Origin of the sequence: Streptomyces tateyamensis, assembly GCF_003205575.1 — a bacterium.
In the GTDB taxonomy this organism is placed as follows: Bacteria; Actinomycetota; Actinomycetes; order Streptomycetales; family Streptomycetaceae; genus Kitasatospora; species Kitasatospora tateyamensis.
Map to the genome: position 1 here is coordinate 57549 of NZ_PYBW01000053.1, position 54443 is coordinate 111991.

At 69.9% G+C, this 54443-nt stretch carries 63 protein-coding genes (2 of these 63 cut by a window edge); 60 read left to right on the forward strand and 3 right to left on the reverse strand.

All coding sequences use genetic code 11. From position 1 onward, the window contains the following. The 8 genes from C7C46_RS16890 to C7C46_RS16930 all read left to right on the forward strand — a co-directional run. Positions 1–758 carry the 3' portion of an SCO4651 family lipoprotein gene (locus C7C46_RS16890; protein ID WP_110670493.1) on the forward strand. It extends 100 nt beyond the left edge of the window, so 758 of the gene's 858 nt are visible here — the last part of the coding sequence; its start codon lies off the left edge, out of view; its stop codon occupies positions 756–758. 334 nt (positions 759–1092) lie between these two features. Beyond that, complete coding sequence (gene rplJ, locus C7C46_RS16895) at positions 1093–1656, forward strand: 50S ribosomal protein L10 (protein ID WP_110670495.1); 564 nt, start codon at positions 1093–1095, stop codon at positions 1654–1656. 88 nt (positions 1657–1744) lie between these two features. Further along, positions 1745–2128, forward strand: coding sequence for a 50S ribosomal protein L7/L12 (rplL, locus tag C7C46_RS16900; RefSeq protein WP_110670496.1), 384 nt, complete (start codon positions 1745–1747; stop codon positions 2126–2128). Positions 2129–2754: 626 nt separating this feature from the next. After that, entirely contained in the window at positions 2755–6231 is a 3477-nt protein-coding gene (rpoB, locus tag C7C46_RS16910; RefSeq protein ID WP_110670499.1) for a DNA-directed RNA polymerase subunit beta, read from the forward strand. A gap of 100 nt (positions 6232–6331) precedes the next feature. Then, a complete protein-coding gene (locus C7C46_RS16915) occupies positions 6332–10234 on the forward strand; it encodes a DNA-directed RNA polymerase subunit beta' (protein ID WP_110670501.1) in 3903 nt (1300 codons plus the stop codon). Positions 10235–10362: 128 nt separating this feature from the next. Further along, on the forward strand, positions 10363–11088 hold the full coding sequence (locus tag C7C46_RS16920; RefSeq protein WP_110670740.1) for an SIR2 family NAD-dependent protein deacylase: 726 nt from the start codon (positions 10363–10365) through the stop codon (positions 11086–11088). Beyond that, positions 11085–12293: a cytochrome P450 gene (locus C7C46_RS16925; RefSeq protein WP_110670503.1), complete on the forward strand. Its 1209-nt coding sequence runs from the start codon at positions 11085–11087 to the stop codon at positions 12291–12293. The genes C7C46_RS16920 and C7C46_RS16925 overlap by 4 nt, the downstream gene beginning before the upstream one ends. Then, positions 12290–13297, forward strand: coding sequence for an ADP-ribosylglycohydrolase family protein (locus C7C46_RS16930; RefSeq protein WP_245984463.1), 1008 nt, complete (start codon positions 12290–12292; stop codon positions 13295–13297). Before C7C46_RS16925 ends, C7C46_RS16930 begins: the two co-directional genes overlap by 4 nt. Before the next feature lies 1 nt (position 13298). On the opposite strand, the gene C7C46_RS16935 is transcribed toward C7C46_RS16930, so the two are convergent. After that, the gene (locus C7C46_RS16935; protein ID WP_245984464.1) at positions 13299–14594 is read right to left on the reverse strand and encodes a DUF2786 domain-containing protein; all 1296 of its coding nucleotides are present in this window, start codon (positions 14592–14594) and stop codon (positions 13299–13301) included. A gap of 113 nt (positions 14595–14707) precedes the next feature. Between C7C46_RS16935 and C7C46_RS16940 the strand changes: the two genes are divergently transcribed. The 41 genes from C7C46_RS16940 to glmM all read left to right on the forward strand — a co-directional run bounded on the left by C7C46_RS16940 (position 14708) and on the right by glmM (position 43046). Continuing rightward, entirely contained in the window at positions 14708–15286 is a 579-nt protein-coding gene (locus C7C46_RS16940; RefSeq protein WP_342775408.1) for a DUF1707 and DUF4190 domain-containing protein, read from the forward strand. 345 nt (positions 15287–15631) lie between these two features. Further along, positions 15632–16003: a 30S ribosomal protein S12 gene (rpsL, locus tag C7C46_RS16945; protein WP_014144289.1), complete on the forward strand. Its 372-nt coding sequence runs from the start codon at positions 15632–15634 to the stop codon at positions 16001–16003. A gap of 2 nt (positions 16004–16005) precedes the next feature. Next, positions 16006–16476, forward strand: coding sequence for a 30S ribosomal protein S7 (gene rpsG, locus C7C46_RS16950; RefSeq protein WP_035848142.1), 471 nt, complete (start codon positions 16006–16008; stop codon positions 16474–16476). A gap of 39 nt (positions 16477–16515) precedes the next feature. Further along, positions 16516–18621, forward strand: a complete 2106-nt coding sequence (fusA, locus tag C7C46_RS16955) for an elongation factor G (RefSeq protein WP_110670509.1) — start codon at positions 16516–16518, stop codon at positions 18619–18621. Positions 18622–18840: 219 nt separating this feature from the next. Continuing rightward, a complete protein-coding gene (gene tuf / locus C7C46_RS16960; RefSeq protein ID WP_110670511.1) occupies positions 18841–20034 on the forward strand; it encodes an elongation factor Tu in 1194 nt (397 codons plus the stop codon). Positions 20035–20586: 552 nt separating this feature from the next. Next, positions 20587–20895: a 30S ribosomal protein S10 gene (gene rpsJ, locus C7C46_RS16965; RefSeq protein ID WP_012785157.1), complete on the forward strand. Its 309-nt coding sequence runs from the start codon at positions 20587–20589 to the stop codon at positions 20893–20895. A 14-nt stretch (positions 20896–20909) separates the two neighbouring features. After that, a complete protein-coding gene (rplC, locus tag C7C46_RS16970; protein ID WP_110670513.1) occupies positions 20910–21557 on the forward strand; it encodes a 50S ribosomal protein L3 in 648 nt (215 codons plus the stop codon). A gap of 4 nt (positions 21558–21561) precedes the next feature. Beyond that, complete coding sequence (gene rplD / locus C7C46_RS16975) at positions 21562–22239, forward strand: 50S ribosomal protein L4 (protein WP_110670515.1); 678 nt, start codon at positions 21562–21564, stop codon at positions 22237–22239. After that, positions 22239–22559 carry a 50S ribosomal protein L23 gene (rplW, locus tag C7C46_RS16980; protein WP_073924305.1) on the forward strand — a complete coding sequence of 107 codons (321 nt, stop codon included), beginning with the start codon at positions 22239–22241 and terminating at the stop codon, positions 22557–22559. Before rplD ends, rplW begins: the two co-directional genes overlap by 1 nt. A 36-nt stretch (positions 22560–22595) precedes the next feature. Beyond that, positions 22596–23432, forward strand: a complete 837-nt coding sequence (gene rplB, locus C7C46_RS16985; protein ID WP_110670519.1) for a 50S ribosomal protein L2 — start codon at positions 22596–22598, stop codon at positions 23430–23432. Between the two features lie 11 nt (positions 23433–23443). Then, entirely contained in the window at positions 23444–23725 is a 282-nt protein-coding gene (rpsS, locus tag C7C46_RS16990; protein ID WP_110670521.1) for a 30S ribosomal protein S19, read from the forward strand. 60 nt (positions 23726–23785) lie between these two features. Continuing rightward, a complete protein-coding gene (gene rplV, locus C7C46_RS16995) occupies positions 23786–24133 on the forward strand; it encodes a 50S ribosomal protein L22 (protein WP_035848166.1) in 348 nt (115 codons plus the stop codon). After that, complete coding sequence (gene rpsC / locus C7C46_RS17000) at positions 24133–24963, forward strand: 30S ribosomal protein S3 (RefSeq protein ID WP_110670523.1); 831 nt, start codon at positions 24133–24135, stop codon at positions 24961–24963. The genes rplV and rpsC overlap by 1 nt, the downstream gene beginning before the upstream one ends. 4 nt (positions 24964–24967) lie before the next feature. Then, on the forward strand, positions 24968–25387 hold the full coding sequence (gene rplP, locus C7C46_RS17005; protein WP_030232476.1) for a 50S ribosomal protein L16: 420 nt from the start codon (positions 24968–24970) through the stop codon (positions 25385–25387). After that, positions 25387–25611: a 50S ribosomal protein L29 gene (gene rpmC / locus C7C46_RS17010; protein WP_110670525.1), complete on the forward strand. Its 225-nt coding sequence runs from the start codon at positions 25387–25389 to the stop codon at positions 25609–25611. The genes rplP and rpmC overlap by 1 nt, the downstream gene beginning before the upstream one ends. Continuing rightward, positions 25611–25883 (forward strand): 30S ribosomal protein S17, encoded by a 273-nt coding sequence (rpsQ, locus tag C7C46_RS17015; RefSeq protein ID WP_110670527.1) that lies wholly within the window; start codon positions 25611–25613, stop codon positions 25881–25883. Before rpmC ends, rpsQ begins: the two co-directional genes overlap by 1 nt. Before the next feature lie 103 nt (positions 25884–25986). Next, positions 25987–26358 carry a 50S ribosomal protein L14 gene (gene rplN, locus C7C46_RS17020; RefSeq protein ID WP_030300391.1) on the forward strand — a complete coding sequence of 124 codons (372 nt, stop codon included), beginning with the start codon at positions 25987–25989 and terminating at the stop codon, positions 26356–26358. A 14-nt stretch (positions 26359–26372) separates the two neighbouring features. Beyond that, complete coding sequence (gene rplX / locus C7C46_RS17025; protein WP_110670746.1) at positions 26373–26684, forward strand: 50S ribosomal protein L24; 312 nt, start codon at positions 26373–26375, stop codon at positions 26682–26684. Then, positions 26684–27253, forward strand: a complete 570-nt coding sequence (gene rplE / locus C7C46_RS17030) for a 50S ribosomal protein L5 (protein ID WP_110670529.1) — start codon at positions 26684–26686, stop codon at positions 27251–27253. The genes rplX and rplE overlap by 1 nt, the downstream gene beginning before the upstream one ends. A gap of 4 nt (positions 27254–27257) precedes the next feature. Next, complete coding sequence (locus C7C46_RS17035) at positions 27258–27443, forward strand: type Z 30S ribosomal protein S14 (RefSeq protein ID WP_030393303.1); 186 nt, start codon at positions 27258–27260, stop codon at positions 27441–27443. A gap of 263 nt (positions 27444–27706) precedes the next feature. Continuing rightward, complete coding sequence (gene rpsH, locus C7C46_RS17040; protein ID WP_110670531.1) at positions 27707–28114, forward strand: 30S ribosomal protein S8; 408 nt, start codon at positions 27707–27709, stop codon at positions 28112–28114. Positions 28115–28136: 22 nt separating this feature from the next. Next, entirely contained in the window at positions 28137–28676 is a 540-nt protein-coding gene (gene rplF, locus C7C46_RS17045) for a 50S ribosomal protein L6 (protein ID WP_110670533.1), read from the forward strand. Positions 28677–28679: 3 nt separating this feature from the next. Beyond that, complete coding sequence (gene rplR, locus C7C46_RS17050; RefSeq protein WP_110670535.1) at positions 28680–29063, forward strand: 50S ribosomal protein L18; 384 nt, start codon at positions 28680–28682, stop codon at positions 29061–29063. Between the two features lie 48 nt (positions 29064–29111). Beyond that, on the forward strand, positions 29112–29759 hold the full coding sequence (rpsE, locus tag C7C46_RS17055; protein ID WP_110670537.1) for a 30S ribosomal protein S5: 648 nt from the start codon (positions 29112–29114) through the stop codon (positions 29757–29759). Next, positions 29759–29941: a 50S ribosomal protein L30 gene (gene rpmD / locus C7C46_RS17060; protein WP_030300409.1), complete on the forward strand. Its 183-nt coding sequence runs from the start codon at positions 29759–29761 to the stop codon at positions 29939–29941. Before rpsE ends, rpmD begins: the two co-directional genes overlap by 1 nt. Positions 29942–29943: 2 nt before the next feature. Continuing rightward, positions 29944–30396, forward strand: coding sequence for a 50S ribosomal protein L15 (gene rplO / locus C7C46_RS17065; RefSeq protein ID WP_425470086.1), 453 nt, complete (start codon positions 29944–29946; stop codon positions 30394–30396). 349 nt (positions 30397–30745) lie between these two features. Beyond that, on the forward strand, positions 30746–32053 hold the full coding sequence (gene secY, locus C7C46_RS17070; RefSeq protein WP_110670539.1) for a preprotein translocase subunit SecY: 1308 nt from the start codon (positions 30746–30748) through the stop codon (positions 32051–32053). Further along, positions 32053–32700: an adenylate kinase gene (locus tag C7C46_RS17075; RefSeq protein WP_110670541.1), complete on the forward strand. Its 648-nt coding sequence runs from the start codon at positions 32053–32055 to the stop codon at positions 32698–32700. The genes secY and C7C46_RS17075 overlap by 1 nt, the downstream gene beginning before the upstream one ends. 136 nt (positions 32701–32836) lie before the next feature. Continuing rightward, complete coding sequence (gene map, locus C7C46_RS17080) at positions 32837–33676, forward strand: type I methionyl aminopeptidase (protein ID WP_110670543.1); 840 nt, start codon at positions 32837–32839, stop codon at positions 33674–33676. A 51-nt stretch (positions 33677–33727) separates the two neighbouring features. Next, complete coding sequence (mscL, locus tag C7C46_RS17085; protein ID WP_110670545.1) at positions 33728–34156, forward strand: large conductance mechanosensitive channel protein MscL; 429 nt, start codon at positions 33728–33730, stop codon at positions 34154–34156. Between the two features lie 153 nt (positions 34157–34309). Next, a complete protein-coding gene (gene infA, locus C7C46_RS17090) occupies positions 34310–34531 on the forward strand; it encodes a translation initiation factor IF-1 (RefSeq protein ID WP_003956442.1) in 222 nt (73 codons plus the stop codon). 60 nt (positions 34532–34591) lie between these two features. Further along, entirely contained in the window at positions 34592–34705 is a 114-nt protein-coding gene (gene rpmJ / locus C7C46_RS17095; RefSeq protein ID WP_003956441.1) for a 50S ribosomal protein L36, read from the forward strand. Between the two features lie 176 nt (positions 34706–34881). Beyond that, positions 34882–35262 carry a 30S ribosomal protein S13 gene (rpsM, locus tag C7C46_RS17100; protein WP_110670547.1) on the forward strand — a complete coding sequence of 127 codons (381 nt, stop codon included), beginning with the start codon at positions 34882–34884 and terminating at the stop codon, positions 35260–35262. A 72-nt stretch (positions 35263–35334) separates the two neighbouring features. After that, positions 35335–35742 (forward strand): 30S ribosomal protein S11, encoded by a 408-nt coding sequence (gene rpsK, locus C7C46_RS17105; RefSeq protein WP_030232513.1) that lies wholly within the window; start codon positions 35335–35337, stop codon positions 35740–35742. A 167-nt stretch (positions 35743–35909) separates the two neighbouring features. After that, a complete protein-coding gene (locus tag C7C46_RS17110; protein ID WP_035848201.1) occupies positions 35910–36932 on the forward strand; it encodes a DNA-directed RNA polymerase subunit alpha in 1023 nt (340 codons plus the stop codon). 126 nt (positions 36933–37058) lie between these two features. Then, entirely contained in the window at positions 37059–37580 is a 522-nt protein-coding gene (rplQ, locus tag C7C46_RS17115) for a 50S ribosomal protein L17 (RefSeq protein ID WP_110670549.1), read from the forward strand. A gap of 81 nt (positions 37581–37661) precedes the next feature. Then, entirely contained in the window at positions 37662–38561 is a 900-nt protein-coding gene (gene truA / locus C7C46_RS17120) for a tRNA pseudouridine(38-40) synthase TruA (RefSeq protein WP_425470087.1), read from the forward strand. A 42-nt stretch (positions 38562–38603) separates the two neighbouring features. Next, entirely contained in the window at positions 38604–40268 is a 1665-nt protein-coding gene (locus C7C46_RS17125; protein WP_110670551.1) for an ABC-F family ATP-binding cassette domain-containing protein, read from the forward strand. Positions 40269–40494: 226 nt separating this feature from the next. Further along, positions 40495–40938, forward strand: a complete 444-nt coding sequence (rplM, locus tag C7C46_RS17130) for a 50S ribosomal protein L13 (RefSeq protein ID WP_110670553.1) — start codon at positions 40495–40497, stop codon at positions 40936–40938. Positions 40939–40980: 42 nt separating this feature from the next. Next, the gene (rpsI, locus tag C7C46_RS17135; protein ID WP_425470088.1) at positions 40981–41493 is read left to right on the forward strand and encodes a 30S ribosomal protein S9; all 513 of its coding nucleotides are present in this window, start codon (positions 40981–40983) and stop codon (positions 41491–41493) included. A gap of 182 nt (positions 41494–41675) precedes the next feature. Then, positions 41676–43046, forward strand: a complete 1371-nt coding sequence (gene glmM / locus C7C46_RS17140) for a phosphoglucosamine mutase (RefSeq protein WP_110670555.1) — start codon at positions 41676–41678, stop codon at positions 43044–43046. A gap of 11 nt (positions 43047–43057) precedes the next feature. Here glmM and coaA read toward each other — a convergent pair whose 3' ends face one another. Next, positions 43058–44056 (reverse strand): type I pantothenate kinase, encoded by a 999-nt coding sequence (coaA, locus tag C7C46_RS17145; RefSeq protein WP_245984465.1) that lies wholly within the window; start codon positions 44054–44056, stop codon positions 43058–43060. Positions 44057–44174: 118 nt separating this feature from the next. On the opposite strand from coaA, the gene glmS reads away from it, so the two are divergent. The 7 genes from glmS to C7C46_RS17180 all read left to right on the forward strand — a co-directional run bounded on the left by glmS (position 44175) and on the right by C7C46_RS17180 (position 51381). Further along, a complete protein-coding gene (gene glmS, locus C7C46_RS17150) occupies positions 44175–46031 on the forward strand; it encodes a glutamine--fructose-6-phosphate transaminase (isomerizing) (protein WP_110670557.1) in 1857 nt (618 codons plus the stop codon). Positions 46032–46044: 13 nt separating this feature from the next. Next, positions 46045–46413 carry a holo-ACP synthase gene (locus C7C46_RS17155; RefSeq protein WP_110670559.1) on the forward strand — a complete coding sequence of 123 codons (369 nt, stop codon included), beginning with the start codon at positions 46045–46047 and terminating at the stop codon, positions 46411–46413. A 49-nt stretch (positions 46414–46462) separates the two neighbouring features. After that, positions 46463–47887 (forward strand): NAD(P)H-hydrate dehydratase, encoded by a 1425-nt coding sequence (locus C7C46_RS17160; RefSeq protein WP_110670561.1) that lies wholly within the window; start codon positions 46463–46465, stop codon positions 47885–47887. A gap of 87 nt (positions 47888–47974) precedes the next feature. Next, on the forward strand, positions 47975–49165 hold the full coding sequence (alr, locus tag C7C46_RS17165; protein WP_181442394.1) for an alanine racemase: 1191 nt from the start codon (positions 47975–47977) through the stop codon (positions 49163–49165). Continuing rightward, positions 49162–50472, forward strand: a complete 1311-nt coding sequence (locus C7C46_RS17170) for an alpha/beta fold hydrolase (RefSeq protein WP_110670565.1) — start codon at positions 49162–49164, stop codon at positions 50470–50472. Before alr ends, C7C46_RS17170 begins: the two co-directional genes overlap by 4 nt. Positions 50473–50550: 78 nt before the next feature. Then, positions 50551–51048, forward strand: a complete 498-nt coding sequence (tsaE, locus tag C7C46_RS17175) for a tRNA (adenosine(37)-N6)-threonylcarbamoyltransferase complex ATPase subunit type 1 TsaE (RefSeq protein ID WP_110670567.1) — start codon at positions 50551–50553, stop codon at positions 51046–51048. Positions 51049–51150: 102 nt separating this feature from the next. Next, positions 51151–51381 carry a hypothetical protein gene (locus C7C46_RS17180; RefSeq protein WP_110670569.1) on the forward strand — a complete coding sequence of 77 codons (231 nt, stop codon included), beginning with the start codon at positions 51151–51153 and terminating at the stop codon, positions 51379–51381. Here the strand turns inward: C7C46_RS17180 and C7C46_RS17185 are convergent. After that, entirely contained in the window at positions 51327–51872 is a 546-nt protein-coding gene (locus C7C46_RS17185; RefSeq protein ID WP_181442395.1) for a L,D-transpeptidase, read from the reverse strand. The genes C7C46_RS17180 and C7C46_RS17185 overlap by 55 nt on opposite strands. A 160-nt stretch (positions 51873–52032) precedes the next feature. Between C7C46_RS17185 and tsaB the strand changes: the two genes are divergently transcribed. The 4 genes in view from tsaB to C7C46_RS17205 are tightly spaced (at most 17 nt apart) and all read left to right on the forward strand, a layout consistent with a single transcriptional unit that may run on beyond the window. Further along, positions 52033–52686 carry a tRNA (adenosine(37)-N6)-threonylcarbamoyltransferase complex dimerization subunit type 1 TsaB gene (gene tsaB, locus C7C46_RS17190; protein ID WP_110670572.1) on the forward strand — a complete coding sequence of 218 codons (654 nt, stop codon included), beginning with the start codon at positions 52033–52035 and terminating at the stop codon, positions 52684–52686. A gap of 17 nt (positions 52687–52703) precedes the next feature. After that, positions 52704–53174 (forward strand): ribosomal protein S18-alanine N-acetyltransferase, encoded by a 471-nt coding sequence (rimI, locus tag C7C46_RS17195; RefSeq protein ID WP_110670756.1) that lies wholly within the window; start codon positions 52704–52706, stop codon positions 53172–53174. Next, positions 53167–54258, forward strand: a complete 1092-nt coding sequence (gene tsaD, locus C7C46_RS17200; RefSeq protein ID WP_110670574.1) for a tRNA (adenosine(37)-N6)-threonylcarbamoyltransferase complex transferase subunit TsaD — start codon at positions 53167–53169, stop codon at positions 54256–54258. The genes rimI and tsaD overlap by 8 nt, the downstream gene beginning before the upstream one ends. Continuing rightward, positions 54255–54443, forward strand: partial view of a hypothetical protein gene (locus C7C46_RS17205; protein ID WP_110670576.1) — the 5' portion only. Its footprint extends 78 nt past the window's final position; the window shows 189 of its 267 coding nt (coding positions 1–189); its start codon is at positions 54255–54257; its stop codon lies beyond the right edge, outside the window. Before tsaD ends, C7C46_RS17205 begins: the two co-directional genes overlap by 4 nt.

The window sequence follows — 54443 nt, forward strand, 5'->3', positions numbered from 1 at the left end:
GTCGGCCCTCGCCGACCGCCGCGGGCAGCTCGCCCAGCCCCTCGGCCAAGTCGACCGACCGCTCGCCGCAGGGCGTCATGCTGGCCGCCGAGCAGGCGCTGCAGACCGCCCGGCGGGCCCAGCTGACCTACCGCTTCGACACCCCGGACGGGACCAGCGACAGCGCGGACGGGGTGCTCTTCTGGGCCCCGCGGACGATCATGAAGCTGGCCAGGACCACGCCGGGCGCCACCGACCAGCTGATCGTGATGGACACCGTCTGCTACCGCGGCGGGGACGCGGCCACGGCCGCCCGCCTCGGTGGCAAGCACTGGGAGAAGACGGCCGAGGTGACCGGCCCGGACGGCCGCAAGGAGACCCCGTACGCCTCGCTGGTGGACCAGCTCAACCCGCTGCAGGCGGTCACCGCGGCCGCCGCGGCCACGGACCTGAAGCTGGTCGGCCCGGAGAACCTGGGGGCGGGGCCGGTCGAGCACTACACCGCGACCCTCACCGTGGCCGGCTACGTCGCGGCCCAGCAGAACCTGCTCACCGCGGACCGGCGCGAGCAGCTGACCGCCGCGCTCGGTTCGGGCGGGCTGACCACGCTGACCCTGGACCTGTGGCTGAACGACAAGGACCAGCTGGTCCAGCTGCACCGGTCGGGCGCCGGCACCGCGGGCCGGCTGGACCAGCTGGTCATCTACAGCGACTGGGGCGGCCAGCTCGCGGTGCTGGCCCCGGCCGAGAGCGACACCCGGGACACCTCGGGCGGCTAGGCCCCGGGCCGGGATCACCCGATTTGGTGTTCCCGCCCCCTTGACCGTAGGCTGATGGCTGCCAAAGACCGCTGGTTGTTCGTGCCTCGCCCCCGGGCGTGGCCGATCCGAAGGTTCTGCGTCTCACGCAGGCAGCCCGCGCAGGAGCAGTTGGAGCTTGGACTTCCGTTCGCACGCCCATGGCATGCGTTCGTCGAGGTCCTTTCGAGCCCCGTGCGCCTGCGCACCGGGGCTCTTCTCGTTCCCGCGCGGGTTCCTTCCGGGGGTCGGTGGCACCGTAGGTCGACTGTCCCTGGTCGGCCGACCTCGACATCACGGAAGGAGGCGTAAGCCCATGGCCAGGCCTGACAAGGCTGATGCCGTCGCGGAGATCGCGGACAAGTTCCGCTCCTCCAACGCGGCCGTGCTGACCGAGTACCGCGGTCTCACGGTGAAGCAGGTCAAGACGCTGCGTCGCTCGCTGGGTGACAACGCCCAGTACGCCGTGGTGAAGAACACGCTGACCAAGATCGCGGCCAACGAGGCCGGGATCACGCAGCTCGACGACCAGTTCACCGGTCCGACGGCTGTTGCCTTCGTCACCGGTGACCCGGTGGAGTCGGCGAAGGCTCTGCGTGACTTCGCCAAGGAGAACCCCGCCCTGATCATCAAGGGCGGCGTGCTCGACGGTAAGGCGCTGTCTGCCGACGAGATCAAGAAGCTCGCGGACCTCGAGTCCCGCGAGGTGCTGCTCGCCAAGCTGGCGGGTGCCCTGAAGGCCAAGCCCTCCCAGGCTGCCGCGCTCTTCCAGGCCCTGCCCTCCAAGCTCGTCCGCACCGTGGACGCGCTTCGCGAGAAGAAGGCCGAGCAGGGCGGTGCCGGTACGCCGGCTCCCGCCGAGGACGCCGCTGCGGAGTAGTTCCGCCGCGAGCCCCTCGCCGCGGGCGACGTGCCCGCCAACCCCGTACATCCGGCACCACCTGCCGATTTAGTGGAAGGACGCCATCATGGCGAAGCTGTCCCAGGACGAGCTGCTCGAGGTCTTCGCTGAGATGACCCTCATCGAGATCTCCGAGTTCGTTAAGGCGTTCGAGGAGAAGTTCGACGTCACCGCCGCCGCCCCGGTCGCCGTTGCCGGCATCGCCGCTGCCGGCCCGGCCGCCGAGGTCGAGGAGGAGAAGGACGAGTTCGACGTCGTTCTCGAGGGCGCCGGCGACAAGAAGATCCAGGTCATCAAGGAGGTCCGCTCGCTGACCTCGCTCGGCCTCAAGGAGGCCAAGGACCTGGTGGACACCGCTGGCGCGGTCGTCCTCGAGAAGGTCAACAAGGAGACCGCCGAGAAGGCGAAGGCTGCCCTCGAGGGCGCTGGCGCCAAGGTCGTCCTGAAGTAGTCCGGAGCTCCGCAAGGAGTTCTGCGGGCCGGGCCGGCCACCCCGCACGGGGTGGCCGGCCCGGCCTTTCTGTTTGTCCGGAACAGGCCGCTCGGGGTTCACCGGACTGTCAGCGGCGGCGAGTAGGGTGATCACTGCTGTAACGCCGAGGGGCTCCCCGGCGATGAACAGTGCGAGGTCCGCCCTCCGGGCGGGCCTTGACGAACTGCGGCAGGCGCGCGATTCTCAAGGCGCGCGCCGACACCCCGAGGGCGGTCGGCCGTTAGTTTGGGTGGCTCCCGGATGCATAACCAGGGGTCGCGGCGGGAAATGACTCCACGTGAGTCGCGGTGCCGGCCTCCTCAGCGAGGTGAGGCACCGCAGTAGTACACACGGCCCCCAGGGCCGTGCGAGAGCGGCGCCAGCAGTACTAGCAGTACATGACGGAGGGAGTGTCCGATTCGGTCTCCGAATCAGGACTGGACAGCAGTGTGGCGTTTGGCTACACTGTCCCTTTGCGCTGCCTGTTAGCTGCTCCGTGACTCGTCGCCCGGAGTCTGCGCTGCCCTGACCTGGGATAACTTCCCTCGGCAAGGCCCGGCCGGTACGCGCGTAGTGAGCTCCGAGCCCTCGGAAGGACCCCCCTCTTGGCCGCGCCGCGCAACGCCTCGAACAATTCCGCCGCATCCACCGCCCCGCTCCGCGTCTCGTTCGCGAAGATCAAGGAGCCCCTCGAGGTACCGAACCTCCTGGCCCTGCAGACCGAGAGCTTTGACTGGCTGCTCGGCAACGCGGCCTGGAAGTCCCGGGTCGAGGAGGCGCTGGAGTCTGGTCTGGACGTCCCCACCAAGTCCGGTCTGGAGGAGATCTTCGAGGAGATCTCCCCGATCGAGGACTTCAGTGGGTCGATGTCTCTGACCTTCCGCGACCACCGTTTCGAGCCGCCGAAGAACTCCATTGACGAGTGCAAGGACCGCGACTTCACGTACGCGGCCCCGCTCTTCGTCACGGCCGAGTTCACCAACAACGAGACCGGTGAGATCAAGTCTCAGACGGTCTTCATGGGCGATTTCCCGCTCATGACCCACAAGGGCACCTTCGTGATCAACGGCACCGAGCGTGTCGTGGTCTCTCAGCTGGTCCGCTCCCCGGGCGTCTACTTCGACTCCACTCTGGACAAGGTGTCCGACAAGGACATCTTCTCCTGCAAGGTCATCCCCTCGCGTGGTGCCTGGCTGGAGATGGAGATCGACAAGCGCGACATGGTCGGTGTCCGCATCGACCGCAAGCGCAAGCAGTCGGTCACCGTCCTGCTCAAGGCTCTCGGCTGGACCAGCGAGATGATCCTCGAGGAGTTCGGTGAGTACGAGTCGATGCGCGCCACCCTGGAGAAGGACCACACCCAGGGCCAGGACGACGCGCTGCTCGACATCTACCGCAAGCTGCGTCCGGGGGAGCCGCCGACCCGTGAGGCCGCGCAGACCCTGCTCGAGAACCTCTACTTCAACCCGAAGCGCTACGACCTGGCGAAGGTCGGCCGCTACAAGGTCAACCGCAAGCTGGGCAACGCCGAGTCGCTGGACTCCGGCGTGCTCACCGAGCCCGACATCATCGGTGCGATCAAGTACCTGGTGAAGCTGCACGCGGGCGAGACCGAGTGGCGTGACGACGAGGGCCGCGACATCGTGGTCGAGGTCGACGACATCGACCACTTCGGCAACCGCCGCCTGCGCAACGTCGGCGAGCTGATCCAGAACCAGGTCCGTACGGGTCTCGCCCGTATGGAGCGCGTCGTGCGCGAGCGCATGACCACCCAGGACGTCGAGGCGATCACGCCGCAGACCCTGATCAACATCCGGCCGGTCGTCGCCTCCATCAAGGAGTTCTTCGGCACCAGCCAGCTGTCCCAGTTCATGGACCAGACGAACCCGCTGTCGGGCCTGACCCACAAGCGCCGTCTGTCCGCGCTGGGCCCCGGTGGTCTGTCCCGCGAGCGGGCCGGCTTCGAGGTCCGTGACGTGCACCCCTCGCACTACGGGCGCATGTGTCCGATCGAGACCCCCGAAGGCCCGAACATCGGTCTGATCGGGTCGCTGGCCTCGTACGGCCGGGTGAACGCCTTCGGCTTCATCGAGACCCCGTACCGCAAGGTCGTCGACGGCATCGTCACCGAGCAGGTGGACTACCTGACCGCTGACGAGGAGGACCGCTACGTCATCGCGCAGGCCAACGCGCCGCTGACCGATGACCTGCACTTCGCCGAGCCGCGCGTCCTGGTCCGTCGCCGTGGCGGGGAGATCGACTACATCCCCGGCACCGAGATCGACTACATGGACGTCTCGCCGCGCCAGATGGTGTCGGTCGCGACCGCCATGATCCCCTTCCTCGAGCACGACGACGCCAACCGCGCGCTGATGGGCTCGAACATGATGCGCCAGGCCGTCCCGCTGCTGCGCAGCGAGGCGCCCGTGGTCGGCACCGGCATGGAGTACCGCTGCGCCGTCGACGCCGCGGACGTCATCACCGCCGAGAAGGCCGGTGTGGTGCAGGAGGTCTCGGCCGACTACGTCACCGTGGCCAACGACGACGGCACGTACAACACGTACCGCGCCGCCAAGTTCACCCGCTCCAACCAGGGCACCGCCTTCAACCAGAAGGTGCTCGTGGACGAGGGCGTGCGGGTCGAGGCCGGCCAGGTGCTGGCCGACGGCCCGTGCACCGACGAGGGCGAGATGGCGCTGGGCAAGAACCTGCTCGTCGCCTTCATGTCCTGGGAGGGCCACAACTACGAGGACGCGATCATCCTGTCGCAGCGCCTCGTGCAGGACGACGTCCTCTCCTCGATCCACATCGAGGAGCACGAGGTCGACGCCCGTGACACCAAGCTGGGCCCCGAGGAGATCACCCGGGACATCCCGAACGTCTCCGAGGAGGTCCTCGCCGACCTCGACGAGCGCGGCATCATCCGGATCGGTGCGGACGTCGTCACCGGCGACATCCTGGTCGGCAAGGTCACCCCGAAGGGTGAGACCGAGCTGACCCCGGAGGAGCGCCTGCTGCGCGCCATCTTCGGTGAGAAGGCCCGTGAGGTCCGCGACACCTCGCTGAAGGTGCCGCACGGTGAGTCCGGCAAGGTCATCGGCGTCCGGGTGTTCGACCGCGAGGAGGGCGACGAGCTCCCGCCCGGCGTCAACCAGCTGGTCCGGGTCTACGTGGCCCAGAAGCGCAAGATCACCAACGGTGACAAGCTGGCCGGCCGCCACGGCAACAAGGGTGTCATCTCCAAGATCCTCCCGGTCGAGGACATGCCGTTCCTCGAGGACGGCACCCCGGTCGACATCATCCTCAACCCGCTGGGTGTCCCGTCCCGAATGAACCCGGGACAGGTCCTGGAGATCCACCTCGGGTGGCTCGCCAAGCAGGGCTGGGACGTCTCCGGGCTGAGCGAGGAGTGGGCCCGCCGCCTGCAGGTGATCGGCGCCGACAAGGTCGAGGGCGGCACCAACCTGGCCACCCCGGTCTTCGACGGCGCCCGCGAGGACGAGATCACCGGCCTGCTGGACCACACCACCCTCACCCGTGACGGTGAGCGCCTGGTGAACTCCACCGGCAAGGCCCGGCTGTACGACGGCCGCTCCGGCGAGCCGTTCCCGATGCCGGTCTCGGTCGGCTACATGTACATCCTCAAGCTGCACCACCTGGTCGACGACAAGCTGCACGCCCGGTCGACCGGTCCGTACTCGATGATCACCCAGCAGCCGCTGGGTGGTAAGGCGCAGTTCGGTGGTCAGCGCTTCGGTGAGATGGAGGTGTGGGCCCTTGAGGCGTACGGCGCGGCCTACGCGCTGCAGGAGCTGCTCACCATCAAGTCCGACGACGTCCTGGGCCGCGTGAAGGTCTACGAGGCGATCGTCAAGGGCGAGAACATCCCCGAGCCCGGCATTCCCGAGTCCTTCAAGGTGCTCATCAAGGAGATGCAGTCGCTCTGCCTCAACGTGGAGGTGCTGTCCTCGGACGGCTCCAACATCGAGCTCCGCGACTCCGACGAGGACGTGTTCCGCGCCGCCGAGGAGCTCGGCATTGACCTGTCCCGGCGCGAGCCGAGCAGCGTCGAAGAGGTCTGACGGAGGTAGGGCCGGCCTGACGGAGGTCAGGCCGGCCCGCCCCCAGGCCCCCTCAGACCACAAAAAGACTCTCGATTCACGAAAGAGGGCTTGACGACCAGTGCTTGACGTCAACTTCTTCGACGAGCTCCGCATCGGCCTGGCCACGGCTGACGACATCCGCCAGTGGTCGCACGGCGAGGTCAAGAAGCCGGAGACCATCAACTACCGCACGCTGAAGCCGGAAAAGGACGGCCTTTTCTGCGAGAAGATCTTCGGTCCCACCCGGGACTGGGAGTGCTACTGCGGTAAGTACAAGCGCGTCCGCTTCAAGGGCATCATCTGCGAGCGCTGCGGCGTCGAGGTGACCCGCGCCAAGGTGCGCCGTGAGCGGATGGGCCACATCGAGCTGGCCGCCCCGGTCACCCACATCTGGTACTTCAAGGGTGTCCCGTCCCGCCTGGGCTACCTGCTCGACCTGGCGCCGAAGGACCTCGAGAAGGTCATCTACTTCGCCGCCTACATGATCACCTGGGTGGACGACGAGCGCCGCCAGCGCGACCTGCCGTCCCTGGAGGCGCACGTCTCGGTCGAGCGCCAGCAGATCGAGAACCGCCGCGACGCCGACCTCGAGGCCCGTGCCAAGAAGGCCGAGACCGACCTGGCCGAGCTGGAGGCCGAGGGCGCCAAGGCGGACGTGCGCCGCAAGGTGCGCGAGGGCGCCGAGCGCGAGATGAAGCAGCTGCGCGACCGCGCGCAGCGCGAGATCGACCGTCTCGACGAGGTGTGGGCCCGCTTCAAGAACCTCAAGGTCCAGGACCTCGAGGGCGACGAGCTGCTCTACCGCGAGCTGCGCGACCGGTTCGGCACCTACTTCTCCGGTTCGATGGGCGCCGCCGCGCTCAAGGACCGGCTGGAGAGCTTCGACCTGGCCGAGGAGTCGGAGCGGCTGCGCGAGATCATCCGCACCGGCAAGGGCCAGAAGAAGACCCGTGCGCTCAAGCGCCTCAAGGTCGTCTCCGCCTTCCTGCAGACCACCAACAAGCCCAACGGCATGGTGCTGGACTGCGTCCCGGTGATCCCGCCGGACCTGCGTCCGATGGTCCAGCTGGACGGTGGCCGGTTCGCCACCTCCGACCTGAACGACCTGTACCGCCGCGTGATCAACCGCAACAACCGCCTGAAGCGGCTTCTCGACCTCGGCGCGCCCGAGATCATCGTGAACAACGAGAAGCGGATGCTCCAGGAGGCCGTCGACGCCCTCTTCGACAACGGTCGTCGTGGTCGTCCGGTCACCGGCCCGGGCAACCGCCCGCTGAAGTCCCTCAGCGACATGCTGAAGGGCAAGCAGGGTCGTTTCCGGCAGAACCTGCTCGGCAAGCGCGTCGACTACTCGGCCCGTTCGGTCATCGTCGTCGGCCCGCAGCTCAAGCTGCACCAGTGCGGTCTGCCCAAGGCGATGGCGCTGGAGCTCTTCAAGCCGTTCGTGATGAAGCGCCTGGTCGACCTGAACCACGCGCAGAACATCAAGTCGGCCAAGCGCATGGTCGAGCGCGCCCGCCCGGTGGTGTGGGACGTCCTCGAAGAGGTCATCGCCGAGCACCCGGTGCTGCTGAACCGTGCGCCCACCCTGCACCGCCTGGGCATCCAGGCCTTCGAGCCGCAGCTGGTCGAGGGCAAGGCCATCCAGATCCACCCGCTCGTCTGCACCGCGTTCAACGCGGACTTCGACGGTGACCAGATGGCCGTCCACCTGCCGCTGAGCGCGGAGGCCCAGGCCGAGGCCCGCATCCTGATGCTGTCCTCGAACAACATCCTGAAGCCGGCCGACGGTCGCCCGGTGACCATGCCGACCCAGGACATGGTGCTCGGTCTGTTCTTCCTGACCTCGGACCGCGAGGAGGTGAAGGGCGCCGGCCGCTCCTTCTCCTCGACCGCCGAGGCGATCATGGCCTTCGACGCCCGCGAGCTGGACGTCCAGGCCCCGATCCACCTGCGCCTGCCGATCGGCACCGTCCCGCCGCGCGGCTGGACCCCGCCGGTGGACGAGGAGTTCGGCGACGGCCAGCCGGCCTGGACCGAGGGCGAGTCGTTCCGGCTCACCACCACCCTGGGCCGCGCGCTCTTCAACGAGCTGCTGCCCGAGGACTACCCGTTCGTCGACTACGAGGTGGGCAAGAAGCAGCTCTCCGCGATCGTCAACGACCTGGCCGAGCGGTACCCCAAGGTCACCGTGGCGGCGACCCTGGACAACCTGAAGGCGGCCGGCTTCCACTGGTCGACCCGGTCCGGCGTCACCGTCTCGATCTCCGACGTCGTGGTGCCGCCGAGCAAGCCGCAGATCCTCGAGGGCTACGAGGCGCAGGCCGAGAAGGTCCAGAAGAACTACGAGCGCGGTCTGATGACCAACGACGAGCGCAAGCAGGAGCTCGTCAACATCTGGACCAAGGCGACCAACGAGGTCGCCGAGGCGATGAACGCGAACTTCCCGAAGACCAACCCCATCTTCATGATGGTGGACTCGGGTGCTCGCGGAAACATGATGCAGATGCGTCAGATCGCCGGTATGCGTGGTCTGGTGTCGAACGCGAAGAACGAGACCATCCCGCGTCCGATCAAGGCCTCGTTCCGTGAGGGCCTGTCGGTGCTGGAGTACTTCATCTCCACCCACGGTGCCCGTAAGGGTCTGGCCGACACCGCGCTGCGTACCGCCGACTCGGGTTACCTGACCCGTCGTCTGGTGGACGTCTCGCAGGACGTGATCATCCGCGAGGAGGACTGCGGCACCGAGCGCGGTCTGCGCCTGTCGATCGGCCAGGTCGGCGAGGACGGCGTGCTGCGCAAGGCGGAGGACGTCGAGACCAGCGTCTACGCCCGCATGCTGGCCGAGGACATCACGGTGGACGGCCGGCTCATCGCCACCGCCAACACCGACCTCGGTGACGTGCTGATCGACGAGCTGATCCGCCTGGGCATCGGCGAGGTCAAGACCCGCTCGATCCTGACCTGTGAGTCGGCCGTCGGCACCTGTGCCTTCTGCTACGGCCGCTCGCTGGCCACCGGCAAGCTGGTCGACATCGGTGAGGCGGTCGGCATCATCGCCGCCCAGTCCATCGGTGAGCCCGGCACCCAGCTGACGATGCGTACCTTCCACACCGGTGGTGTGGCCGGTGACGACATCACCCAGGGCCTGCCCCGTGTCGTCGAGCTCTTCGAGGCCCGTACCCCCAAGGGTGTGGCCCCGATCTCGGAGGCCGCCGGCCGGGCCCGGATCGAGGACACCGAGAAGACCCGCAAGATCGTCATCACCCCGGACGACGGCTCGGACGAGGTCGCGTACCCCGTCTCCAAGCGCGTCAAGCTCCTGGTGAGCGAGGGCGAGCAGGTCGAGGTCGGCCAGAAGCTGACCATGGGTGCCACCAACCCGCACGACGTGCTGCGGATCATGGGCCAGCGTGCCGTCCAGGTCCACCTGGTCGCCGAGGTCCAGAAGGTCTACAACTCGCAGGGCGTGTCGATCCACGACAAGCACATCGAGATCATCATCCGGCAGATGCTCCGCCGCGTGACGATCATCGAGTCGGGTGACGCCGAGCTGCTCCCGGGCGAGCTCGTCGAGCGCGGTCGCTTCGAGACCGAGAACCGTCGCGTGGTCTCCGAGGGCGGTCACCCCGCCTCCGGCCGTCCGCAGCTGATGGGTATCACCAAGGCCTCGCTGGCCACCGAGTCCTGGCTGTCGGCCGCCTCCTTCCAGGAGACGACCCGGGTGCTCACCGACGCGGCGATCCACGCCAAGTCGGACCCGCTGCTGGGCCTCAAGGAGAACGTCATCCTCGGTAAGCTCATCCCGGCCGGTACGGGTCTGCCCCGCTACCGCAACATCCGGGTCGAGCCGACCGAGGAGGCCAAGGCCGCGATGTACTCGGCCGTCGGCTACGACGACTACGACCTGTCGCCCTTCGGCGCCGGCTCCGGCCAGGCGGTCCCGCTGGACGACTACGACTACGGCCCGTACACCGGCTGAAGTCCGACCCGGTAGAACGCCGCAGGGCGGCCACCCTTCGTGGGTGGCCGCCCTGAGGCGTTCCCGGCCGCAGGCGTGCCGCGGAAAGCCGGGTGCGCCCGCCCGGCGCGGCGGCCTACCCTCGCTCCATGACCAGCCGAACCCTTGTCGCCGTCCTCACCGGTGCCGGAATCTCCACCGACTCCGGGATCCCCGACTACCGGGGCCCCAACGGCCTGTGGCAGCGCGATCCGTCGGCGCAGGACCTGGTCACCATCGGCCCCTACCTGACCGACACCGAGGTGCGGCAGCGGGCCTGGCTGATGCGCCGGGACGCGGGCGCCCTCGGCGCCGAGCCGAACGCCGGGCACCGGGCGCTGGTCGAGCTGGAGCGGGCGCTGCCGCTGCGGGTGCTCACCCAGAACGTGGACGGGCTGCACCAGAAGGCCGGGATGCCCGCGCGCAAGGTGCTCGAACTGCACGGCACCGCGCAGCAGGTGCAGTGCGTGCGGTGCCGGGTGCGCAGCACGATGGCCGAGGCGCTGGAGCGGGTGGCGGCCGGCGAGCCGGACCCGCCCTGCCGGGAGTGCGGCGGCATCCTCAAGCCCGCCACCGTGATGTTCGGCGAGCCGCTGGACCCGGTGGTGCTGGAGCAGGCGGCCGGCATCGCCCAGGCCTGCGACCTGTTCGTCGCGGTCGGCAGCAGCCTGCAGGTGCACCCGGCGGCCGGCCTGGTCGAGGTGGCGGTCAAGGCCGGCGCCCGACTGGTCGTCATGAACGCCGAGCCGACCCCGTACGACGAGTTGGCGAGCGAAGTGGTCCGGGAGCCCATCTCCACCGCCCTGCCGGCGCTGGTGGCCAGGGTGGCGGCATGACCACGGGCTTCGACCCCTGGTCGCCGGCGTTCGTCGCGCACCCGTACCAGGTCTACGCCGAGCTGCGGGCGCACTCCCCGGTGGTCTTCCACGAGGCCACCGGGCAGTGGCTGGTCTCCCGGCACGCGGACGTCAGCGCCCTGCTGCGGGACCGCCGGCTCGGGCGCACCTACACCCACCGGTTCAGCCACGAGGAGTTCGGGCGTCCGGCCCCCGACCCGGCACACGAGCCGTTCCACACCCTCAACGACAACGGCCTGCTGGACCTGGAGGCGCCGGACCACACCCGGATCCGCCGCCTGGTCTCCAAGGCCTTCACCCCGCGGATGGTGGCGGACCTGCGCCCGACCGTGGCCCGGCTGGCCGACGAGCTGGTCTCCGCGCTGATCGCGCAGGGCGGTGGCGACCTGATCGCGATGGTGGCCGAGCCGCTGCCGGTCGCGGTGATCGCCGAGATGCTGGGCGTGCCGGCCGCCGACCGCCACCTGCTGCGGCCCTGGTCGGCCGCGATCACCGGGATGTTCGAGCTCAACCCCTCGGCCGCCACGGCCGAGCGGGCGGTGGCCGCCAGCGTCGAGTTCTCCGACTACCTGCGGGCGCTGATCCGCGAGCGGCGCGCCGCCCTGGGCCCCGACCTGATCTCCGCGCTGATCGCGGCCCAGGAGGAGGGCGACCGGCTGACCGAGCAGGAGATGGTCTCCACCTGCGTGCTGCTGCTCAACGCCGGCCACGAGGCGACCGTCAACACCACCGGGAACGGCTGGTGGGCGCTGCTGCGCAACCCCGACCAGCTGGCCCTGCTCCGCTCCGACGTGGAGGCCCACCTGCCCACCGCCGTCGAGGAACTGCTGCGCTACGACACTCCGTTGCAGATGTTCGAGCGATGGGTGCTGGAGGACGTCGAGGTGGCCGGGGTGACGATCCCGCGCGGCAGCGAGCTCGCCCTGCTGTTCGGCTCCGCCAACCGCGACGAGGCCCGGTTCGCCGACCCCGACCGGCTGGACGTCACCCGGACCGACAACCCGCACCTGAGCTTCGGCGCCGGCCCGCACTTCTGCCTGGGCGCCCCGCTGGCCCGCCTCGAACTGGCCGAGTCCTACGGCGCACTGCTGCGCCGCGCCCCTGGCCTGGCCCTGCTGCGCGAACCGGCGTGGCAGCCCGGATACGTGATCCGCGGCCTGACCGAACTCCTGGTGACGGTATGAACGGTATGAAACGTGCCACCGGTGCCCTGCTGGGCCTCGCACTGGGCGACGCGCTCGGCTTCCCGACCGAGTTCCAGAACCTCGCCTACCTCGAGCGCACCTACGGCGACTGGCGCGAACTGCCGTTGCGCAGGCCCGCGATCGTCACCGACGACACCCAGATGACCCTGGCGCTGGCCCGGGCGCTGCGCACCGCGCTGGACCGCGGCCCGCTCGCCCCGCTGCGGCTGACCGGGCCGCTGCGCGAGGAGTTCGTCGAGTGGTGGCGCTCGCCGGAGAACAACCGGGCGCCCGGGCGGACCTGCCTGGTGGCCTGCGAGCTGCTCAGCCGCCCGAAGCGGCTGTGGCAGGACGCCAGTCAGATCGGCTCCAAGGGCTGCGGCGCCAACATGCGGGTGGCCCCGCTCGGCCTGGTCCGGGAGCTGACCGAGCGCCAGGTCAGCGGCGCCGCCCAGCTCCAGTCCGCGCTGACGCACGGTCACCCCACCGCGCTGGCCGCCAGCGAGCTGACCGCCTTCACGGTCCGGCTGCTCACCGAGGGCGCCCGGCCCGCCGAGCTGCCCGCGCTGCTGCGCGCGCACGCGCAGAGCCGGCGCACCTCCTACGACGCGACCTGGCTCGGCGACCTGGTCGCCCGCTCGCACGACCGTTCGGCCGAGGAGTTCATCGCCCGCGGCTGGGACGACTGCCTCGCCGTCCTCGACCGGCTCGACGCCGCGCTCGCCGCCCCGGACCCGGAGGCCGACCCGTGCCTGGTGACCGGCGAGGGCTGGATCGCCGAGGAGGCGCTGGCCACCGCGCTGCTCTGCTTCCTGCTCTTCCCCGCGGACCCGGTGCTGGCGATCCGCCGGGCCGCCTTCTCCTCCGGCGACTCCGACTCGCTCGCCTGCCTGGCCGGCGCCTTCGCCGGTGCCCACCACGGCGCCGACGCCTGGCCGGCCGACTGGGTCGAACACCTGGAGTACCGGGACGAGCTGCTGGCCTTCGGCGCCCGTTGGGACTGAGCTACTTCCGCCTGCCCTCCACCCGGGCCCGCCCGTGCAGGGCGGCCCGGTCGGCGGCGGCCCGGCCGGCCGCCCAGCCCTCGCCGTCACTGACCCGCACCCGCTGCGAGGTCAGCTTGGGGAACATCCGGTCGGTGGTCGTGTCCACCGCCTCCTCACGGGCCGCCAGCGCGGGCAGCAGCCGGGCGTCGGGCACCAGCTGCTCGGCGGTGCCGTCCGGGCGCAGGTGCCGCCCTGCAGCCGCTTCTCGGGTGGTCTGCTCGGTGGCCTCGGTCAGCCGCTCGCGGATCCGGGCCGCGTAGGAGACCAGGAAGGACTGCCGGAAGGCCCGGGTGCGGGAGGCGCCGTCCAGGTGCTGGCGGCTGCCGGCCTGCTGCATCGCGGCCGTCGCCTGCACCAGCAGCGAGGTGTAGAGCAGCTCCACCGCGTCCAGGTCCGAGTCGAAGCCGATCACGGTGCAGAAGGAGAACTCCTTCGCCCACACCACCCGGCACCGGTTCGCCGCCGCCACCGCGTCCAGCAGCATCGCCTTGGGGCCCTCGTACGGGTTCTCCACCCCGATCCGCACCGCACCGGGCACCCCCGCCCCGGCCGGGCCCGCCTGACCCGCCGCCAGCAGCGCCTCGTCGATGCTGTGCTGCGCCATCAGCTGCTGCGCCTTGCCGGTCAGTGCCTCGGCCTCCTGCGGGAACTCGGTGGACTCGGCCTTGGCCAGCAGGGCGCGGATCCGGGACAGCATCCGCGGCTCGCCCGGGACCGGCAGCTGCGCCCGGTGCTGGACGGGTGCGGCTCCCGGCACCGGGCCGACCGGCGCGATCACCGGCAGCCGGGCCAGCAGGGCGAGCAGTTCCAGCGCCGCGGTGGCCAACGCGAAGCGGTCCAGCCGGTGCCGCTCGGCGAAGCCGGCCAGGTACTCCTGGTCGGCCGGCCACCAGACCTCGGCGGCCAGCTCCCGCAGCTGCTCCAGCCAGCGCCGGTCCAGCGCGGCCGGGGCGTGCCGCCGGCCCTGGGCGGCCACCAGGTCCACCAGCAGCGCCTGGTGCACCGGGGTCAGGTCCCGGCGGACCAGGCGGGCCAGGTCGGCCGGCCGCCAGCCGCGCTCCCAGAGCCCGGCCAGCGTCCGGTCCGTCAGCGCCAGCAGGGCCCGGCTCACGGCCGGCCAGTGCTCGGCGGAGGCGGCCAGCACCGAGGCGCCGTCGTCCATCGCCCGGTCCACCCTTTTGGCAGCAGCCCCCAGGACCGCGCCGAGCGCCTCTTCCCACTGCCGCACCGTCGCCGAGTCCGCGTTCTCCGTCACCCGGCAATGATGCCGGAGCCGGGTTGCGGGCATGATGAGTCCGTACGGTCGAGCCGGAACCCCGGGCGGGCGCGGCGCGTCCTTACCTCGGAAGCACTAGGGGAGGAGTCCGGATGGGTGACATGCAGCCGTGGCTTCGTGACGGGTATCCCGCCCGCACGCCGTACCCGGCTCCCGCCCACTACCCGGCGGCCACCTCCGCGCACGCCGCCATGCGGGCCGCGCACACCGACCGCGAGCGGACGGTGGACGTGCTCAAGGCCGCCTACGCCGAGGGCCGGCTCTCCGCCGACGAGTACTCCCAGCGCTTCGACCTGGCGCACGGCGCCCAGACGTACGGGCAGCTGGCCCAGTTGGTGGCCGACCTGCCGAGCGGTCCGCTGGTGGTTCCGCTGGCCGCCCCGCTCGCCGCGGCCGTGCCGCCCGCCTTCCTGCCCCCGCCGGTGCGCCCGACGCCCAACAACGGCATGGCGATCGGCTCGCTGGTCCTGGGCCTGCTCTGCGTGCCGACCGCGGGCGCCACCGGGATCCCGGCGGTGGTGACCGGACACATCGCCCGCTCGCAGATCCGCCGGACCAAGGAGAGCGGGGACGGGATGGCGACATTCGGTCTGGTTCTGGGTTACCTTTCGGTGGCCGGCTGGGCCCTGCTGTTCCTGCTGGGCATGTTCGCCCTCGCCGTGCACTCCTGATCCCCGGGCCGCTCCAGCCGGTCCGACGGATATCTGCCAATGCCGCCACGACCTGCGGTGTCGCATTTGTTTTGACCGCGCCCGATGCGCTAGGTACGCTCTGACCTTGTGCCTGGGGTGTCCCCGGGTCCTTGTGCGTGCCAGCACACCGGCCGCTGCGGTGGCGAGGTCTCACCCGCCCCGCCCGCGCCGTCGCTGTGCGTCAGCCCATGGGATTCCGCGTGAGTCATCCCCCTGACAGGGCCCAACACACCCGACCTCGTGGTTCGGCGTGAGCTGGGAACTCGCATGGGAACGCCGCAGGTTAGTTTCACCCAGCCTTGGCACACAGAAAACGGAGAAACGGTGCCTACGATCCAGCAGCTGGTCCGGAAGGGCCGGCAGGACAAGGTCGAGAAGAACAAGACGCCCGCGCTGAAGGGTTCGCCCCAGCGCCGCGGCGTCTGCACGCGTGTGTACACGACCACCCCGAAGAAGCCGAACTCGGCGCTTCGTAAGGTCGCCCGTGTGCGCCTCACCAGCGGGATCGAGGTCACCGCGTACATCCCGGGCGAGGGCCACAACCTGCAGGAGCACTCGATCGTGCTCGTGCGTGGCGGTCGTGTTAAGGACCTTCCTGGTGTCCGCTACAAGATCATCCGCGGTTCGCTCGACACCCAGGGTGTCAAGAACCGCAAGCAGGCCCGCAGCCGCTACGGCGCCAAGAAGGAGAAGTAAGAATGCCTCGTAAGGGCCCCGCCCCGAAGCGCCCGGTCATCATCGACCCGGTTTACGGCTCCCCCTTGGTGACCTCGCTGGTCAACAAGATCCTGCTGCACGGCAAGCGCTCCACCGCCGAGCGGATCGTCTACGGCGCCCTCGAGGGCGTCCGCGAGAAGACCGGCTCCGACCCCGTCGTGACGCTCAAGCGCGCGCTGGAGAACGTGAAGCCGGCCCTCGAGGTCAAGTCCCGCCGTGTCGGTGGCGCGACCTACCAGGTCCCGGTCGAGGTCCGCCCCGGCCGCGCCAGCACCCTGGCGCTGCGCTGGATGGTCGGCTACTCCCGCGCCCGTCGCGAGAAGACCATGACCGAGCGTCTGATGAACGAGATCCTCGACGCCAGCAACGGCCTGGGCGCTTCCGTGAAGCGTCGTGAGGACACTCACAAGATGGCCGAGTCCAACAAGGCCTTCGCGCACTACCGCTGGTAGTCCGTACCCCGTCACTAGACAGAGAGAGAACGAGCCACCATGGCTGCAACCTCCCTTGACCTCGCCAGGGTCCGCAACATCGGGATCATGGCGCACATCGACGCGGGCAAGACCACCACCACCGAGCGGATCCTGTTCTACACCGGTGTCTCGTACAAGATCGGTGAGGTCCACGATGGCGCTGCCACCATGGACTGGATGGAGCAGGAGCAGGAGCGCGGCATCACGATCACGTCGGCCGCGACGACCTGTCACTGGACGCTCGACGGCTCCGACAACACCATCAACATCATCGACACCCCGGGCCACGTCGACTTCACCGTCGAGGTGGAGCGTTCGCTGCGCGTCCTGGACGGTGGCGTGACGGTGTTCGACGGCGTCGCCGGTGTCGAGCCCCAGTCCGAGACCGTGTGGCGGCAGGCTGACCGCTACGGTGTCCCGCGCATCTGCTTCATCAACAAGCTGGACCGCACGGGCGCCAACTTCTTCTTCTGCGTGCAGACCATCGTGGACCGCCTCGGCGCCACCCCGCTGGTCATGCAGCTGCCGATCGGCGCCGAGGGTGACTTCACCGGCGTCGTCGACCTGGTGAAGATGAAGGCCCTGGTCTGGTCGGCCGACGCGCCCAAGGGCGAGATGTACGACACCGTCGAGATCCCGGCCGACCTGGCCGAGCAGGCTGCGGAGTACCGCGAGCAGCTGATCGACACCGTGTCGAACACCAGCGACGAGGTGATGGAGCTCGCCCTCGAGGGCGAGGACATCCCCGAGGAGCTGCTGGTCGCCGCGATCCGCAAGGGCACCCTGGCGTCCGACTTCACCCCGATCTTCTGCGGCTCCGCGTTCAAGAACAAGGGCGTCCAGCCCCTGCTCGACGCGGTCGTGAAGTACCTGCCGTCGCCGCTCGACATCGAGGGCATCGAGGGCACCAAGCCGGGCAACGCCGAGGAGAAGATCGTCCGTCAGGCCTCGGACGACGAGCCGCTCGCCGCGCTCGCGTTCAAGATCATGTCGGACCCGCACCTCGGCAAGCTCACCTTCGTCCGGGTCTACTCGGGCCGCCTGGAGTCCGGCACCTCGGTGCTGAACTCGGTCAAGGGCAAGAAGGAGCGCATCGGCAAGATCTACCGCATGCACGCGAACAAGCGTGAGGAGATCGACTCGGTGGGCGCCGGCGACATCATCGCCGTCATGGGCCTGAAGCAGACCACCACCGGTGAGACGCTGTCCGACGAGAAGAACCCGGTCATCCTGGAGTCCATGGACTTCCCGGCCCCGGTCATCCGCGTCGCGATCGAGCCCAAGTCCAAGGGTGACCAGGAGAAGCTGGGTGTCGCCATCCAGCGTCTCGCCGAGGAGGACCCGTCCTTCCAGGTCAACACGGACGAGGAGACCGGCCAGACGATCATCGCGGGCATGGGCGAGCTGCACCTCGAGGTGCTGGTCGACCGCATGCGCCGTGAGTTCAAGGTCGAGGCCAACGTCGGCAAGCCGCAGGTCGCGTACCGCGAGACGATCCGTCAGGCCGTCGAGCGGATCGACTACACGCACAAGAAGCAGACCGGTGGTTCCGGCCAGTTCGCGAAGATCCAGATCGCGATCGAGCCGCTGGAGTCCGGCGAGGGCTACGAGTTCGTGAACAAGGTCACCGGTGGTCGCGTGCCGCGGGAGTACATCCCCTCGGTCGACGCGGGCTGCCAGGAGGCCATGGAGTTCGGCGTGCTCGCCGGCTACCCGCTGCAGGGCGTGCGCGTCACGCTCCTCGACGGTGCCGCGCACGACGTCGACTCCTCCGAGCTCGCGTTCAAGATCGCCGGTTCCATGGCGTTCAAGGAAGGCGCCCGCAAGGCGTCCCCGGCCCTGCTCGAGCCGATGATGGCCGTCGAGGTCATCTCGCCCGAGGAGTACATGGGCGAGGTCATCGGCGACGTCAACTCCCGCCGTGGCCAGATCCGGTCCATGGACGAGCGCCACGGCGCCCGCGTGGTGAACGCGCTGGTGCCGCTCTCCGAGATGTTCGGCTACGTCGGTGACCTGCGCAGCAAGACCTCCGGTCGCGCGAGCTACTCGATGCAGTTCGACTCGTACGCCGAGGTTCCGCGGAACGTGGCGGACGAAATCATCGCCAAGTCCAAGGGCGAGTAAGACCGGTCAGCCCGGTCGCGGATCCGTCCCGTGAATCAGGACGAATCCGAACCTTTAGGCTGATAGGAGAGGCCGGTGGGGTCGTACCCCGATCCCGCCGGCAGCTCCGGCCCCCATCCGCGGGACGGCGCGGGGTGTGTCAGAGCACCTCGGGCCACAACCCGATCAAAGACCAACTGACGTCGTACGGCGTACAGAACTGTCCTCAGGAGGACTGAAGTGGCGAAGGCGAAGTTCGAGCGGACGAAGCCCCACGTCAACATCGGCACCATCGGTCACATCGACCACGGTAAGACGACGCTGACTGCGGCCATTACCAAGGTGCTGCACGACGCGTACCCGGAGATCAACCCCTTCACGCCGTTCGACCAGATCGACAAGGCGCCGGAGGAGCGTCAGCGCGGTATCACCATCTCCATCGCGCACGTCGAGTACCAGACCGAGGCGCGTCACTACGCCCACGTCGACTGCCCGGGTCACGCGGACTACATCAAGAACATGATCACCGGTGCGGCCCAGATGGACGGTGCGATCCTCGTCGTCGCCGCCACCGACGGCCCGATGCCGCAGACCAAGGAGCACGTCCTCCTGGCCCGCCAGGTCGGCGTCCCCTACATCGTCGTCGCCCTGAACAAGGCCGACATGGTGGACGACGAGGAGATCCTGGAGCTCGTCGAGCTCGAGGTCCGCGAGCTGCTCTCCGAGTACGAGTTCCCGGGCGACGACCTGCCGGTCGTCCGCGTCTCCGCGCTGAAGGCGCTGGAGGGCGACAAGGAGTGGGGCGAGAAGCTCCTCGGCCTGATGGCCGCGGTCGACGAGGCCATTCCGACCCCGGAGCGCCTCACCGACCTGCCGTTCCTGATGCCGATCGAGGACGTCTTCACGATCACCGGTCGTGGCACCGTCGTCACCGGTCGTATCGAGCGCGGCATCCTCAAGGTCAACGAGACCGTCGACATCATCGGCATCAAGACCACCAAGACCACCACCACGGTCACCGGTATCGAGATGTTCCGCAAGCTGCTCGACGAGGGCCAGGCCGGTGAGAACGTCGGTCTGCTGCTCCGCGGCATCAAGCGCGAGGATGTCGAGCGCGGCCAGGTCATCATCAAGCCGGGTTCGGTTACGCCGCACACCGACTTCAAGGCCCAGGCCTACATCCTGTCGAAGGACGAGGGTGGCCGTCACACCCCCTTCTTCAACAACTACCGCCCGCAGTTCTACTTCCGTACCACGGACGTGACCGGCGTCGTGACCCTCCCCGAGGGCACCGAGATGGTCATGCCGGGCGACAACACCGCCATGGACGTCGCGCTGATCCAGCCCGTCGCCATGGAGCAGGGCCTCAAGTTCGCCATCCGTGAGGGTGGCCGGACCGTCGGCGCCGGCCAGGTCACCGAGATCATCAAGTAATTGATGCTCTGACCTAGCACGAAAAGGGCCCCGGAACCCGCTCGAAGGAGCGGGTTCCGGGGCTCTTTGGCGTCCGTGGGCGAGGATTTGACGGCGGATCAGGCGGCTACCCCTGCGCGATTGGCGTCAAACGCCCTTGATATGGCAAGATAGTCAAGTTGCTCGGTTGAGTGCCGATGCTGCGCGCCTCCCGCCGGGAGGACCGGAAGCGAGTCCCATCTACTCGTCGTTCCCGTGATGGCCGTTCATATGGTCCGTGTCTGCCCCTCGGGGCCGGCATGTGGGCCGTAGTGGTGTGTAAGCGACACCGCGGCAGCTGCGGGGCGAAAGTACGGGAATCTTCCGGGAAGCGTGGGCGGGGCCTCGACCCGGCGTTCCGCGGGTGCAAGACCGACCCGGACCCCAGAGGTGCTGTGCATCTCTTTTGCTGGCTCAGGCGCGACACGCCCGAGCGCGGGGGCCGGAGGCAACCATCCGGGACACCGCCGGACCAGTCCACCCGGACTGATCCGGTCGCAGAAGCAGCGACGACAGAAGGACTACGAAGTAGCCATGGCGGGACAGAAGATCCGCATCCGGCTCAAGGCCTACGACCACGAGGTCATCGACTCCTCGGCGAAGAAGATCGTCGAGACGGTGATCCGAACTGGTGCGCAGGTCGCGGGCCCGGTGCCGCTTCCCACTGAGAAGAACGTGTACTGCGTCATCCGCTCGCCGCACAAGTACAAGGACTCGCGCGAGCACTTCGAGATGCGTACTCACAAGCGTCTGATCGACATCCTCGACCCCACGCCGAAGACGGTTGACTCGCTCATGCGTCTCGACCTCCCGGCTGGTGTCGACATCGAGATCAAGCTCTGAGAGGCGCACCGAAGATGGCAAAGCAGATTAAGGGCATCCTGGGCGAGAAGCTCGGCATGACCCAGGTCTGGGACGAGAACAACCGGATCGTTCCGGTGACCGTCGTCAAGGCTGGGCCCAATGTCGTGACCCAGGTCCACACCGCTGACAGCGCTGCCGGCTACGACGCCGTGCAGATCGGTTTCGGCGAGATCGACCCCCGCAAGGTGAACAAGCCCCTCGCGGGTCACTTCGCCAAGGCCGGTGTCACCCCGCGCCGCCACCTGGTCGAGCTGCGTACCTCGGACGCGTCCGAGTACACGCTGGGCCAGGAGATCACCGCCGAGCTGTTCGAGGCGGGTGTCAAGGTCGACGTGACCGGCACCTCCAAGGGCAAGGGCTTCGCCGGTGTCATGAAGCGTCACAACTTCAAGGGCCTCGGCGCCGGTCACGGCACCCAGCGCAAGCACCGTTCGCCCGGTTCCATCGGTGGCTGCGCCACCCCGGGCCGCGTGTTCAAGGGCCTGCGCATGGCTGGTCGGATGGGCCACGAGCGTGTGACCACCCAGAACCTGACCGTGCACGCGGTCGACGCGGAGAAGGGCCTGCTGCTCATCAAGGGCGCCGTCCCGGGCCCGAACGGCGGCCTCGTCCTCGTCCGCACCGCGGCGAAGGGGCTGTGAGGAAATGAGCACCATTGACATCCTGTCGCCGGCTGGCGACAAGGCGGGCAGCCTCGAGCTGCCGGCCGAGATCTTCGACGCGAAGGTCAGCATCCCGCTGATGCACCAGGTCGTCGTGGCGCAGCTCGCTGCGGCCCGTCAGGGCACCCACAAGACCAAGACTCGCGGCGAGGTCCGTGGTGGCGGCAAGAAGCCGTACCGCCAGAAGGGCACCGGCCGGGCTCGTCAGGGCTCGACCCGTGCGCCGCAGTTCGCCGGCGGTGGCGTCGTGCACGGTCCCGTGCCGCGCGACTACTCGCAGCGGACCCCGAAGAAGATGATCGCCGCCGCGCTGCGCGGTGCGCTCACCGACCGGGCCCGCCACAACCGCATCCACGTCGTCACCGACGTGACCGCGACCGAGGCGCCGTCGACCAAGGCCGCCAAGAGCCTGTTCGGCAAGATCACCGACCGCAAGAACGTCCTCCTGGTCGTCGAGCGTGCGGACGAGCTGGGCCTCAAGTCCGCTCGCAACCTGCCGAACGTGCACATCCTGGACGCCGGTCAGCTGAACACCTACGACGTGCTCGTCTCCGACGATGTGGTCTTCACCCGGGCTGCTTTCGAGCGTTTCGTGGCGGGTCCCGCCGCGTCCGCCAAGGCTGTGGCTGCTGAGGGCGAGCTCGAAGGGAGCGCCGCCTGATGGCTGCAGAGATCACGAGCAAGACGTTCACGGACCCGCGTGACGTCCTGGTGAAGCCGGTCATCTCCGAGAAGAGCTACGCGCTCCTCGACGAGAACAAGTACACGTTCGTCGTGTCGCCCGGTGCCAACAAGACCCAGATCAAGCAGGCCGTCGAGGCGGTCTTCTCGGTCAAGGTCGAGTCCGTCAACACGCTCAACCGTCAGGGCAAGCGCAAGCGCTCCAAGACGGGCTTTGGCAAGCGCAAGGACACCAAGCGCGCCATCGTGACGCTGGCTGAGGGCAACCGCATCGACATCTTCGGTGGTCCGGTCTCCTAACGGAGAGTCGGATCGTCGTTAAGGACGAGGACAGAAATGGGTATCCGCAAGTACAAGCCGACTACGCCGGGCCGCCGCGGCTCCAGCGTGGCCGACTTCGTCGAGATCACGCGGTCCACGCCGGAGAAGTCGCTGGTTCGCCCCCTGCACAGCAAGGGTGGCCGCAACAACGCCGGTCGTATCACCGCACGCCACCAGGGTGGCGGACACAAGCGCGCCTACCGTGTGATCGACTTCCGTCGTCACGACAAGGACGGCGTGCCGGCCAAGGTCGCGCACATCGAGTACGACCCCAACCGCACCGCGCGCATCGCGCTGCTGCACTACGCGGACGGCGAGAAGCGCTACATCATCGCGCCGCGCGGCATCGGCCAGGGCGACCGGATCGAGAACGGCCCGACGGCCGACATCAAGCCGGGCAACAACCTGCCGCTGCGCAACATCCCGGTCGGTACCACCATTCACGCGGTGGAGCTGCGTCCCGGTGGCGGTGCCAAGATGGCCCGCTCCGCCGGTGCCGGCATCCAGCTGCTCGCCCGTGAGGGTCGCATGGCGCACCTGCGCATGCCCTCCGGCGAGATCCGCCTGGTCGACGTGCGCTGCCGCGCCACCGTCGGCGAGGTCGGCAACGCCGAGCAGTCGAACATCAACTGGGGCAAGGCCGGCCGTATGCGCTGGAAGGGCGTCCGCCCGACCGTGCGTGGTGTGGCCATGAACCCGATCGACCACCCGCACGGTGGTGGTGAGGGTAAGACCTCTGGTGGTCGCCACCCGGTCTCGCCGTGGGGTCAGAAGGAGGGACGCACCCGTAAGCCGAACAAGGCTTCGGACTCCCTCATCGTGCGCCGCCGCAAGACCAACAAGAAGCGCTAGGAGCAGGTCAGATGCCGCGCAGTCTCAAGAAGGGCCCCTTCATCGACGGCCACCTCATCAAGAAGGTGGACGCTCAGAACGAGGCGGGTACCCAGAACGTCATCAAGACCTGGTCCCGCCGCTCCGTGATCAGCCCGAGCATGCTCGGTCACACGATCGCGGTTCACGATGGCCGCAAGCACGTCCCGGTGTTCGTCACCGAGTCGATGGTCGGCCACAAGCTCGGCGAGTTCGCCCCCACGCGCACCTTCAAGGGGCACGTGAAGGAAGACCGCAAGTCGAAGCGCCGCTAGTCGCTACGCGAGCTTGAGCGCCAGAACGACTAAGTGACTTACTCCATTAAGGGGACAACTATGGAAGCCAGGGCCCAGGCGCGGTACATCCGCGTCACGCCCATGAAGGCCCGCCGCGTGGTGGACCTCATCCGTGGCCTGAATGCCACGGAGGCCCAGGCGATCCTGCGGTTCGCTCCGCAGGCCGCCACCGTGCCGGTGGGCAAGGTGCTCGACAGCGCCATTGCCAACGCCGTGCACAACTACAACCACAACAACGTGGACGACCTCGTGATCAGCGAGGCGTACGTTGACGAGGGCCCGACCCTGAAGCGGTTCCGTCCGCGCGCCCAGGGCCGTGCCTACCGGATCCGCAAGCGGACCAGCCACATCACCGTGGTCGTCAGCAGCAAGGAAGGGACCCGGTAATGGGCCAGAAGGTTAACCCGCACGGGTTCCGCCTCGGCATCAGCACGGACTTCAAGTCCCGCTGGTACGCCGACAAGCTGTACAAGGACTACGTCAAGGAAGACGTTGCCATTCGTCGCATGATGACGAAGGGCATGGAGCGCGCCGGCATCTCCAAGGTCGAGATCGAGCGCACCCGCGACCGCGTCCGCGTCGACATCCACACCGCTCGCCCCGGCATCGTCATCGGTCGCCGTGGCACCGAGGCCGACCGCATCCGCGGCGACCTCGAGAAGCTGACCGGCAAGCAGGTCCAGCTGAACATCCTCGAGGTCAAGAACCCCGAGCTGGACGCCCAGCTCGTGGCTCAGGGCGTCGCGGAGCAGCTGTCCAGCCGCGTCTCCTTCCGCCGTGCCATGCGCAAGAGCATGCAGGGCACCATGAAGTCCGGCGCCAAGGGCATCAAGGTCCAGTGCTCCGGTCGTCTCGGCGGCGCCGAGATGAGCCGTTCGGAGTTCTACCGCGAGGGCCGTGTGCCGCTGCACACCCTGCGCGCGAACGTCGACTACGGCTTCTTCGAGGCCAAGACGACCTTCGGCCGCATCGGCGTGAAGGTCTGGATCTACAAGGGCGACGTCAAGAACATCGCCGAGGTCCGCGCTGAGAACGCCGCTGCCCGCTCGGGCAACCGTCCGGCCCGCAACGACGCCCGCCCCGCGCGTGGCGGCGAGCGCGGTGGCCGTGGCGGCGAGCGTGGCGGCGCCCGTGGTGGCCGTCGTCCGGCTGCCGAGGCCCCCGCGGCCCCGGTGACCGAGGCTCCGGCTGCCGAGAGCACCGGAACGGAGGCCTGACCCCATGCTGATCCCCCGTCGGGTCAAGCACCGCAAGCAGCACCACCCGAAGCGCCGTGGCGCTGCCAAGGGTGGCACCGAGCTGGCCTTCGGCCAGTTCGGCATCCAGGCCGTCACCCCGGCCTACGTGACGAACCGTCAGATCGAGTCCGCTCGTATCGCGATCACCCGTCACATCCGCCGTGGCGGCAAGGTCTGGATCAACATCTACCCGGACCGGCCGCTCACCAAGAAGCCGGCCGAGACCCGCATGGGTTCCGGTAAGGGTTCGCCGGAGTGGTGGATCGCGAACGTGCACCCGGGTCGGGTCATGTTCGAGCTGTCGTACCCGAACGAGAAGGTGGCTCGCGAGGCGCTCACCCGCGCCGCGCACAAGCTGCCGATGAAGTGCCGGATCGTCCGGCGCGAGGACGGTGAGAGCTGATGTCGGCCGGCACCAAGGCTGCTGAGCTTCGCGAGCTGGACAACGAGGGTCTCGTTGCCAAGCTCCGTGAGGCCAAGGAGGAGCTGTTCAACCTCCGCTTCCAGGCGGCGACCGGACAGCTCGACAACCACGGACGGCTCCGGCTGGTCCGTAAGGACATCGCGCGGATCTACACCCTGATGCGCGAGCGCGAGCTGGGCATCGAGACGGTGGAGAGCGCCTGATGACTGAGAACACCAACGAGACGCGCGGTTTCCGCAAGACCCGCGAGGGTCTCGTCGTCAGCGACAAGATGGACAAGACCGTCGTCGTCGCCGTCGAGGACCGCGTCAAGCACGCTCTGTACGGCAAGGTCATCCGCCGTACGAACAAGCTGAAGGCGCACGACGAGCAGAACGCGTGCGGCATCGGTGACCGGGTCCTCCTCGCGGAGACCCGCCCGCTGTCCGCGACGAAGCGCTGGCGCGTCGTCGAGATCCTCGAGAAGGCCAAGTAACGAAGCCGATGCGGTACGGCCGTATGTGCACCGGGTTCCCTCGGGAATGCCGGTGTGAGCAGCGGCCGGCCGGTCGACTTTCGTTGACGATCAGGAGAAAGCTGTGATCCAGCAGGAGTCGCGACTGCGTGTCGCCGACAACACGGGTGCCAAGGAGATTCTCTGCATCCGCGTTCTCGGTGGCTCCGGTCGCCGCTACGCCGGTATCGGGGACGTCATCGTCGCCACCGTCAAGGACGCGATCCCCGGTGGTTCCGTGAAGAAGGGCGACGTCGTCAAGTGCGTCGTCGTCCGCACGGTCAAGGAGCGCCGTCGTCCGGACGGTTCCTACATCCGTTTCGACGAGAACGCCGCTGTCGTTCTCAAGAACACCGATGGTGACCCCCGCGGTACCCGCATCTTCGGCCCGGTGGGCCGCGAGCTGCGCGACAAGAAGTTCATGAAGATCATCTCGCTGGCGCCGGAGGTGCTCTAACCATGGCGAACAGCATGAAGATCAAGAAGGGTGACCTGGTTCAGGTCATCACCGGCAAGGACAAGGGCAAGCAGGGCAAGGTCATCCAGGCCATGCCGACTGAGAACAAGGTCCTGGTCGAGGGTGTGAACCGGGTCAAGAAGCACACCAAGCCCGGCCAGGGCACCGCCGGTGGCATTGTCACCGTCGAGGCCCCGGTGCACGTTTCCAACGTGCAGCTGGTCGTGGAGAAGGACGGCAAGAAGGTCGTCACCCGCGTGGGCTACCGCTTCGACGACGAGGGCAACAAGATCCGCGTTGCCAAGCGAACCGGTGAGGACATCTGATGTCTGAGACGACTGTTGAGAAGGTGACCCCCCGTCTCAAGGAGCGTTACAACTCCGAGATCAAGGGTCAGCTGCAGGAAGAGTTCTCGTACGAGAACGTCATGCTGATCCCCGGCCTGGTCAAGGTCGTGGTCAACATGGGTGTTGGCGAGGCCGCCCGCGACAGCAAGCTGATCGAGGGCGCGATCAAGGACCTGACCGCGATCACCGGTCAGAAGCCGGCCGTGACCAAGGCCCGCAAGTCCATCGCGCAGTTCAAGCTGCGCGAGGGTCAGCCGATCGGCACCCACGTCACCCTCCGTGGTGACCGCATGTGGGAGTTCCTGGACCGTCTGGTGTCGCTGGCGCTGCCGCGTATCCGTGACTTCCGTGGCCTCTCCCCGAAGCAGTTCGACGGCCGTGGCAACTACACCTTCGGTCTGACCGAGCAGGTTATGTTCCACGAGATCGACCAGGACAAGGTCGACCGTCAGCGCGGTATGGACATCACCGTCGTGACCACCGCTCAGACCGACGACGAGGGCCGGGCGCTCCTGCGCGCTCTGGGCTTCCCGTTCAAGGAGGCGTGAGCCAATGGCGAAGAAGTCCCTCATCGCGAAGGCCGAGCGTAAGCCGAAGTTCGGCGTGCGGGCCTACACCCGGTGCCAGCGGTGCGGTCGTCCGCACTCCGTGTACCGCAAGTTCGGCCTCTGCCGTGTGTGCCTCCGTGAGATGGCGCACCGCGGCGAGCTGCCGGGCGTGACCAAGAGCTCCTGGTAGTCCCGGAGCGCTAGGCACACCACTGCGAAGCAGAGCGGCCCGCCCTCCCTACTTTTGGGTTCCCGTCAGGGATCCCGTAAGGTAGTGGGGTCGGGCCCCCTGCCGCGGCATTCCCATGGATGTCCGCGGCTCTTCTCTGGAAGGGCTCGCACCCAGTCTTACTAACGTCGCAGGTCCCCTGCGTCTGTGCCCTCACCGCACTCCTGAGTGCGGCGGGGGGACCTGGCGCGGAGAAACCACGGCGAGAGAGGCCTGAGGCCACCATGACCATGACTGACCCCATCGCAGACATGCTCACGCGTCTGCGGAACGCGAACTCGGCGTACCACGACAGTGTCGCGATGCCGTCGAGCAAGCTCAAGGCGCACGTCGCCGAGATCCTGCAGCAGGAGGGTTACATCTCCTCCTACAAGGTCGAGGACCCGAGCGAGGGCGAGGTGGGCAAGAAGCTCACCATCGAGCTCAAGTTCGGCCCGAACCGTGAGCGCTCCATCGCCGGCATCAAGCGCATCAGCAAGCCGGGTCTGCGTGTTTACGCAAAGTCCACCAACCTGCCGAAGGTGCTCGGCGGCCTGGGCGTGGCGATCATCTCCACGTCCTCGGGTCTCCTCACCGACAAGCAGGCCGCCAAGAAGGGCGTAGGCGGAGAAGTTCTCGCCTACGTCTGGTAATTCGGGAAACGGAGGTACAGCAATGTCGCGTATTGGACGGCTGCCCATCCCGGTTCCCGCCGGCGTGGACGTCACCATCGATGGCCAGACGGTCTCGGTGAAGGGCCCCAAGGGCTCGCTCACCCACGTCGTCGCTGCGCCGATCGAGATCAGCAAGGACGAGAGCGGCACCCTGGTGGTCTCTCGCCCGAACGACGAGCGACTGTCGAAGGCCCTCCACGGCCTGTCGCGCACGCTGGTGGCGAACATGATCACCGGCGTGACCGCGGGCTACCGCAAGTCGCTGGAGATCAGCGGTGTTGGTTACCGCGTCGCGGCGAAGGGCTCCTCGATGGAGTTCTCGCTCGGCTACAGCCACCCGATCCTGGTCGAGGCCCCGGAGGGCATCTCCTTCGTGGTCGAGTCGCCCACCAAGTTCCACGTGGACGGCACTGACAAGCAGAAGGTCGGCGAGGTCGCCGCGAAGATCCGCAAGCTGCGCAAGCCCGACCCGTACAAGGCCAAGGGCGTCAAGTACGCGGGCGAGGTCATCCGCCGCAAGGTCGGAAAGAGTGGTAAGTAAGCGATGAGCGTCTCTGTCAAGATCGGCAAGGGCAACGCCTACAAGAACGCCGCCCGCAAGCGCCGCGCGATCCGCGTTCGCAAGCGCGTCACCGGCACCGAGGTGCGTCCGCGCCTCGTCGTGACGCGTTCGAACCGTCACATGGTCGCCCAGGTCATCGACGACGCCAAGGGTCACACCCTGGCGTCGGCGTCCACCCTCGACGTGTCCATCAAGGGCGCCGAGGGCGACAAGACCGAGCTGGCCAAGAAGGTCGGGAGCCTGGTCGCCGAGCGCGCCAAGGCTGCCGGCATCGAGTCGGTCGTCTTCGACCGCGCGGGCAACCGGTACGCCGGCCGCATCGCCGCCCTGGCGGACGCGGCCCGCGAGGCCGGGCTCGACTTCTAAGCCGCTCGTCGACTTAGTCGGCGGACGTAATCGAGAGAGGTAATTCCAATGGCTGGACCCCAGCGCCGCGGTAGCGGCGCCGGCGGCGGCACCGGTGGCGAGCGGCGCGACCGTAAGCGTGACGACCGGGGCAGTGCCCCCGCCGTCGAGAAGACTGCTTACGTCGAGCGCGTGGTCGCGATCAACCGTGTCGCCAAGGTTGTCAAGGGTGGTCGTCGTTTCAGCTTCACCGCGCTGGTCGTGGTGGGCGACGGTGACGGCACCGTGGGTGTCGGTTACGGGAAGGCGAAGGAGGTTCCGGCCGCCATCGCCAAGGGTGTTGAGGAGGCCAAGAAGAACTTCTTCAAGGTTCCCCGTATCCAGGGCACCATCCCGCACCCCGTCCAGGGCGAGAAGGCCGCTGGCGTCGTGCTCCTGAAGCCGGCTTCCCCGGGTACCGGTGTTATCGCCGGTGGTCCGGTGCGTGCCGTGCTGGAGTGCGCCGGCGTCCACGACATCCTGTCGAAGTCGCTCGGCTCGGACAACGCGATCAACATCGTGCACGCCACCGTGGCTGCTCTGAAGGGCCTCATGCGCCCCGAGGAGATCGCCGCCCGCCGTGGCCTGCCGCTGGAGGACGTGGCTCCCGCCGCCCTGCTGCGCGCTCGCGCGGCCGGCACGGCTGCTGCCGCTGCTTCGGTTGGGGCTGGTGTCTGATGGCTCGCCTGAAGATCACCCAGACCAAGAGCTACATCGGCAGCAAGCAGAACCACCGCGAGACGCTGCGCTCGCTGGGTCTGAAGCGCATGCACGATGTGGTCGTCAAGGAGGACCGTCCCGAGATCCGCGGGATGGCCCAGACCGTGCGTCACCTCGTCACGGTCGAGGAGGTGGACTGATCATGTCTGACAACCCGATCAAGGTTCACAACCTGCGTCCGGCCCCCGGTGCCAAGACCGAGAAGACCCGTGTCGGTCGCGGTGAGGGCTCCAAGGGCAAGACCGCCGGTCGTGGCACCAAGGGCACCAAGGCCCGTTACCAGGTTCCGCAGCGCTTCGAGGGTGGCCAGATGCCCCTCCACATGCGCCTGCCGAAGCTCAAGGGCTTCAAGAACCCCTTCAAGGTGACCTTCCAGGTCGTCAACCTCGACAAGCTGGCCGAGCTCTACCCGCAGGGTGGCGAGGTCACGGTCGAGGGTCTCGTCCAGAAGGGCGCGGTTCGCAAGAACTCGCTCGTCAAGGTGCTCGGCACCGGCGAGATCTCGGTGGCCCTGCAGGTCTCGGTGGACGCCGTCTCCGGCTCCGCCGCCGAGAAGATCAAGGCCGCCGGCGGCACCGTCACCGAGCTGATCTGACCCCCGGTCCGCCGGATCAGAAGCTTGGCTGACTGATCGTCACAGAGCGCCCCGTCCCTCGTTAGAGGGGCGGGGCGCTCTGCTGCTGCCGGGTCGGCCGTGTGCCGATGACCACGTGATCCACACCCAAGCCAGGCCAAATCCGGGCATCTGGGCGCCGTGCTCGCAATCGCGCTCCCGGTTGGCTTCTTCGGAGTGGCCACACACTGTTAGAGTCCGTGGAGTTCCCTTGTAGGTTGCGGCCATCCCCGGCCGCGTGGCCTGCCGGGAGCGCCCGACCCCCCTTACCAACCCCGTCCATCTGGACCGACCCTCCCGCCGACGACGTGCGGGAGGCGCAGGAGGCACCGTGCTCAGTGCGTTCGCGCGGGCGTTCAAGACGCCCGACCTGCGCAAGAAGCTGCTGTTCACGCTGGGCATCATGGTGCTGTTCCGGCTCGGCGCGCACGTGCCGGTGCCCGGGGTGAACTTCAAGGCCGTCCACACGTGTGTGAACGAGAGCAAGAACGGGCTGTTCGGCCTGGTCAACCTGTTCAGCGGCGGTGCGCTGCTGCAGCTGACGATCTTCGCGCTCGGCATCATGCCGTACATCACCGCCAGCATCATCCTGCAGCTGCTGACCGTCGTGATCCCGCGACTCGAAGCGCTGAAGAAGGAGGGCCAGGCCGGGACGACGAAGATCACCCAGTACACCCGGTACCTGACCATCGCGCTGGCCATCCTGCAGGGCACCGGCATCGTCGCCACCGCCTCGAACGGCGCGCTGTTCTCCACCTGCCCGGTGGGCAACCAGGTGGTGCCCGACACCTCGGTGTTCCGGATCGCCACCATGGTCATCTGCATGACCGCCGGCACCACCGTGATCATGTGGCTCGGTGAGCTGATCACCGACCGCGGCATCGGCAACGGCATGTCGATCCTGATCTTCACCTCGATCGCGGCCGGCTTCCCCGGCAACCTGTGGACGATCAAGAAGCTCGGCAAGATCGCCGGCGGCTGGTTCGACTTCTTCGCGGTGATCGCCGTCGGCATCGTCGTGGTGGTCCTGGTCATCTTCGTCGAGCAGGCGCAGCGCCGGATCCCGGTGCAGTACGCGAAGCGCATGATCGGCCGCCGCGCGTTCGGCGGCACCTCGACCTACATCCCGCTGAAGGTCAACCAGGCCGGTGTCATCCCGGTCATCTTCGCCTCCTCGCTGCTGTACATCCCGGCGCTGGTCGCCCAGCTGACCAACAGCAAGGCGGGCTGGGCGGTCTGGATCCAGAACAACTTCACCAAGGGTGACCACCCGGCGTACATGATCTCGTACTTCGTGCTGATCGTGTTCTTCGCCTTCTTCTACGTCGCGATCTCCTTCAACCCCGAAGAAGTCGCCGACAACATGAAGAAGTATGGTGGCTTCATTCCGGGTATCCGGGCGGGCCGACCGACCGCCGAATACCTGAACTACGTGCTGACCCGCATCACCTGGCCGGGTTCGCTCTACCTGGGCCTCATCGCGCTGATCCCGATGATCGGCCTGGTCGCCCTCAACGCGAGCACCACGATCCCGTTCGGTGGCACCAGCATCCTCATCATCGTCGGTGTCGGACTCGAAACTGTTAAGCAGATCGAGAGCCAGCTCCAGCAGCGTAATTACGAAGGGTTCCTCCGCTGATGCGTATCGTCCTCGTCGGACCTCCGGGGGCCGGGAAGGGTACTCAGGCGCACGTGCTCGCCAAGACCCTGTCCATTCCCCACATCTCGACCGGTGACCTGTTCCGGGCCAACATCAGCCAGAGCACCCCGCTGGGGCTCGAGGCGAAGGGCTACATGGACAAGGGTCAGCTCGTACCGGACGAGGTGACCATCGGGATGGCCAAGGACCGGCTGCTGCAGTCGGACACCGCCGGCGGTTTCCTGCTCGACGGTTTCCCGCGCAACCTGGCCCAGGCGAAGGCACTGGACGAGTTCCTCTCCGAGCAGCGCATCGGCCTGGACGGGGCGCTCGACCTGGAGGTCCCCGAGGACGAGGTGGTCAAGCGCATCGCCGGCCGCCGGATCTGCCGCAACAACGGCGCGCACGTCTACCACGTGGTGTACAACCCGCCGGCCGCCGAGGGCGTCTGCGACGAGTGCGGTGGCGAGCTCTACCAGCGCTCGGACGACACCGAGGAGTCGGTGCGCACCCGGCTGGAGGTCTACCACACGGAGACCGAGCCGATCATCGACTACTACGTCCAGCAGGGCCTGGTGACCACCATCCCGGCGCTGGGCACCGTGGACGAGGTCACCCAGCGCGCGGTGGACGCGCTCAAGAAGTAACCACCCGCGTACGTCCCGCACGGCCGTGGCACCCCGAACCGGGGAGCCACGGCCGTGCGGCGTCGTACCGTGGGGGAGTAGCCCGACCGCCGGGCAAGGACCCGGCGCGAACTTACCGACGAAAGGCGTTGGCCAGATGGTGGAGATCAAGACCCCCGAGCAGATCGCGAAGATGCGGGTCGCCGGGCTGGTCGTGGCCGAGGCGCTCAAGGCCTGCCGGGAGGCGGTCGCTCCGGGGGTGACCACCCAGGAACTCAACGACATCGCCGACAAGGTGATCACCGACCACGGTGCCACCTCCAACTTCCGCGCCCACCACGGCGGCCTCTGGTTCCCGGGGGTGATCTGCGCCTCGGTCAACAACGAGGTGGTGCACGGCATCCCCGGCGACCGGGTGCTGCAGGAGGGCGACGTGATCTCCATCGACTGCGGTGCCATCGTGGACGGCTGGCACGGCGACGCGGCGATCACCGTCCCGGTCGGCGCGGTCGCGCCCGAGGTGGAGATGCTCTCCCGGGTGACCGAGGGCTCGATGTGGGCCGGCATCGCGCAGATGAAGAAGAGCAACCGCCTGGTCGACGTCTCCAAGGCGATCGAGGGCTTCATCCGCCGCCAGCCGCTGCCGCCCAAGGGCAAGTGGGGCATCACCGAGGGCTACGGCGGCCACGGCATCGGCACCGCGATGCACATGGAGCCGCACGTGCTGAACTACGTCGAGCGCGGCCGCGGCAAGGGCCCGAAGCTGGTGCCCGGCACGGTGCTGGCGATCGAGCCGATGGTCTCGCTGGGCACCCCGCACACCTCGGTGCTGGAGGACGACTGGACCGTGGTGACCAACGACGGCACCTGGGCCTCGCACTGGGAGCACTCGGTCGCGGTGACCGAGCACGGCCCGCTGGTGCTCACCGCCTTCGACGGCGGCAAGGCGCAGCTCGCGGCGCTGGGCGTGACCGCAGCTCCCGACCCGCTGGGCTGAGCCGGTATAGTCCGGGCTCGACCGCGAGCCAATCGGACAATAGGGGTAACAGTGCTCAAGGGCTTTCGCGACTTCATGATGCGCGGCAACGTCGTGGACATGGGCGTCGGCATCGTGATCGGCGCCTCGTTCACCGGGGTGGTCAACTCCTTCGTGAAGGCCTTCCTGACTCCCCTGGTGGGCCTGGCCACCGGCGCCACCGGCGACTTCAGCAGCAAGACCACCACGGTGGCCCACCGGGTGATCTTCCCCTACGGGGAGTTCGTCAACACGCTGATCTCCTTCGTGCTGACCGCCGCGGTGCTGTACTTCATGGTGGTGCTGCCGATCGCCAAGGCCAGCGCGCGCTACCTGCCGAAGAAGCCGAAGGCGGCCAAGCGCCCGTGCCCGGAGTGCCTCACCGAGATCCCGGACGCGGCCTCGCGCTGCGCGGCCTGCACCGCCCAGGTGGTGCCGCTCACCGTGCCGGCCCAGCACTGAGCAGGGTCACCTCCGAGGTCATGTAAGATGGACCGTCGGCTGTCTCGTAGCGTGCTTCGGCACGCCCTCGACCTCTCAGGTTCGAGGTGACGCCTGGTACGCACGAGCGTTCCGCATACGGTAGCCGGTCCCGAAGGGTGGATCTCGCAGTTCATGGCCAAGAAGCAAGGCGCCATTGAAATCGAGGGCACCGTGATCGAGTCTCTTCCGAACGCCATGTTCAAAGTCGAGCTTCAGAACGGTCACAAGGTCCTCGCGCACATCAGCGGCAAGATGCGCATGCACTACATCCGCATCCTCCCGGATGACCGGGTCGTGGTGGAGCTGAGCCCCTACGACCTGACCCGCGGTCGGATCGTCTACCGGTACAAGTAGTTACATTTGCTTGCTCCGCAAGCGGCAACACGTCAGATCTAGACCCGGAGGACCAGAGTCATGAAGGTCAAGCCGAGCGTCAAGAAGATCTGCGACAAGTGCAAGGTGATCCGCCGTCACGGCCGGGTCATGGTGATCTGCGACAACCTGCGCCACAAGCAGCGCCAGGGCTGATCGTCCCGCATTTCTCGTAGTACTTCGCGCGACGCGCACTGTCATAAACGGGCTGCCCGATCCGTCCCCGCCCGGGACGGACTGCCACCCCCGGTTCAGAGGCCGGGGCTCGCACACCGAGAGGTGTCCGGGTAGGCAGCTTGTTAGACCTCTGAAGAACAACCCAGGAGCCTTGAATGGCACGCCTCTCCGGCGTTGATCTCCCCCGCGAGAAGCGGATCGAGATCGCCCTCACGTACGTCTACGGCATCGGCCGCACCCGCGCCCAGCAGACGCTGGCCGAGACGGGCGTGAACCCCGACATCCGCGTCCGCGACATCACCGAGGACGACCTCGTCACCCTGCAGCGCTTCATCGACGCGAACTTCCGCGTCGAGGGTGACCTCCGCCGCGAGGTCGCCGCCGACATCCGCCGCAAGGTCGAGATCGGCTGCTACGAGGGTCTGCGGCACCGCCGTGGCCTGCCCGTCCGCGGTCAGCGCACCCACACCAACGCGCGTACCCGCAAGGGCCCGCGTCGCGCGATCGCCGGCAAGAAGAAGCCGGGCAAGAAGTAGTCCGTCCCGTAACCGGACATCCCTCCGGCCCGCGGGTCAGCGGACCGACCACCTCAGTAGGAGAACAGACTTATGCCCCCTAAGGGTCGTCAGGCTGCCGGCGCGAAGAAGATCCGCCGCAAGGAAAAGAAGAACGTCGCTCACGGGCACGCCCACATCAAGAGCACGTTCAACAACACCATCGTTTCGATCACCGACCCCGCGGGCAACGTGATCTCCTGGGCCTCTGCCGGCCACGTCGGCTTCAAGGGCTCGCGCAAGTCCACCCCGTTCGCCGCGCAGATGGCCGCCGAGGCCGCCGCGCGTCGTGCGCAGGAGCACGGCATGCGCAAGGTCGACGTCTTCGTGAAGGGTCCGGGCTCCGGCCGCGAGACCGCGATCCGTTCGCTCCAGGCCACCGGCCTGGAGGTCGGCTCGATCCAGGACGTCACCCCCACCCCGCACAACGGCTGCCGCCCGCCGAAGCGTCGCCGCGTCTGACCTCGGCAGAGTGCCTCGGCTTCGGCCGAAGCTCCGGCGTCTGACGCGTCGCCTTCGGGTGCGAGTGTTTTAAACCTGGTACGGGCTCCCGTTTCGCGCGGGAGCCCGTACTCTTGGTGTCGTACGACGTCAAATAGTGGGCGTCGACACAACTGGAGGATCTGAACATGCTTATCGCTCAGCGTCCGTCGCTGACCGAAGAGGTTGTCGACGAGTACCGCTCGCGGTTCGTCATCGAGCCGCTGGAGCCGGGCTTCGGCTACACCCTCGGCAACTCGCTCCGTCGCACGCTCCTCTCCTCGATCCCCGGTGCTGCTGTCACCAGCATCCGGATCGACGGTGTCCTGCACGAGTTCACCACCGTGCCGGGCGTCAAGGAGGACGTGACCGACCTCATCCTGAACATCAAGCAGCTGGTCGTCTCCTCGGAGCACGACGAGCCGGTCGTGATGTACCTGCGCAAGCAGGGCCCGGGTGTGGTCACCGCCGCCGACATCGCGCCGCCGGCCGGTGTCGAGGTGCACAACCCCGAGCTGGTCCTGGCCACGCTGAACGGCAAGGGCAAGCTGGAGATGGAGCTGACCGTCGAGCGCGGTCGCGGCTACGTCTCCGCCGTGCAGAACAAGGCGTCCGGCCAGGAGATCGGCCGGATCCCGGTCGACTCGATCTACAGCCCCGTGCTGAAGGTCACCTACAAGGTCGAGGCCACCCGTGTCGAGCAGCGGACCGACTTCGACAAGCTGATCGTCGACGTCGAGACCAAGCCCGCCATGCGCCCGCGTGACGCCATGGCCTCGGCCGGCAAGACCCTGGTGGAGCTGTTCGGTCTCGCCCGCGAGCTGAACATCGACGCCGAGGGCATCGACATGGGCCCGTCCCCGACGGACGCCGCCCTGGCCGCCGACCTGGCGCTGCCGATCGAGGAGCTGGAGCTCACCGTTCGGTCGTACAACTGCCTCAAGCGCGAGGGCATCCACACCGTGGGTGAGCTCGTCGCCCGCTCCGAGGCCGACCTGCTCGACATCCGTAACTTCGGTGCGAAGTCGATCGACGAGGTCAAGGCGAAGCTGGCCGGCATGGGTCTGGCCCTCAAGGACAGCCCGCCCGGGTTCGACCCGACCGCGGCCGCCGACGCCTTCGGCGCCGACGACCTGGACGACGCCGGGTACGCGGAGACCGAGCAGTACTAAGAGATGTGGGGCGGGGCGGGCCCTGGTGGGCCGCCCCCGTTCCGTGCAAGTCGTGGCGGCAACAGTGCCGCCACGCCCGCTGCGGTACCTGGTACGGCCGCAGTCGGAGATTCAAGGAGTTCATCCATGCCGCGTCCCACGAAGGGTGCCCGCCTCGGCGGCGGCCCGCACCACGAGCCCCTGCTGCTCGCCGGTCTGGCCCGTGAGCTGTTCCAGTACGGCCGCATCACCACCACCGAGGCCAAGGCCCGCCGCCTGCGCCCGCTGGCGGAGAAGCTGATCACCAAGGCGAAGAAGGGCGACATCCACAACCGTCGCCTGGTGCGCAAGACCATCACCGACATCGCGGTGCTGCACACCCTCTTCACCGAGATCGCGCCGCGCTACGAGAACCGCCCGGGTGGCTACACCCGGATCACCAAGATCATGCCCCGTCGTGGCGACAACGCCCCGATGGCCGTGATCGAGCTGGTCGAGGCGCTGACCGTCGCGCAGACCGCGGTCGGCGAGGCCGAGGCCGCCACCAAGCGCTCCGCCAAGGACGCCGAGGCTGCCGCCCCGGTCGCCGAGGAGACCGCTGCTGCCGAGGCTCCGGCCGACGCTGCTCCGGCCGACGCCGCGCCGGCCGACGAGGCCGAGCAGGCCTGACACCGGTAGGTGCACGACGGGCCCGCTCCTCCGCTTCGGCGGGGGAGCGGGCCCGTTCCCTTTGTCCCAGGAGAGGTATCTGTGGTGAACGACTGCGCCGAGCCGACCCAGCGTCAGGACGGCCCCGCCGAGGGGTACCGGCGGATCCGGCTGGACCTGGCCTACCACGGCGCCGAGTTCTCCGGCTGGGCCCGCCAGCGGGGGCGGCGCACCGTGCAGGAGGAGATCGAGAGCGCGCTGCAGGTCGTCACCCGCAGCCCGGAGCCGTTCGCGCTGACCGTGGCCGGGCGCACCGACGCCGGGGTGCACGCGCGCGGCCAGGTGGCCCACGTGGACCTGCCGGCCGAGCTGTGGGCGGCGCACGGCGAGAAGCTGCTGCGCCGGCTGGCCGGGCGGCTGCCGGCCGACGTGCGGGTGTTCCGGGTGGGCGAGGCGCCGGCCGGGTTCGACGCCCGGTTCGCCGCGATCTGGCGCCGGTACGCCTACCGGGTCGCCGACCACCAGGGCGGGGTGGACCCGCTGCTGCGCGGCCACGTGCTCTGGCACGACCGCCCGCTGGACCTGGAGAAGATGAACCAGGCGGCGAAGCTGCTGCTCGGCGAGCACGACTTCGCGGCCTACTGCAAGAAGCGGGAGGGCGCGACCACCATCCGCACCCTGCTGGAACTGCACTGGGACCGGGTGCCGATGGACCCGTACGCGGCCCAGGAGGGTTCGCTGGCGGTGGCCACCGTGCGGGCCGACGCGTTCTGCCACAACATGGTGCGGGCCCTGGTCGGCGCGATGCTGCTGGTCGGGGACGGGCACCGGCCGGTGGAGTTCCCGGGCGAGGTGCTGGCCGGCGGGGTGCGCAACAGCGCGGTCAACGTGATCCGGCCCTACGGGCTGACCCTGGAAGAGGTCGGCTACCCGGCCGACGACCAGCTGGCCGAGCGCGGGCGGCTGGCCCGGCGGCTGCGCACCCTGCCGGGGCAGAGCTAATCCGTTTGGTCCGTGGGGCCGAGGTAGGGAGAATTCCGGGCCATGGGACACGTCGAGATTTCGCACCTTGAGTACTACCTGCCGGACGGACGGGTGCTCTTCGACGACGCCTCGTTCCGGGTGGGGGAGGGCGCTGCCGTCGCCCTGGTCGGCGCCAACGGGGCCGGCAAGACCACCCTGCTGCGCATGATCGCCGGTGACGTGCAGTCGCACGGCGGCACCGTCACGGTCTCCGGCGGCCTGGGCGTGATGCGCCAGTTCGTCGGCACCACCGGCCGCGAGGACCTGCGCGAGACTCCGGGCGCGCTGCCGCCGGACGCCTCGGTGCGCGACCTGCTGGTCTCGGTGGCCCCGCCGCGGATCGCGGTGGCGGCCCGCGCGGTGGACGCGGCGGAGCTGGCGATGATGGCCCAGGACGACGAGAAGTCCCAACTGGCCTACGCCCAGGCGCTCTCCGACTGGGCGGACGCCGGTGGCTACGACTACGAGACCGACTGGGACGTCTGCACCACGGCGGCCCTCGGCATGCCCTTCGACCGGGCCCAGTTCCGCGGCCTGAACACCCTCTCCGGCGGTGAGCAGAAGCGCCTGGTGCTGGAGTGCCTGCTGCGCGGCCCGGACGAGGTGCTGCTGCTGGACGAGCCGGACAACTACCTGGACGTGCCGGGCAAGCGCTGGCTGGAGGAGGCGATCAAGGCCTCGCCGAAGACCGTGCTGTTCATCTCGCACGACCGGGAGCTGCTCTCGCGCTGCGCCGACAAGATCATCAGCATCGAGTCCGGGTTCGGCGGCGGCGGCAGTTCGGTCTGGGTGCACGGCGGCGGCTTCGACTCCTTCCACGAGGCCCGCAAGGAGCGCTTCGCCCGGTTCGAGGAGCTCGGCCGCCGCTGGGACGAGGAACACGCCAAGCTGAAGAAGCTGGTGGTGAACCTGCGTCAGGCCGCCTCGGTCAGCCACGCGCTGGCCACCCGGTACGCCGCCGCGCAGACCCGGCTGAAGAAGTTCGAGGAGGCCGGCCGTCCGGAGGAGCCGCCCCGCGAGCAGAACATCACCATGCGGCTCAAGGGCGGGCGCACCGGGGTGCGGGCGCTGACCATCGAGCAGCTGGGCCTGACCGGCCTGATGCAGCCCTTCGACCTGGAGGTCTTCTACGGCCAGCGGGTCGCCGTGCTGGGCTCCAACGGCTCCGGCAAGTCGCACTTCCTGCGGCTGCTGGCCGGCGACGAGTCGGTGGCGCACACCGGCTCGTTCCGACTCGGCGCCCGGGTGGTGCCCGGCCATTTCCGGCAGACCCACGCGCACCCGGAGCTGTTCGGCCGCACGGTCCGCTCGATCATCGAGGAGGAGCACGCGCTCAGCCGCGGCGCCGCGATGGGGGCGCTGCGCCGGTACGAGCTGGACAAGCAGGAGGAGCAGAAGTTCGAGTCGCTCTCCGGCGGCCAGCAGGCCCGGTTGATGATCCTCAAGCTGGAGCTGTCCGGGGTGACGGCGCTGCTGCTGGACGAGCCGACCGACAACCTGGACCTGGAGAGCGCGGAGGCGCTGCAGGAGGGGCTGGAGGCCTTCGACGGCACGGTGCTCTGCGTGACCCACGACCGCTGGTTCGCCCGCACTTTCGACCGCTTCCTGGTCTTCGGTTCGGACGGCCGGGTCTACGAGTCGCCGGAGCCGGTGTGGGACGAGCGCCGGGTCGAGCGCGAGCGCTGAGCCCGCCGCGGCACCACGGATTTTGGCCTGGCGCCACCGGGCGGGTATCGTAGGCCCTTGTTGTGCGTATTGGCTCGCTCCATCTCACGTGAGAGGTCGGTACGCCGGAGACACCAGGTCGATGACCAGCGATTCCTGCTTGATTGCGTCCAAGCGGAGTCAGGCTGATCCACTCGAACAGGTGCTCCTGTCAGGACTCACTCACTGAAAAGCGAAGGCTACGACCGTGCGTACGTACAGCCCCAAGCCCGGCGACGTCCAGCGTCAGTGGCACGTCATCGACGCGACCGACGTCGTGCTCGGCCGTCTGGCCTCCCAGGCCGCCAACCTCCTGCGGGGCAAGCACAAGCCCACCTACGCGCCGCACATGGACATGGGTGACTTCGTCATCATCATCAATGCGGACAAGGTGCACCTGTCGGGGAACAAGAAGACCCAGAAGATGGCGTACCGCCACAGCGGCTTCCCGGGCGGCCTGCGCTCGGTCCGCTACGACGACCTCCTGGCCAACAACCCGGAGAAGGCCGTCGAGAAGGCCATCAAGGGCATGGTCCCGAAGAACACCCTGGGCCGTCAGATGCTCTCGAAGCTGAAGGTCTACTCGGGCGACCAGCACCCGCACGCTGCCCAGCAGCCGGTGCCGTTCGAGATCACCCAGGTCGCGCAGTAATCCCGGCCACAAGCCCTTAACTAAGAAAAGCTGAGGAACATCGTGGCCGAGAACGCTGCCATCGAGACCACCCTGGACGTCGACTTCGACGAGGAGCTCACCGAGTACACCTCGGAGGAGGAGACCTCGTACTCGACCGAGTCGGCCGCCGGCCGCTTCGGCGAGGCCGTGCCGGGCGCCGGCCTGGGCCGCCGCAAGGAGGCGATCGCCCGCGTGCGCATCGTCCCCGGCACCGGCAAGTGGAAGATCAACGGTCGCACCCTGGAGAACTACTTCCCCAACAAGGTGCACCAGCAGACCGTGAACGAGCCCTTCAAGCTCCTTGAGCTGGACGGCCGTTACGACGTCGTTGCCCGCATCGCGGGTGGCGGTGTCTCCGGTCAGGCCTACGCGCTGCGCCTCGGCGTGGCCCGCGCCCTGAACGAGGCCGACGTGGACAACAACCGCGGCGCCCTCAAGAAGGCCGGCTTCCTGACCCGTGACTCGCGCGCCGTCGAGCGCAAGAAGGCCGGTCTCAAGAAGGCCCGCAAGGCCCCGCAGTACAGCAAGCGCTAATCGCACCTCCGGGGTGCGTACCACCCGATGGTGCGCACCCCGTTGGTGGGACTCACGCCCCGGAGCACTCCTCGTGCCCCGGGGCGTTGTGCTCCCTGGACCGGTCAGGCGGCCAGGGATACCTCTGTCGCCGGTCGGATGCCCACAGCGCCGGCCGGTGCCTCCCAATGAAGGACGGGACAGTGGCACGACTCTTCGGTACGGACGGCGTGCGCGGGGTGGCCAACGAGGGCCTCAGCGCCGAACTCGCGCTCGGGCTGGCGATGGCCGCCGCGCACGTGCTCGGTGACGCGGGCGGCTTCGGCGGCCGGCGCCCGGTCGCGGTGGTCGGGCGGGACCCGCGGGCCAGCGGCGAGTTCCTGGAGGCCGCGGTGATCGCGGGCCTGGCCGGCTCGGGGGTGGACGTGCTGCGGGTCGGCGTGCTGCCGACCCCGGCGGTGGCCTACCTCACCGGTGCGCTGGGCGCCGACTTCGGCGTGATGCTGTCGGCCAGTCACAACGCCATGCCGGACAACGGGATCAAGTTCCTGGCCCGTGGCGGGCACAAGCTCGACGACGCGGTCGAGGACGCCATCGAGGCCGACTACCACCGCGCCCAGGACGGTGCGGCGCCCGCCCGCCCGCGCCCGACCGGGGCCGGCGTGGGCCGGGTGCACGAGTACACCGAGGGCTTCGACAAGTACGTCGCGCACCTGGTCGCAGTGCTGCCCAACCGCCTCGACGGCGTCAAGGTGGTGATCGACGGCGCCCACGGCGCCGCCGCCAAAGTGGCCCCCGAGGCCTTCGCCCGGGCCGGTGCCGAGGTGGTCTTCACCCTGGGCGCCGAGCCGACCGGCCTGAACATCAACGACGGGGTGGGCTCCACCCACCTGGACGGCCTGCAGCGGGCGATGCGCGAGCACCGGGCCGACCTCGGCATCGCGCTGGACGGCGATGCGGACCGCTGCCTGGCCGCCGACGCCGAGGGCAACGAGGTGGACGGCGACCAGATCATGGCGATCCTGGCGCTGGCCATGCGCGAGGCCGGCACGCTGCGCCGCAACACCGCGGTCGGCACCGTGATGAGCAACCTGGGCTTCAAGCTGGCGATGGAGCGCGAGGGCATCGGCCTGGTGCAGACGGCGGTCGGGGACCGCTACGTGCTGGAGGCGATGAAGGAGCACGGCTACGCGCTGGGCGGCGAGCAGTCCGGCCACGTGATCCTGCTGGACCACGCGACCACCGGCGACGGCACGCTGACCGGGCTGATGCTCGGCGCCCGGCTGGCCGCGACCCGCAAGCCGCTGGCCGAGCTGGCCGAGGTGATGACCCGGCTGCCGCAGCTGCTGATCAACGTCAAGGGCGTGGACAAGGACCGGGTGAACGACTGCGCCGAGCTGGCCGCCGCGGTCAAGGAGGCCGAGGAGGAGCTGGGCGGCACCGGTCGGGTGCTGCTGCGCCCCTCCGGCACCGAGCCGCTGGTGCGGGTGATGGTGGAGGCGGCCGACCAGGCGCAGGCCCGGGAGGTGGCCGAGCGGCTGGCCGGGGTGGTCCGGGAGCAGCTCGCCTCCTGAGGCGGCGTCAGTCAGAGCTTGCGCAGGAGGGCGCGGCGCACCTTGTGGTCCGCGCCCTTCTGCAGGATCAGGGTGGCGCGGCCGCGGGTGGGCAGCACGTTCTCCAGCAGGTTGGGCTTGTTGATGGTGCGCCAGACCTGGCGGCCGTACTCCATCGCCTCCTCCTCCGGCACCTCGGTGAACCGGCGGAAGTAGGAGTTGGGGTCCTGGAAGGCGGTGTCCCGCAGCTTCTTGAACCGGGACAGGTACCAGTTCTCGATGTCGTCGGTGCGCGCGTCGACGTAGATGGAGAAGTCGAAGTAGTCGGCCACCGCCAGCCGGGTGCGGCCGTCGGTGCCGGGCAGCGCGGGCTGCAGCACGTTCAGGCCCTCGACGATCAGGATGTCGGGGCGCTGCACGGTCAGCCGCTGGTCGGCCACGATGTCGTACACCAGGTGCGAGTAGACCGGGGCGCCGACCTGGTCCTTGCCGGCCTTCACGTCGGCGACGAAGCGCATCAGCGCGCGCCGGTCGTAGGACTCCGGGAAGCCCTTGCGGGCCATCAGGCCGCGCCGGCGCAGTTCGGCGTTGGGGAGCAGGAAGCCGTCCGTGGTGACCAGCTCGACCCGCGGGTGCTCGGGCCAGCGGGCCAGCAGGGCCTGCAGCAGGCGGGCGGTGGTGGACTTGCCGACCGCGACCGAGCCGGCCACGCCGATGATGAACGGGGTGCGGGTCCGTTCGGTGTCCTGGGTGTCCAGGAAGGTGCCGAGCGCACCGCGCAGCTCATGGGTCGCGTGGATGTACAGGTTGAGCAGCCGGGACAGCGGTAGGTAGACGTCCTCCACCTCGCCGAGGTCCAGCGCGGTGCCGAGGCCGCGCAGGCGCTCCACCTCGTCCGCGCTCAGCGGCAGCGGAGTGCGGTTGCGCAGGGCGCTCCACTCGGCCCGCGAGAGGTCGACGTACGGGGACGGCGACGGGCTGGACGCGGCGGGAGCGCCCCGGGTACAGAGTTCGGTCAGCACGTGCTCCATTGTGGGCCGTCCGGGGTCGGCGGGGCCCTGTGGCGTCGGTCACCCGCTGTTGTCCTGCTCGCAAATTTGGGTCACCGAGCGCGAGTAGGGTTGTCCACCAGCACTTATGCTCACACATATGTGCGGAATTGTTGCTTATGTGGGCTCTCAGAGCGCACTCGACGTAGTGGTGGCGGGCCTTCAGCGGCTCGAATACCGCGGATACGACTCGGCCGGTGTGGCCATCCAGGTGGCGGACTCCTCAGGGCAGTGGAGCCTGGCCACCGACAAACGGGCCGGCAAGCTCGTCAACCTGGAGAAATCGCTGGCCCAGGCGCCGCTCCCGGCGGGTACCGCGGGGATCGGGCACACCCGCTGGGCCACCCACGGCGGCCCGACCGACGCCAACGCCCACCCTCACCAGGACGACCACCGCAGGGTGGCGGTGGTGCACAACGGGATCATCGAGAACTTCGCCCAGCTGCGTGCCGAACTGGCCGACCGCGGCCACACGCTGCGCTCGGAGACCGACACCGAGGTGGTCGCGCACCTGCTGGCCGAGGCCTTCGAGGGCGACCTGGCCGAGGCGATGCGGGTGGTCTGCCGCCGGCTGGACGGCGCCTTCACCCTGGTGGCGGTGCACGCGGACGCCCCCGGCACGGTGGTCGGGGCCCGGCGCAACTCGCCGCTGGTGGTCGGGGTCGGGGAGGGCGAGAACTTCCTGGCCTCGGACGTGTCCGCGTTCATCGCGCACACCCGCGAGGCGATCGAGCTGGGCCAGGACCAGGTGGTCGAGCTGACCGCCGACCGGGTCACGGTCACCGACTTCCACGGCGCCCCCGCCGAGGTGCGCGGCTACCACGTGGACTGGGACGCCTCGGCCGCCGAGAAGGGCGGTTACGACTACTTCATGCTCAAGGAGATCGCCGAGCAGCCCAAGGCGGTCGCCGACACCCTGCTCGGCCGGATCGGCACCGACGGCCGGCTCACCCTGGACGAGCTGCGGATCCCCGACGCGGTGCTGCGCGAGGTCGACAAGGTCGTCATCGTGGCCTGCGGCACCGCCTTCCACGCCGGCATGATCGCCAAGTACGCGATCGAGCACTGGACCCGGATCCCGTGCGAGGTCGAGGTCGCCTCGGAGTTCCGCTACCGGGACCCGATCCTGGACGACCGGACCCTGGTGATCGCCATCTCCCAGTCGGGCGAGACCATGGACACCCTGATGGCCCTGCGGCACGCCCGCGAGCAGGGCGCCCGGGTGCTGGCGATCTGCAACACCAACGGCTCGACCATCCCGCGCGAGTCGGACGCGGTGCTCTACACGCACGCCGGTCCCGAGGTGGCGGTGGCCTCCACCAAGGCCTTCCTCACCCAGCTGGTGGCCTGCTACCTGGTGGCGCTCTACCTGGGCCAGGTGCGCGGCACCAAGTGGGGCGACGAGATCTGGGCCGTCATCAAGGAGCTGTCCCAGGCGCCCAAGCAGGTCGAGCAGGTGCTGCGGACCATGGAGCCGGTGCGCGAGCTGGCCCGCTCGCTGGCCGACGCCCGCTCGGTGCTCTTCCTGGGCCGGCACGTCGGCTTCCCGGTGGCGCTGGAGGGTGCGCTCAAGCTCAAGGAGCTCGCCTACATGCACGCCGAGGGCTTCGCGGCGGGCGAGTTGAAGCACGGTCCGATCGCGCTGATCGAGGAGGGGCTGCCGGTGGTCGTGGTGGTGCCCTCGCCGCGCGGGCGGTCGATCCTGCACGACAAGATCGTGTCCAACATCCAGGAGATCCGGGCCCGCGGTGCGCGGACCATCGTGATCGCCGAGGAGGGCGACGAGGCGGTGGTGCCGTACGCGGACCACCTGATCCGGATCCCGGTCACCCCCACGCTCCTCCAGCCGCTGGTGGCGACCGTGCCGCTGCAGGTGTTCGCCTGCGAGCTGGCCACCGCCAAGGGGCACGAGGTGGACCAGCCGCGCAATCTCGCCAAGTCGGTGACGGTGGAGTAGGTACCGTGGGCGGGTGATCATCGGAGTGGGAATCGACGTGGCCGCCATCGAGCGCTTCGAGCAGACGGTGGCGCGCACACCGGGCATCCTGGACCGGGTCTTCACCCAGGCCGAGCTGCTGCTCCCCTCGGGGGAGCGGCGCTCGGCCGCCTCGCTGGCCGCGCGGTTCGCGGCCAAGGAGGCGCTGGCCAAGGCGCTGGGGGCACCGGCCGGGCTGGAGTGGCACGACGCCGAGGTGCGCACCGAGGAGTCCGGGCGACCGGTGCTGGAGGTGCGCGGGACGGTCGCGGCCCGGGGGGCGGAGCTGGGGGTGCGGGCCTGGCACCTGTCGCTGAGCCACGACGCGGGGGTGGCGTCGGCAGTGGTGATCGCGGAGGGCTAGCCGGGCGGGCCTGTCGTGGTGGGCGCGTTCCTGGGGCAGGATCAGCGGTATGCGTGAAGCCCACACCGTGGCACAGGTCCGTGCCGCCGAAGCCGCCCTGGCCGGACAGCCCCTGATGGACCGTGCGGTGGCCGGCCTCGCCGCCACCTGCGCCCGGCTGCTGGCCCGCCGCCGCGGACGGGTCTACGGAGCCCGGGTGCTGGTGCTGGCCGGCAGCGGGGACAACGGGGGTGACGCCCTGTTCGCCGGAGCCGCGCTGGCCCGGCGCGGCGCCGCCGTCACCGCCGTGCTGCTCGCCCCCGAGCGGGCCCATCCGGGCGCGCTCGCGGCGCTGCGGGCCACGGGCAGTCAGCTGACCGCTGATCAGGACGTCGGCCTGGCCGACTTCCGGCGCGCGGACCTGATCCTGGACGGGATCGTCGGCATCGGTGGACGCGGCGGACTGCGCCCGGCGGCCCAGCCGTACGCGCGGGCCGGGCGCCGCGGCCTGCTGGTCGCGGTGGACCTGCCCAGCGGGGTGGACGCGGACACCGGCGAGGTGGCCGGCGAGGCGTTGCGGGCGGACGTGACGGTGACCTTCGGCACCCACAAGCCGGGCCTGCTGATCGACCCGGGAGCCGAGTACGCGGGCACCGTGCAGCTGGTGCCGATCGGGCTGCGGCCGCCGGCGGCCCCGGTGCAGGCGCTGCAGCACGCGGACGTGGCGGCGCTGCTGCCCCGGCCCGGGGCGGAGAGCGACAAGTACCGGCGCGGCGTGCTGGGGGTGCTGGCCGGCTCCGAGCGGTACCCCGGGGCCGCGCTGCTGGCGGTGGCGGGCGCGCTGCACGGCGGGGTCGGCGCGGTGCGCTACCAGGGGCGGCCCGGCGAGGAGGTGGTGCGCCGGCACCCCGAGGTGCTGCTCACCCCGGGGCGGGTGCAGGCCTGGGTGGTCGGGCCGGGCAGCGGGGACGAGGCGCCCGGCGCGCTGGCGGACGCACTGGCCGACGAGGTCCCGGTGCTGGTGGACGCGGACGGGCTGACCGAGCTGGCGCGACTGGGACCGGGCGCGCTCGCCGGACGCGCCGCCCCGACCCTGCTCACCCCGCACACCGGGGAGGCGGCGCGGCTGCTCGGCGGCGGGGTGACGGCCCAACAGGTCGCCGGGGCGCGGCTCCACCGGGCCCGGGAGCTGGCGGAGCGGTACGGGGCGGTGGTGCTGCTCAAGGGGTCGACCACGGTGGTCGCCCGACCGGACGGAGCTGTGCGGGTGAACCCGACCGGCACGGCGTGGCTGGCCACCGCGGGCAGCGGCGACGTGCTCGCGGGGTTCACCGGGGCGCTGCTGGCGGCGGGGCTGGGGGCCTTCGACGCCGCCTCGGCCGGGGCGTACCTGCACGGGGTGGCCGGCCGGATCGCGGCGGCGGATGCGCCGGTCACGGCGGGCGAGGTGGCCCAGGCGCTGCCGGCCGCCTGGCGCGAGGTGTGCGGGGTCTGAGGAGGCGGTGCGGGGGAGCGGGGCACACCCGGCGCCGGGGGGGGATGGTGCGGCGGGTCCATGCGTCGGGATGGGAGACTGAGCATGATGACAACTGCGAAGACGCCCGGGACCGCCATGCTCGCCGAAGGACAGCGTGCCGAGGCGACCATCGACCTGGCCGCCCTGCGCGGCAACCTCGCCGCCCTGCGCGAGCGGGTGGTGAGCGCCGACCTGATGGCCGTCGTCAAGGCCGACGCCTACGGCCACGGCGCGCTGCCGTGCGCGCTCGAGGCACTGGCCGCGGGCGTCGGCTGGCTCGGGGTGGCCACCCCGGAGGAGGCACTGGCGCTGCGGGCGGCCGGCATCGCCCCGGAGCAGGCGCGGATCCTGTGCTGGCTGTGGACCCCCGGCGGTCCGTGGGCGCAGGCGCTGCGGGCCGGGGTGGACATCTCGGTCAGCGGCCAGTGGGCGCTCGACGAACTGCTCGCCGCGGTGCGGGTCACCGGCGTCCCGGCCCGGGTGCACCTGAAGGCCGACACCGGCCTGGGCCGCAACGGTGCCCAGCCGCACGACTGGCCCGACCTGGTGGACGCCGCGCTGCGGGCCCAGGCGGCCGGCCTGCTGACCGTGGTCGGCCTCTGGTCGCACTTCGCCGCCGCGGACGAGCCGGGCCACCCCTCGATCCAGGCCCAGCAGGACGCCTTCGCCACCGCGCTGGCCTACGCCGAGCGGGCCGGGGTGCGCCCCGAGGTGCGGCATCTGGCCAACTCGCCTGCCACCCTGCTGCTGCCCGGCGCCCACTACGACCTGGTCCGCACCGGGCTGGCCATGTACGGGCTCTCCCCGGTGCCCCAGGTCGGCGCCCCGGCGGACTTCGGCCTGCGCCCGGTGATGTCGCTCCGCGCCCGCCTCGCCCTGGTCAAGCAGGTGCCCGGCGGACACGGCGTCAGCTACGGCCACCACTACGTCACCGCGGGCGAGACCACCCTGGGCCTGGTCCCGATCGGCTACGCGGACGGCGTCCCGCGGCACGCCAGCGGCACCGCGCCGGTGCAGATCGCCGGCAAGTGGCGCACGGTGGCCGGCCGGGTCGCGATGGACCAGTTCGTGGTGGACCTGGGCGGTGACACCCCGCCGGTCGGCGAGGAGGTGCTGCTGTTCGGCAACGGCGAGCGCGGCGAGCCCACCGCCGAGGACTGGGGCCGGGCCTGCGGCACCATCTCCTACGAGATCGTCACCCGGATCGGTGCCCGGGTGCCGCGCCGCTACCTGGGCGCCAGCGGAGCACTGCGGTGACCGAGGCCGCTCCCGCCGGCTCGCGCCGGGCCGGCCTGATCGGGCTCTCGGTCGGCGTGCTGGCCGCGGGCGCGGCCGCGGGCGTGGCGATCGAGCGGCTCACCCTGGGCCGGGCCCGCCGCCGGGCCCGCGAGGAACTGGACGCCGCGGCCCCGTTCGGCTCGCTGCGCGGCCGGCCGAGCACGGTGGCGGCCGCCGACGGCACTGAGCTGTACGTGGAGGTGGACGGCCCTTCCCCGGCCTTCGGCCGGGAGGGTCCCCGTGGCGGCGGCCCGGCGGGGGGCGAGCGGCACGGCTGGTTCGCCAGGCGCCCGCAGGGCCCGGCTGCCGCGGGCGACCGCAGCGCGGTGCCCGCGCTACTGGCGGGCCGCGCCGAGCGCGCCCCGCTGCAGTTCACCCCGGTGGCGGCCGGCCCGGAGCCGCTCACCGTGGTCTTCTGCCACGGCTACTGCCTGAGCCAGGACAGCTTCCACTTCCAGCGGGCGGCGCTGCGCGGCTCGCTGCGCCTGGTCTTCTGGGACCAGCGCAGCCACGGCCGCTCCGAGCGGTCCCGCTCCTACCTGGCCGGTCGTCCGGCCAGTGTGGACGAGCTGGGCGGCGACCTGAAGGCGGTGCTGGACGCGGTGGCGCCGAGCGGGCCGATCGTGCTGGTCGGGCACTCGATGGGCGGGATGACCGTGATGGCGCTGGCCGAGCAGCACCCCGAGCTGTTCCGCCGGGGGAGGGTGGTGGGCGTGGCGCTGCTCGGGACCTCGGCCGGTGACTGGGACTCGGTGGACCTGGGCCTGCCGCCGGTCGGGATGAAGCTCTGGCGCCGGGTCGGGCCCGGGGTGGTGAAACTGCTGGGCAGTCAGGTCGGCTGGGTGGAGGCCACCCGCAAGTTCGGCGCGGACGTGGCCGCGGTCTTCTACCGCCGGTTCTCCTTCGGCAACGGCGGGCGCGACGTGGACCCGGCGGTGGCCCGGTTCGCCGAGCAGCTGCTGGACGCCACCCCGATCGACGTGGTGGCCGAGTTCTACCCGGTGTTCGCCGCGCACGAGAAGGCCGCCGCGCTGGCCGTGCTGGCCGAGCTGCCGGTGCTGGTGATGGCCGGCGCCGAGGACCTGCTCACCCCGGCGGCGCACAGCGAGGCGATCGCCCGGGCGCTGCCCGACGCCGAACTGGAGCTGCTGCCCGCCACCGGCCACCTGCTCCAGCTGGAGCGCCCGGCCGAGGTGAACCGGCGACTGGCCGAGCTGCTCTGCCGCAGCGGCTGCGAGGTGCCGCAGTACGTGCGGGACCTGGCGACCGGGGAGCCGACCGGCTGAGGGCCGGTGCCGCGGTGCGCCGCGGCCGCCGTTTGTGGCACCGTTGGCGGCGACCGACCGCCACAGACAGGGGATCCCATGGGCGCCCAGACCACTCTCACCGTCGCCTCGCCGCAGGCGATGACCGGCCTCGGCCTGCGGCTGGCCGCGCTGTTGCGGGCAGGGGACTTGGTCCTGCTGTCAGGGGAGTTGGGGGCCGGGAAGACCACGTTGACCCGCGGGCTGGGGGAGGGGCTCGGGGTGCGCGGCGCCGTCACCTCGCCGACCTTCGTGATCGCCCGGGTGCACCCCTCGCTGGTGGCCGGCCCGGCGCTGGTGCACGTGGACGCCTACCGGCTGGGCGGCGGGCTGGACGAGATGGAGGACCTCGACCTGGACGTCTCGCTGCCGGAGTCGGTGGTGGTGGTCGAGTGGGGCGAGGGCAAGGTCGAGGAGCTGTCGCAGGACCGGCTGGAGGTGCGGATCGAGCGGGCGCTGGGCGGCACCGACCCGCAGGACGACAGCGACCCGCGCCAGGTGCGGCTGACCGGTCTGGGGCCGCGCTGGGCCGCGGTGGACCTGGGCGCGCTCGCCTGACGGCGGGTTACCGACACCATGTCGGGAACCTGTTGCGGGGCCACCCCCGGGCGTGATGGGATGGAGGCCGGAAGTTAGGGGTACCTAACTAGGGAGTCCGCCATGACGCCGAGCAACACCCCGGTCCAGCCGCGCCCGAGCCGCGCCGTCGAGGAGCCCGTCGTGGGGGACACCCCGGGCGAAGCCCTGGGGAGGGTCCCGATGAGCCGGCTGCTGGCCTCCTGCGCCGCCGCGGCCGCCGTCTGCACCCCGCCGGCGCGCGCTGCCGCGGCCCGCGATCAGGCCACCACCAGCACCCGGGTGCCGGCCGGGGCGAAGTCCCAGAGGGTCTGAGCGTCCTGCCGGGTCTCCCGGATGCCGCCGGTCTTCGCGTTCGGGTCGGCCGCCGGGGTGGCGCCGTCCACCGCCGCGCTGAAGCCGAAGACGGTGCCGCTCTGCTGGGTGAACCGGACCACGTGCTCGACCTGGCGCCCGTCCGTCCCGGCCGAGGTGGCCGAGCGGCTGTACACGGTGTAGCTGCCCGGGTTCGGGCTGACCGAGCCCGGCTCGACGGTGAAGGCCGCCACCAGCTGCGGGTTCTTCTTCGGGTCGACCAGCCAGACCTGCCTGGCGCCGATCGAGTAGACCACCCGCCGGGTGCTGCCGGTGGCCCCGGCGGCGGGCAGCGGGGCCAGGCTCGGGGCGGCCGAGGCGCTCGGCGAGGGCGCCGCGGTGGCACTGGCGGAGGCGACGGGCCGGGCGGCGGCCACGGCCGGACCGGTGCCCTCGGCCTGCACCGCGAGCAGCGCGACCACCGCGAGCGCGCCCAGCGTCAGTGCGCCCACCGTGACTCCAGGGCTGATCCTCGCCACCGTGCGCTCCCGTCCTCCACAGGGTCTGTGCGCCCCATCGTGCCAGGTTCCGCGGGGCCGGTCGGGACACTGCGAACGCGTGTTCCGCACCGGGACAAATAGCCGACCCGGGCGACCCTCTAACCTTGACCCCGTGCTGCTGCTCGCGTTCGACACCGCTACCCCCGCCGTCACCGCCGCCGTCCACGACGGCACCGCCGTGCTGGCCGAGACCTACCAGGTCGACGCCCGACGGCACGGCGAACTGCTGCTGCCCGCGATCGGCCGGGTGCTGGCCGAGGCCGGCGTGGCCAAGCAGGAGCTGACCGCGATCGCGGTCGGCGTCGGCCCGGGCCCCTACACCGGCCTTCGGGTCGGCCTGGTCACCGCCGCCGCGCTCGGCCACGCGCTCGGCCTGCCGGTGCACGGCGTCTGCACCCTGGACGCGATCGCCCACCAGGCCCGCGCCGAGGGGCTCACCGGCCCGTTCACCGCCGCCACCGACGCGCGCCGCAAGGAGGTCTACTGGGCCGACTACGACGCCGACGGCCGCCGCACCGCCGGGCCGTCGGTGGACCGCCCGGGCGACCTGGCGCAGCGTCAGGTCTCGGTCGGCGCCGGTGCGCTGCTCTACCCCGAGGCGTTCCCCGGGGCGCACGGCCCGGAGCACCTGTCGGCCGGCGCGCTGGCCGACTTCGCGGCCACCGAGCTGGCGGCCGGCCGGGAGCTGCTGGAGAACCGCCCGCTCTACCTGCGCCGACCGGACGCCCAGGTGCCGGCCGGCTACAAGGCGGTGCTGCCGGCGTGAAGGCCGCGCTGCGTCCGATGCGCTGGTGGGACATCGAGCCGGTGATGGAGCTGGAGCACCAGCTCTTCCCGGAGGACGCCTGGTCGCGCGGCATGTACTGGTCCGAGCTGGCCGACACGCACGCCCACGGCACCCGCCACTACACCGTGGCCACCACCCCCGAGGGGGAGATCGCCGGCTACGCCGGGCTGATGGCGGTCGGCCTGGAGAGCGACGTGCAGACCATCGCGGTGGCCGAGCGCTGGCAGGGCCACGGCCTGGGCACCGTGCTGCTGACCGACCTGGTCCGGGAGTCGGTGCGGCGCGGCTGCACCGAGCTGCTGCTGGAGGTGCGGGTGGACAACCTCCGCGCCCAGCGGCTCTACGAGCGGCACGGCTTCGCCCCGGTCGGCGTGCGCCGCGGCTACTACCAGCCGGCCGGCGTCGACGCGCTGGTGATGCGACTGGACCACCCCACGACGAACAACCCCGAGGAAGACCATGGCTGACGAACCGCTCGTCCTGGGCATCGAGACCTCCTGCGACGAGACCGGCGTCGGCATCGTGCGCGGCACCACCCTGCTGGCCGACGCGGTGGCCTCCAGCGTCAACGACCACGCCCGGTTCGGCGGCGTGGTCCCGGAGATCGCCAGCCGGGCCCACCTGGAGGCGATGGTCCCCACCATCCAGCGGGCGCTGGACACCGCCGGGATCAAGGCGAGCGACCTGGACGGCATCTCGGTCACCGCGGGCCCGGGCCTGGCCGGTGCGCTGCTGGTCGGGGTGAGCGCGGCCAAGGCCTACGCCTGGGCGCTGGACAAGCCGCTGTACGGGGTCAACCACCTCGCCTCGCACATCTGCGTGGACCAGCTGGAGCACGGCCGGCTGCCCGAGCCGACGATGGCGCTGCTGGTCTCCGGCGGCCACTCCTCGCTGCTGCTGACCGCCGACATCACCACCGACGTGCGCCCGCTCGGTGCGACCATCGACGACGCGGCCGGCGAGGCCTTCGACAAGGTGGCCCGGGTGCTGGGTCTGGGCTTCCCGGGCGGCCCGGTGGTGGACCGCAGGGCCCGCGAGGGCGACCGCAAGGCGATCCACTTCCCGCGCGGCCTGACCGGCCCCAAGGACCCGGAGTTCGACTTCTCCTTCTCCGGCCTGAAGACCGCGGTGGCCCGCTGGGTGGAGGCCAAGCGCCGGGCCGGCGAGGAGGTGCCGGTGGCGGACGTGGCGGCCTCGTTCCAGGAGGCGGTCACCGACGTGCTCACCCGCAAGGCGGTCAAGGCCTGCCAGCAGCACGGGGTGGACCACCTGATGATCGGCGGTGGGGTGGCGGCCAACTCCCGGCTGCGCGCCATGGCCGAGCAGCGCTGCGAGCGGGCCGGGATCCGGCTGCGGGTGCCGCGCCCGGGCCTGTGCACGGACAACGGTGCGATGGTGGCCGCGCTCGGCGCCGAGATGGTCTGGCGCAACCGGGCGCCCTCGGCGCTGGACCTGTCGGCCGACTCCTCGCTGCCGCTGACCGAGGTCTCGGTCCCCGGCCACCAGCACGGCGACGTGCACGGCGAGGCCTACCGGGCGCTCGGCTCGTGACCGAGGCGCTGATGTGGGAGGCCCGCGCGGCGGCCGGGCGCGGCGCTGAGCTGCTCGACTGGGCCCGCGAGCACGCCCTGCCGGCGCTGGCCGGGGCCGAGCGGGCCGAGCTGTTCAGCGCAGCCGGCGAGAGGGTGCTGGTGATCGGCTGGTGGTCGGGCGAGCCGGTCCCGGTGCCCGACCCG

What these genes read in the sequence shown, in the direction of transcription:
- rplP (WP_030232476.1), top strand. Translation starts at nt 24,968, where the DNA reads ATGCTGATCCCCCGTCGGGTCAAGCACCGCAAGCAGCACCACCCGAAG.
- C7C46_RS17110 (WP_035848201.1), top strand. Translation starts at nt 35,910, where the DNA reads ATGCTTATCGCTCAGCGTCCGTCGCTGACCGAAGAGGTTGTCGACGAG.
- rpsJ (WP_012785157.1), top strand. Translation starts at nt 20,587, where the DNA reads ATGGCGGGACAGAAGATCCGCATCCGGCTCAAGGCCTACGACCACGAG.
- rpmJ (WP_003956441.1), top strand. Translation starts at nt 34,592, where the DNA reads ATGAAGGTCAAGCCGAGCGTCAAGAAGATCTGCGACAAGTGCAAGGTG.
- rplB (WP_110670519.1), top strand. Translation starts at nt 22,596, where the DNA reads ATGGGTATCCGCAAGTACAAGCCGACTACGCCGGGCCGCCGCGGCTCC.
- rpsM (WP_110670547.1), top strand. Translation starts at nt 34,882, where the DNA reads ATGGCACGCCTCTCCGGCGTTGATCTCCCCCGCGAGAAGCGGATCGAG.
- rpmD (WP_030300409.1), top strand. Translation starts at nt 29,759, where the DNA reads ATGGCTCGCCTGAAGATCACCCAGACCAAGAGCTACATCGGCAGCAAG.
- C7C46_RS17035 (WP_030393303.1), top strand. Translation starts at nt 27,258, where the DNA reads ATGGCGAAGAAGTCCCTCATCGCGAAGGCCGAGCGTAAGCCGAAGTTC.
- C7C46_RS16940 (WP_342775408.1), top strand. Translation starts at nt 14,708, where the DNA reads ATGGGTGACATGCAGCCGTGGCTTCGTGACGGGTATCCCGCCCGCACG.
- rimI (WP_110670756.1), top strand. Translation starts at nt 52,704, where the DNA reads ATGCGCTGGTGGGACATCGAGCCGGTGATGGAGCTGGAGCACCAGCTC.
- tsaD (WP_110670574.1), top strand. Translation starts at nt 53,167, where the DNA reads ATGGCTGACGAACCGCTCGTCCTGGGCATCGAGACCTCCTGCGACGAG.
- rplE (WP_110670529.1), top strand. Translation starts at nt 26,684, where the DNA reads ATGTCTGAGACGACTGTTGAGAAGGTGACCCCCCGTCTCAAGGAGCGT.
- glmS (WP_110670557.1), top strand. Translation starts at nt 44,175, where the DNA reads ATGTGCGGAATTGTTGCTTATGTGGGCTCTCAGAGCGCACTCGACGTA.
- rplF (WP_110670533.1), top strand. Translation starts at nt 28,137, where the DNA reads ATGTCGCGTATTGGACGGCTGCCCATCCCGGTTCCCGCCGGCGTGGAC.
- alr (WP_181442394.1), top strand. Translation starts at nt 47,975, where the DNA reads ATGACAACTGCGAAGACGCCCGGGACCGCCATGCTCGCCGAAGGACAG.
- rpsC (WP_110670523.1), top strand. Translation starts at nt 24,133, where the DNA reads ATGGGCCAGAAGGTTAACCCGCACGGGTTCCGCCTCGGCATCAGCACG.
- infA (WP_003956442.1), top strand. Translation starts at nt 34,310, where the DNA reads ATGGCCAAGAAGCAAGGCGCCATTGAAATCGAGGGCACCGTGATCGAG.
- rplL (WP_110670496.1), top strand. Translation starts at nt 1,745, where the DNA reads ATGGCGAAGCTGTCCCAGGACGAGCTGCTCGAGGTCTTCGCTGAGATG.
- rplV (WP_035848166.1), top strand. Translation starts at nt 23,786, where the DNA reads ATGGAAGCCAGGGCCCAGGCGCGGTACATCCGCGTCACGCCCATGAAG.
- rplX (WP_110670746.1), top strand. Translation starts at nt 26,373, where the DNA reads ATGAAGATCAAGAAGGGTGACCTGGTTCAGGTCATCACCGGCAAGGAC.
- rpsG (WP_035848142.1), top strand. Translation starts at nt 16,006, where the DNA reads ATGCCTCGTAAGGGCCCCGCCCCGAAGCGCCCGGTCATCATCGACCCG.
- map (WP_110670543.1), top strand. Translation starts at nt 32,837, where the DNA reads ATGGTGGAGATCAAGACCCCCGAGCAGATCGCGAAGATGCGGGTCGCC.
- rplC (WP_110670513.1), top strand. Translation starts at nt 20,910, where the DNA reads ATGGCAAAGCAGATTAAGGGCATCCTGGGCGAGAAGCTCGGCATGACC.
- C7C46_RS17180 (WP_110670569.1), top strand. Translation starts at nt 51,151, where the DNA reads ATGACGCCGAGCAACACCCCGGTCCAGCCGCGCCCGAGCCGCGCCGTC.
- coaA (WP_245984465.1), bottom strand. Translation starts at nt 44,056, where the DNA reads ATGGAGCACGTGCTGACCGAACTCTGTACCCGGGGCGCTCCCGCCGCG.
- C7C46_RS17075 (WP_110670541.1), top strand. Translation starts at nt 32,053, where the DNA reads ATGCGTATCGTCCTCGTCGGACCTCCGGGGGCCGGGAAGGGTACTCAG.
- rplJ (WP_110670495.1), top strand. Translation starts at nt 1,093, where the DNA reads ATGGCCAGGCCTGACAAGGCTGATGCCGTCGCGGAGATCGCGGACAAG.
- rplW (WP_073924305.1), top strand. Translation starts at nt 22,239, where the DNA reads ATGGCTGCAGAGATCACGAGCAAGACGTTCACGGACCCGCGTGACGTC.
- fusA (WP_110670509.1), top strand. Translation starts at nt 16,516, where the DNA reads ATGGCTGCAACCTCCCTTGACCTCGCCAGGGTCCGCAACATCGGGATC.
- rpsQ (WP_110670527.1), top strand. Translation starts at nt 25,611, where the DNA reads ATGACTGAGAACACCAACGAGACGCGCGGTTTCCGCAAGACCCGCGAG.
- rplO (WP_425470086.1), top strand. Translation starts at nt 29,944, where the DNA reads ATGTCTGACAACCCGATCAAGGTTCACAACCTGCGTCCGGCCCCCGGT.
- C7C46_RS16920 (WP_110670740.1), top strand. Translation starts at nt 10,363, where the DNA reads ATGACCAGCCGAACCCTTGTCGCCGTCCTCACCGGTGCCGGAATCTCC.
- rplQ (WP_110670549.1), top strand. Translation starts at nt 37,059, where the DNA reads ATGCCGCGTCCCACGAAGGGTGCCCGCCTCGGCGGCGGCCCGCACCAC.
- rpmC (WP_110670525.1), top strand. Translation starts at nt 25,387, where the DNA reads ATGTCGGCCGGCACCAAGGCTGCTGAGCTTCGCGAGCTGGACAACGAG.
- rpsE (WP_110670537.1), top strand. Translation starts at nt 29,112, where the DNA reads ATGGCTGGACCCCAGCGCCGCGGTAGCGGCGCCGGCGGCGGCACCGGT.
- rpsH (WP_110670531.1), top strand. Translation starts at nt 27,707, where the DNA reads ATGACCATGACTGACCCCATCGCAGACATGCTCACGCGTCTGCGGAAC.
- rplD (WP_110670515.1), top strand. Translation starts at nt 21,562, where the DNA reads ATGAGCACCATTGACATCCTGTCGCCGGCTGGCGACAAGGCGGGCAGC.
- C7C46_RS16930 (WP_245984463.1), top strand. Translation starts at nt 12,290, where the DNA reads ATGAACGGTATGAAACGTGCCACCGGTGCCCTGCTGGGCCTCGCACTG.
- rpsK (WP_030232513.1), top strand. Translation starts at nt 35,335, where the DNA reads ATGCCCCCTAAGGGTCGTCAGGCTGCCGGCGCGAAGAAGATCCGCCGC.
- C7C46_RS16925 (WP_110670503.1), top strand. Translation starts at nt 11,085, where the DNA reads ATGACCACGGGCTTCGACCCCTGGTCGCCGGCGTTCGTCGCGCACCCG.
- rpsS (WP_110670521.1), top strand. Translation starts at nt 23,444, where the DNA reads ATGCCGCGCAGTCTCAAGAAGGGCCCCTTCATCGACGGCCACCTCATC.
- rplR (WP_110670535.1), top strand. Translation starts at nt 28,680, where the DNA reads ATGAGCGTCTCTGTCAAGATCGGCAAGGGCAACGCCTACAAGAACGCC.
- C7C46_RS17125 (WP_110670551.1), top strand. Translation starts at nt 38,604, where the DNA reads ATGGGACACGTCGAGATTTCGCACCTTGAGTACTACCTGCCGGACGGA.
- tsaE (WP_110670567.1), top strand. Translation starts at nt 50,551, where the DNA reads ATGGGCGCCCAGACCACTCTCACCGTCGCCTCGCCGCAGGCGATGACC.
- C7C46_RS17160 (WP_110670561.1), top strand. Translation starts at nt 46,463, where the DNA reads ATGCGTGAAGCCCACACCGTGGCACAGGTCCGTGCCGCCGAAGCCGCC.